This is a genomic window from bacterium (assembly GCA_035454885.1).
In the GTDB taxonomy this organism is placed as follows: domain Bacteria; phylum UBA10199; class UBA10199; order JACPAL01.
Window position 1 is genome coordinate 1 of record DATIGE010000015.1, and the last position, 55,032, is coordinate 55,032.

The 55,032-nt window shown below is 61.7% G+C and carries 59 protein-coding genes and 1 pseudogene (1 of these 60 only partly in view); 40 read left to right on the top strand and 20 right to left on the bottom strand.

Features of this window, described 5'->3' with window-relative positions; translation table 11 throughout:
- The first annotated feature begins 14 nt into the window (after positions 1-14).
- From gspG to VLJ37_03305, 9 genes are all read left to right on the top strand, one after another.
- Positions 15-536 carry a type II secretion system major pseudopilin GspG gene (gene gspG, locus VLJ37_03265; protein HSA58684.1) on the top strand — a complete coding sequence of 174 codons (522 nt, stop codon included), beginning with the start codon at positions 15-17 and terminating at the stop codon, positions 534-536.
- The gene (locus VLJ37_03270) at positions 490-1,197 is read left to right on the top strand and encodes a prepilin-type N-terminal cleavage/methylation domain-containing protein (GenBank protein HSA58685.1); all 708 of its coding nucleotides are present in this window, start codon (positions 490-492) and stop codon (positions 1,195-1,197) included. Before gspG ends, VLJ37_03270 begins: the two co-directional genes overlap by 47 nt.
- Positions 1,184-1,672: a prepilin-type N-terminal cleavage/methylation domain-containing protein gene (locus VLJ37_03275; GenBank protein ID HSA58686.1), complete on the top strand. Its 489-nt coding sequence runs from the start codon at positions 1,184-1,186 to the stop codon at positions 1,670-1,672. Before VLJ37_03270 ends, VLJ37_03275 begins: the two co-directional genes overlap by 14 nt.
- A gap of 3 nt (positions 1,673-1,675) precedes the next feature.
- On the top strand, positions 1,676-2,359 hold the full coding sequence (locus tag VLJ37_03280; protein HSA58687.1) for a type II secretion system protein GspJ: 684 nt from the start codon (positions 1,676-1,678) through the stop codon (positions 2,357-2,359).
- Between the two features lies 1 nt (position 2,360).
- A complete protein-coding gene (locus VLJ37_03285; protein ID HSA58688.1) occupies positions 2,361-3,632 on the top strand; it encodes a hypothetical protein in 1,272 nt (423 codons plus the stop codon).
- A 16-nt stretch (positions 3,633-3,648) separates the two neighbouring features.
- Positions 3,649-5,268 (top strand): pilus assembly protein PilM, encoded by a 1,620-nt coding sequence (gene pilM / locus VLJ37_03290; protein HSA58689.1) that lies wholly within the window; start codon positions 3,649-3,651, stop codon positions 5,266-5,268.
- A gap of 1 nt (position 5,269) precedes the next feature.
- The gene (locus VLJ37_03295; GenBank protein HSA58690.1) at positions 5,270-5,854 is read left to right on the top strand and encodes a hypothetical protein; all 585 of its coding nucleotides are present in this window, start codon (positions 5,270-5,272) and stop codon (positions 5,852-5,854) included.
- 22 nt (positions 5,855-5,876) lie between these two features.
- A complete protein-coding gene (gspN, locus tag VLJ37_03300; protein ID HSA58691.1) occupies positions 5,877-6,782 on the top strand; it encodes a type II secretion system protein GspN in 906 nt (301 codons plus the stop codon).
- A gap of 95 nt (positions 6,783-6,877) precedes the next feature.
- Positions 6,878-8,152 carry a sigma 54-interacting transcriptional regulator gene (locus tag VLJ37_03305; protein HSA58692.1) on the top strand — a complete coding sequence of 425 codons (1,275 nt, stop codon included), beginning with the start codon at positions 6,878-6,880 and terminating at the stop codon, positions 8,150-8,152.
- Here the strand turns inward: VLJ37_03305 and VLJ37_03310 are convergent.
- From VLJ37_03310 to VLJ37_03350, 9 genes are all read right to left on the bottom strand, one after another.
- Complete coding sequence (locus VLJ37_03310; protein HSA58693.1) at positions 8,149-8,358, bottom strand: cold-shock protein; 210 nt, start codon at positions 8,356-8,358, stop codon at positions 8,149-8,151. The genes VLJ37_03305 and VLJ37_03310 overlap by 4 nt on opposite strands.
- A gap of 15 nt (positions 8,359-8,373) precedes the next feature.
- Complete coding sequence (locus tag VLJ37_03315; GenBank protein ID HSA58694.1) at positions 8,374-8,634, bottom strand: septum formation initiator family protein; 261 nt, start codon at positions 8,632-8,634, stop codon at positions 8,374-8,376.
- Positions 8,631-9,668: a Holliday junction branch migration DNA helicase RuvB gene (gene ruvB, locus VLJ37_03320; GenBank protein ID HSA58695.1), complete on the bottom strand. Its 1,038-nt coding sequence runs from the start codon at positions 9,666-9,668 to the stop codon at positions 8,631-8,633. The genes VLJ37_03315 and ruvB overlap by 4 nt, the downstream gene beginning before the upstream one ends.
- Entirely contained in the window at positions 9,665-10,267 is a 603-nt protein-coding gene (gene ruvA / locus VLJ37_03325; GenBank protein ID HSA58696.1) for a Holliday junction branch migration protein RuvA, read from the bottom strand. Before ruvA ends, ruvB begins: the two co-directional genes overlap by 4 nt.
- Complete coding sequence (gene ruvC / locus VLJ37_03330; GenBank protein ID HSA58697.1) at positions 10,264-10,749, bottom strand: crossover junction endodeoxyribonuclease RuvC; 486 nt, start codon at positions 10,747-10,749, stop codon at positions 10,264-10,266. The genes ruvA and ruvC overlap by 4 nt, the downstream gene beginning before the upstream one ends.
- Positions 10,749-11,507, bottom strand: a complete 759-nt coding sequence (locus VLJ37_03335) for a YebC/PmpR family DNA-binding transcriptional regulator (protein ID HSA58698.1) — start codon at positions 11,505-11,507, stop codon at positions 10,749-10,751. Before VLJ37_03335 ends, ruvC begins: the two co-directional genes overlap by 1 nt.
- A gap of 88 nt (positions 11,508-11,595) precedes the next feature.
- A complete protein-coding gene (locus VLJ37_03340; protein ID HSA58699.1) occupies positions 11,596-13,089 on the bottom strand; it encodes an RDD family protein in 1,494 nt (497 codons plus the stop codon).
- Positions 13,019-13,762 (bottom strand): glycerophosphodiester phosphodiesterase family protein, encoded by a 744-nt coding sequence (locus VLJ37_03345; protein HSA58700.1) that lies wholly within the window; start codon positions 13,760-13,762, stop codon positions 13,019-13,021. The genes VLJ37_03340 and VLJ37_03345 overlap by 71 nt, the downstream gene beginning before the upstream one ends.
- Positions 13,743-14,459: an RsmE family RNA methyltransferase gene (locus VLJ37_03350; GenBank protein HSA58701.1), complete on the bottom strand. Its 717-nt coding sequence runs from the start codon at positions 14,457-14,459 to the stop codon at positions 13,743-13,745. The genes VLJ37_03345 and VLJ37_03350 overlap by 20 nt, the downstream gene beginning before the upstream one ends.
- A gap of 34 nt (positions 14,460-14,493) precedes the next feature.
- Here VLJ37_03350 and VLJ37_03355 point away from each other — a divergent pair, with 34 nt between their 5' ends.
- Entirely contained in the window at positions 14,494-15,468 is a 975-nt protein-coding gene (locus VLJ37_03355) for an ROK family protein (GenBank protein HSA58702.1), read from the top strand.
- On the opposite strand, the gene VLJ37_03360 is transcribed toward VLJ37_03355, so the two are convergent.
- The 4 genes from VLJ37_03360 to VLJ37_03375 are packed head-to-tail and all read right to left on the bottom strand — an operon-like array spanning position 15,425 to position 21,434.
- Complete coding sequence (locus VLJ37_03360; protein ID HSA58703.1) at positions 15,425-16,297, bottom strand: serine/threonine-protein kinase; 873 nt, start codon at positions 16,295-16,297, stop codon at positions 15,425-15,427. The two genes, VLJ37_03355 and VLJ37_03360, sit on opposite strands and share 44 nt — an antisense overlap.
- Before the next feature lie 41 nt (positions 16,298-16,338).
- Positions 16,339-17,532, bottom strand: coding sequence for an endonuclease/exonuclease/phosphatase family protein (locus tag VLJ37_03365; GenBank protein HSA58704.1), 1,194 nt, complete (start codon positions 17,530-17,532; stop codon positions 16,339-16,341).
- Positions 17,533-19,008 carry an aminotransferase class V-fold PLP-dependent enzyme gene (locus VLJ37_03370; GenBank protein ID HSA58705.1) on the bottom strand — a complete coding sequence of 492 codons (1,476 nt, stop codon included), beginning with the start codon at positions 19,006-19,008 and terminating at the stop codon, positions 17,533-17,535.
- Between the two features lie 11 nt (positions 19,009-19,019).
- Entirely contained in the window at positions 19,020-21,434 is a 2,415-nt protein-coding gene (locus VLJ37_03375) for an MMPL family transporter (protein ID HSA58706.1), read from the bottom strand.
- Positions 21,435-21,504: 70 nt separating this feature from the next.
- Here VLJ37_03375 and VLJ37_03380 point away from each other — a divergent pair, with 70 nt between their 5' ends.
- The 4 genes from VLJ37_03380 to VLJ37_03395 all read left to right on the top strand — a co-directional run bounded on the left by VLJ37_03380 (position 21,505) and on the right by VLJ37_03395 (position 25,603).
- Positions 21,505-22,944 (top strand): chorismate-binding protein, encoded by a 1,440-nt coding sequence (locus VLJ37_03380; protein ID HSA58707.1) that lies wholly within the window; start codon positions 21,505-21,507, stop codon positions 22,942-22,944.
- Positions 22,925-23,497: an aminodeoxychorismate/anthranilate synthase component II gene (locus tag VLJ37_03385; GenBank protein ID HSA58708.1), complete on the top strand. Its 573-nt coding sequence runs from the start codon at positions 22,925-22,927 to the stop codon at positions 23,495-23,497. Before VLJ37_03380 ends, VLJ37_03385 begins: the two co-directional genes overlap by 20 nt.
- 4 nt (positions 23,498-23,501) lie before the next feature.
- Positions 23,502-24,512 carry an anthranilate phosphoribosyltransferase gene (gene trpD / locus VLJ37_03390; GenBank protein HSA58709.1) on the top strand — a complete coding sequence of 337 codons (1,011 nt, stop codon included), beginning with the start codon at positions 23,502-23,504 and terminating at the stop codon, positions 24,510-24,512.
- Positions 24,513-24,622: 110 nt separating this feature from the next.
- Positions 24,623-25,603 carry a hypothetical protein gene (locus VLJ37_03395; protein HSA58710.1) on the top strand — a complete coding sequence of 327 codons (981 nt, stop codon included), beginning with the start codon at positions 24,623-24,625 and terminating at the stop codon, positions 25,601-25,603.
- A 375-nt stretch (positions 25,604-25,978) separates the two neighbouring features.
- Here VLJ37_03395 and VLJ37_03400 read toward each other — a convergent pair whose 3' ends face one another.
- Entirely contained in the window at positions 25,979-26,548 is a 570-nt protein-coding gene (locus VLJ37_03400; GenBank protein HSA58711.1) for a hypothetical protein, read from the bottom strand.
- Positions 26,545-26,979, bottom strand: a complete 435-nt coding sequence (locus tag VLJ37_03405) for a hypothetical protein (GenBank protein ID HSA58712.1) — start codon at positions 26,977-26,979, stop codon at positions 26,545-26,547. Before VLJ37_03405 ends, VLJ37_03400 begins: the two co-directional genes overlap by 4 nt.
- Positions 26,980-27,076: 97 nt before the next feature.
- On the opposite strand from VLJ37_03405, the gene trpC reads away from it, so the two are divergent.
- From trpC to VLJ37_03500, 19 genes are all read left to right on the top strand, one after another.
- Positions 27,077-27,862, top strand: coding sequence for an indole-3-glycerol phosphate synthase TrpC (gene trpC / locus VLJ37_03410; protein HSA58713.1), 786 nt, complete (start codon positions 27,077-27,079; stop codon positions 27,860-27,862).
- Positions 27,863-27,907: 45 nt separating this feature from the next.
- Positions 27,908-29,644 carry a hypothetical protein gene (locus tag VLJ37_03415; protein HSA58714.1) on the top strand — a complete coding sequence of 579 codons (1,737 nt, stop codon included), beginning with the start codon at positions 27,908-27,910 and terminating at the stop codon, positions 29,642-29,644.
- A 49-nt stretch (positions 29,645-29,693) separates the two neighbouring features.
- Positions 29,694-30,308: a phosphoribosylanthranilate isomerase gene (locus tag VLJ37_03420; protein ID HSA58715.1), complete on the top strand. Its 615-nt coding sequence runs from the start codon at positions 29,694-29,696 to the stop codon at positions 30,306-30,308.
- Positions 30,305-31,498, top strand: a complete 1,194-nt coding sequence (gene trpB, locus VLJ37_03425; GenBank protein ID HSA58716.1) for a tryptophan synthase subunit beta — start codon at positions 30,305-30,307, stop codon at positions 31,496-31,498. The genes VLJ37_03420 and trpB overlap by 4 nt, the downstream gene beginning before the upstream one ends.
- Positions 31,495-32,280 (top strand): tryptophan synthase subunit alpha, encoded by a 786-nt coding sequence (trpA, locus tag VLJ37_03430; GenBank protein HSA58717.1) that lies wholly within the window; start codon positions 31,495-31,497, stop codon positions 32,278-32,280. The genes trpB and trpA overlap by 4 nt, the downstream gene beginning before the upstream one ends.
- Entirely contained in the window at positions 32,277-33,059 is a 783-nt protein-coding gene (locus VLJ37_03435; GenBank protein HSA58718.1) for an enoyl-CoA hydratase-related protein, read from the top strand. Before trpA ends, VLJ37_03435 begins: the two co-directional genes overlap by 4 nt.
- A 9-nt stretch (positions 33,060-33,068) precedes the next feature.
- Entirely contained in the window at positions 33,069-34,007 is a 939-nt protein-coding gene (locus tag VLJ37_03440; protein ID HSA58719.1) for a DnaJ C-terminal domain-containing protein, read from the top strand.
- Positions 34,008-34,041: 34 nt separating this feature from the next.
- Complete coding sequence (locus VLJ37_03445; GenBank protein ID HSA58720.1) at positions 34,042-34,977, top strand: TRAP transporter TatT component family protein; 936 nt, start codon at positions 34,042-34,044, stop codon at positions 34,975-34,977.
- A 104-nt stretch (positions 34,978-35,081) separates the two neighbouring features.
- Complete coding sequence (gene dctP, locus VLJ37_03450) at positions 35,082-36,077, top strand: TRAP transporter substrate-binding protein DctP (GenBank protein ID HSA58721.1); 996 nt, start codon at positions 35,082-35,084, stop codon at positions 36,075-36,077.
- Positions 36,078-36,153: 76 nt separating this feature from the next.
- Positions 36,154-36,648 carry a TRAP transporter small permease subunit gene (locus tag VLJ37_03455; GenBank protein ID HSA58722.1) on the top strand — a complete coding sequence of 165 codons (495 nt, stop codon included), beginning with the start codon at positions 36,154-36,156 and terminating at the stop codon, positions 36,646-36,648.
- Positions 36,645-37,913, top strand: coding sequence for a TRAP transporter large permease (locus VLJ37_03460; protein HSA58723.1), 1,269 nt, complete (start codon positions 36,645-36,647; stop codon positions 37,911-37,913). The genes VLJ37_03455 and VLJ37_03460 overlap by 4 nt, the downstream gene beginning before the upstream one ends.
- 77 nt (positions 37,914-37,990) lie before the next feature.
- Entirely contained in the window at positions 37,991-39,163 is a 1,173-nt protein-coding gene (locus VLJ37_03465; protein ID HSA58724.1) for an acetyl-CoA C-acetyltransferase, read from the top strand.
- A 14-nt stretch (positions 39,164-39,177) separates the two neighbouring features.
- On the top strand, positions 39,178-39,960 hold the full coding sequence (locus tag VLJ37_03470; GenBank protein HSA58725.1) for an enoyl-CoA hydratase-related protein: 783 nt from the start codon (positions 39,178-39,180) through the stop codon (positions 39,958-39,960).
- 1 nt (position 39,961) lies between these two features.
- Positions 39,962-40,669, top strand: coding sequence for a hypothetical protein (locus VLJ37_03475; protein ID HSA58726.1), 708 nt, complete (start codon positions 39,962-39,964; stop codon positions 40,667-40,669).
- Between the two features lie 39 nt (positions 40,670-40,708).
- Positions 40,709-41,854: an acyl-CoA dehydrogenase gene (locus VLJ37_03480; protein HSA58727.1), complete on the top strand. Its 1,146-nt coding sequence runs from the start codon at positions 40,709-40,711 to the stop codon at positions 41,852-41,854.
- Positions 41,855-41,891: 37 nt separating this feature from the next.
- On the top strand, positions 41,892-42,596 hold the full coding sequence (locus VLJ37_03485) for a hypothetical protein (protein ID HSA58728.1): 705 nt from the start codon (positions 41,892-41,894) through the stop codon (positions 42,594-42,596).
- A gap of 42 nt (positions 42,597-42,638) precedes the next feature.
- Positions 42,639-43,229: a hypothetical protein gene (locus VLJ37_03490; protein HSA58729.1), complete on the top strand. Its 591-nt coding sequence runs from the start codon at positions 42,639-42,641 to the stop codon at positions 43,227-43,229.
- A gap of 55 nt (positions 43,230-43,284) precedes the next feature.
- Entirely contained in the window at positions 43,285-44,916 is a 1,632-nt protein-coding gene (locus VLJ37_03495; GenBank protein HSA58730.1) for a methylmalonyl-CoA mutase family protein, read from the top strand.
- Positions 44,917-45,321: a cobalamin B12-binding domain-containing protein gene (locus VLJ37_03500; protein ID HSA58731.1), complete on the top strand. Its 405-nt coding sequence runs from the start codon at positions 44,917-44,919 to the stop codon at positions 45,319-45,321. It abuts the gene before it with no gap.
- On the opposite strand, the gene VLJ37_03505 is transcribed toward VLJ37_03500, so the two are convergent.
- Genes VLJ37_03505 through VLJ37_03520 form a run of 4 tightly spaced genes read right to left on the bottom strand, consistent with a single transcriptional unit; the run spans position 45,308 to position 49,283 of the window.
- The gene (locus tag VLJ37_03505) at positions 45,308-46,417 is read right to left on the bottom strand and encodes a hypothetical protein (protein HSA58732.1); all 1,110 of its coding nucleotides are present in this window, start codon (positions 46,415-46,417) and stop codon (positions 45,308-45,310) included. The genes VLJ37_03500 and VLJ37_03505 overlap by 14 nt on opposite strands.
- 53 nt (positions 46,418-46,470) lie before the next feature.
- On the bottom strand, positions 46,471-47,250 hold the full coding sequence (locus VLJ37_03510) for an enoyl-CoA hydratase/isomerase family protein (protein HSA58733.1): 780 nt from the start codon (positions 47,248-47,250) through the stop codon (positions 46,471-46,473).
- 2 nt (positions 47,251-47,252) lie between these two features.
- The gene (locus tag VLJ37_03515; GenBank protein ID HSA58734.1) at positions 47,253-47,852 is read right to left on the bottom strand and encodes a hypothetical protein; all 600 of its coding nucleotides are present in this window, start codon (positions 47,850-47,852) and stop codon (positions 47,253-47,255) included.
- 9 nt (positions 47,853-47,861) lie between these two features.
- Positions 47,862-49,283, bottom strand: a complete 1,422-nt coding sequence (locus VLJ37_03520; protein HSA58735.1) for a thiolase domain-containing protein — start codon at positions 49,281-49,283, stop codon at positions 47,862-47,864.
- 84 nt (positions 49,284-49,367) lie between these two features.
- Between VLJ37_03520 and VLJ37_03525 the strand changes: the two genes are divergently transcribed.
- The 3 genes and pseudogenes from VLJ37_03525 to VLJ37_03535 all read left to right on the top strand — a co-directional run bounded on the left by VLJ37_03525 (position 49,368) and on the right by VLJ37_03535 (position 50,668).
- Complete coding sequence (locus VLJ37_03525; GenBank protein HSA58736.1) at positions 49,368-50,165, top strand: enoyl-CoA hydratase-related protein; 798 nt, start codon at positions 49,368-49,370, stop codon at positions 50,163-50,165.
- A pseudogene (locus VLJ37_03530) lies at positions 50,155-50,277 on the top strand (biotin carboxylase N-terminal domain-containing protein). The gene VLJ37_03525 and the pseudogene VLJ37_03530 overlap by 11 nt, the downstream one beginning before the upstream one ends.
- A 121-nt stretch (positions 50,278-50,398) precedes the next feature.
- Positions 50,399-50,668 carry an acetyl-CoA carboxylase biotin carboxyl carrier protein subunit gene (locus tag VLJ37_03535; GenBank protein HSA58737.1) on the top strand — a complete coding sequence of 90 codons (270 nt, stop codon included), beginning with the start codon at positions 50,399-50,401 and terminating at the stop codon, positions 50,666-50,668.
- Here VLJ37_03535 and VLJ37_03540 read toward each other — a convergent pair.
- A complete protein-coding gene (locus tag VLJ37_03540) occupies positions 50,665-52,440 on the bottom strand; it encodes a thrombospondin type 3 repeat-containing protein (protein ID HSA58738.1) in 1,776 nt (591 codons plus the stop codon). The two genes, VLJ37_03535 and VLJ37_03540, sit on opposite strands and share 4 nt — an antisense overlap.
- A gap of 142 nt (positions 52,441-52,582) precedes the next feature.
- Between VLJ37_03540 and VLJ37_03545 the strand changes: the two genes are divergently transcribed.
- The 4 genes from VLJ37_03545 to VLJ37_03560 form a co-directional block, all read left to right on the top strand.
- Entirely contained in the window at positions 52,583-53,455 is an 873-nt protein-coding gene (locus VLJ37_03545) for a hydroxymethylglutaryl-CoA lyase (GenBank protein ID HSA58739.1), read from the top strand.
- Positions 53,456-53,499: 44 nt separating this feature from the next.
- On the top strand, positions 53,500-54,081 hold the full coding sequence (locus VLJ37_03550) for a YceI family protein (protein ID HSA58740.1): 582 nt from the start codon (positions 53,500-53,502) through the stop codon (positions 54,079-54,081).
- Entirely contained in the window at positions 54,078-54,776 is a 699-nt protein-coding gene (locus VLJ37_03555; protein ID HSA58741.1) for a pirin family protein, read from the top strand. Before VLJ37_03550 ends, VLJ37_03555 begins: the two co-directional genes overlap by 4 nt.
- Before the next feature lie 109 nt (positions 54,777-54,885).
- Positions 54,886-55,032: the start of a hypothetical protein gene (locus VLJ37_03560; GenBank protein HSA58742.1), read on the top strand. The gene runs 957 nt beyond the window's last position; the window shows 147 of its 1,104 coding nt (coding positions 1-147); the start codon lies at positions 54,886-54,888; the stop codon falls past the right edge of the window.

Here is a 55,032-nt window from a genome sequence, read left to right on the forward strand (position 1 = left end):
AGGGGGAATCACAAATGCTGAAGAAAATTCTGACCGCGCCGCTTCGCGGCATAAGAGTCCGTAAGCCGCACTCTGTTTGGCAACGGACTCTAAACAACCGCGGCATGACCTTGATCGAAATCATGGTCGTCGTGACGATTCTTGGAATCATCGCGACCTTGGTGACAGTCAACGTCATCGGCCGTCTCGACCAGGCCAAGGTCTCGGCCGCAAAGACCCAGATCAAGAACCTCGAGACCGCCCTGGACGAGTTCCGGCGCGACAACGGTTTTTACCCGCAGACCGAGCAGGGGTTGAAGGCCCTGGTGGAAAAGCCCTCCACGGGCCGCATTCCGAACAGCTACCCCAAGGGGGGCTACATCAAGGGCAACGCCGTCCCCAAGGATCCGTGGAGCTGCGAATTCCTCTATTACAGCCCGGGATCGCACGGGAATCCGTATGAGATCACCTCGTACGGCGCCGATTGCCAGGAGGGGGGCGAGGATACGGATGAGGACATCAACTCCTGGGAGATCGGCGTCGAGAAAACGGAATAGCCTTCTCTCAAACTCCGGGCTCACGCTCATCGAAATTCTGGTCGCGATGGCCATCGTCGGTCTGATCATCGGCGTCTCGGCCACGGGGCTCCGCTCGGTCTTCAACGTGAACATGAAGAGCGCGGCGGGCAAGCTCGCGGGAACCCTCCGCTACCTTTCCAACAAGGCGGTGACCGACCACCGGTACATCCGCGTTCTCTATGACCTGGAGGCCCAGTCTTACAGCGTGGAGGAATGCACGGAACCCGTCGTCGTCTCCGTCGAGGACGAAGAGACGCAGGCGGAAAAGGACAAGAAAGAGGAGGCGAAGCCGGCCCCCGAGGAAGGTGAAGGAGCCGACGCGGCGGCAGGTGACGAAGGAGCGGCCAAGACCGCCGACTCCTGCGCCCCGTCCGAGTCATCACTCTTGAAGCCCGTCAAACTCCCGTCCGGCGTCCTCTTCAAGGATGTGTCCGTTTCCTACCTCAAATGGAAGAAGGAAAAGGGCCGGATCTACACCTATTTCTTCCCGGATGGCTACGCCACGCCGACCCTGATCAATTTCAAGGACGAGGAGGACGAAAACCACTATGCGGTCGAGGTCGAGGCGTTCTCCGGCAAGGTCCGCGTGGCGTCCGAGTATCGGGAGCATTTTTCGGAGTGGAGAAGTGAGGACAAGTAAAAGCAACCACAGCGCCGGCTTTACGCTCCTCGAGGTGATGGTGGCCATTGCCATCCTCGCCGTTTCGCTTCTCGCCATCTACAGCCTTCAGAGCACGTCGCTCTTGGGCTCGGCTCGGGCCCAGAGAATCTCGGTGTGCACGCAGCTGGCCCGCCTCAAGATGGACCAGGCCCTGATCGAGATCGAGGCCGGGATCGCCAAGGGGGAGTTCCCCGAGGAGAAAGAGGAGGCCGGGACGTTCGAGGAGGACAAATACCCGGACTACGGCTGGCGCCTGAAGATCAAGAAGGTGGAGATTCCCGTGCCGCCCGCGCCGGAAGGCGTGAGCGCGGACATCATGACCCAGGTGTTCACGATGGTCTCCGAGCAGCTCTCCCAGGCGACGCGCGAGGTGAAACTCACCATCGTCTGGCGCGGCGAGGACGACGAGGAAGAGGAAGGCATCACGCTCACGACCCACGTCGTGAAGATGTAGATTATGAATCAAAAAGGCTTCACGCTGATCGAAGTCCTCATCGCGGTCGTCCTGCTCGCGATCATCTCCTTTCTCGTCTATCAGTCGATGGGCGCGATGGTGGGGTCCAAGGAACGCTTCGAGACGCGGGAGGACGCCTACCGGAGCGCCAACGTTTTCATGGACCGGTTGACGCGCGAGCTCGCGACGGCGGTCCTCTACGGCAACGTCGAGCTCCTGGGCGTTTCGCCCAACGGCGAGCAGTCCTCCAAGAGCGTCTTTTCGGCGGAGAACAACGGCGACCAGGACAAGCTCACGTTCGACACCCTCTCTCACACGCGCTACTTGAAGGACGCCAAGGAGTCCGACCTGGCCGAGGTGACGTACTTTCTGGAAACCCAAGAAGACGGCGACGGTCTCTACGCCGTCAAGCGCCGTCTCAAGTGCCCGTTGGACGCCGAGCCCGGGGAAAAGGGGCAGGTAACCGTGCTGATGACCGGGGTGAAGGAACTCAACTTCCGTTATTACGACGCGGCCAAGACCGAATATAAGGACGAATGGGACACGACGAAGCTGGACTTCGCCAACCGCCTGCCGCGCGCGGTGGAGATCACGCTGGTGCTTCAGGACCCGGTGGATGAGGACAACTCGCTCCGGTTCATGACGGTTGCCTTGCTCGAAATGTCTCCCGGTCCCAACGATTTTTAACATGTTCAAGGTGATCAAAAACGAACGCGGTGTCGCCCTCATGATGGTCTTGGGGGCCCTCTTGATCCTGACGACCTTGGTCGTGGAGTTCGCCTACAACTCTCACGTGGGCTACGACCTCGCCGCCTCGCAGAGGGATCGGCTCAAGGCCTACTACCTGGCCCGTTCGGGCTACAACCTGGCGCGTCTTGAGCTCAAGTTTGAGAAGGACATCCGGGCCCGGTACGCGAGCCTGCTCAAGAATCTCAAGGGTTCGGGCGTTACCGCGGACCCGCTGTGCAAGCAGATTCCGCTCTCCACGGGCCTTCTCAAGGGGTTGTCCTCGGGCGCCTTGCCGGGGCTGGCGGGCGGAGAAACCACCGGCGAGGGCGAAGGGGCGGAAAAAAAGGAGACGCCGCCGCCCGAGGACGAGGACAAGCCCAAGTTCAAGGAGACGGGGGAGGCCGTCTCGGGGTCCGAGGAATTCCTGAACTTCGACGGCGACTTCGCCGTCGATTGCGACACGGAGGAGCGCAAGCTCAATCTGAACGTCTTTCGGGCCGATCCTCTCGGGACCGTGACTGGCGCGGCGCCGCCGCCCGAGGGAACCCTCACGCCTTATGACCTTCAAAAGGAGCTGCTCTTTTCCCTTCTCTCCCAGAAGGAGTACGAATCGATCTTTGAAGGCAAACCCGATGAGATCCGCAAGGTCGTCAATTCCGTCGCCGACTGGGCCGACCGCGACGACCGGATCAACGAGTCCCCGGGCATTTCCGGAGGATCCGAGGAGTCCGAGTACGACGGGCTGGGTTACAAGCCCAAGAACGGAAAATACACCACCATTGCGGAGCTTCTGCTGGTCCACGGCGTCGGGGACGATCTCTTCAAGCTCCTGGCCCCGCAGGTGACCGTTTACGGCGACAACAAGATCAACGTCTGCCAGGCCTCCGATGAGATGATCCGTGCCTTCGTCCTCAGGTTCATCACCGCGACCCCCGGCATGGCGCCCATCAGTCTCAATGACGACGAGAAGTGGAACGCGGTGATCGAGGCCGTCCACTTCGCCTGCAGCGAACCTTCTCCCCAGCCGGCGGCGGTTGCGGCGGCCATTGCGCCCGTCATCGGCGCCCCCACTCCCGCGGCCTTGGCCGCCCAGATTACGACGACCAACCGTTTTTACCGCATCGAGGCGACCGGGATGGCCGGTGAGAGTGAGGCCAAGATCGTCGCCGTCATCGACGCCTCGCAACCCAATCCTAACCTATGGAAAACACTTTATTTTCGGGTCGAATAGGCGTATGATTTTTTAGATGTCTCAGACCATCCTTGGCATCGACGTGGGCAGTTACTCCATCAAGGTCGCCGAGATCGAGCGCACCCTCAAGGAGTTCCATCTCGTCGGGTTTTTCGAGCAACCCCTCGTCAACGCCGAGGCCCTCGGCCGGGAGGGGGCCGTCGCGCAGGCCCTCGGGCGGCTTTTTGAGGAATACAACCTTTCGTCCCAGGCGGCCTATACGGCCTTGCCCGGTCAGGTGACGTCCCACCGTGCGATCGACCTTCCATTCGCGGATTTCAAAAAAGTCGACCAAACCATCGAGTTCGAGATGGAGAACTACGTGCCCCTCCCGCTGGAGGAGCTGCTCATCGACTACGAGTTCCTCAAGAGTTCCAAGACCGGCTCGACCGTCCTGGTGAGTTACGCCAAGGCGAGCGATTTCATCAAGTTCCTGAATACGATGACCGGAGCGGACATCGATCCCCGTTTCGTGGGCAGCGAGCCGGTGGAGCTCGCCAACGTCATGAAACTGGGCGTGCTTCAGCCGGAGGGCGCCTATGCCCTCGTGGACCTGGGGCACGAGAAGACCAACATCCTCATCTTCGTGGGAGGCAAGCTCCAGTTCGCGCGGACCGTCATGGTGGGCGGGCGAGACCTGACGCGCGCCATCGCCGAGTCCCTCAACATCCCTCAGGCCGAGGCGGAGCGGATGAAGATCGAGGTGGGCCAGATCGGCCCCGAGGTGGAGGGGGCGGATCAGACTACCCGCAACGTGGCCGAGGCGATGAAGGGTCCCTTGAACGAAATTCTTCTGCATTTGAAACAGACCTTCATGGCGTTTCAAGAGAACAAGCAGGAAGTGGTGCAGGCCCTCATTCTCTGCGGAGGCACGTCCCGGCTCCCGGGCATCGACCAATATCTCTCCGGCAAGCTCCGTATGAACGTGAGCTTTCTCGACTGCCTCGATTTTCCGTTCAATCATCTTGCGGACTCCAATTGGTGCCGTCCCATCGCGGCCTCGGCGCTTGGGCTTGCCTACCGCGGCGTGACCGGTTCGGGCATCCGGGACATCCAATTCCGGCGGGGGGAGTTCGCCTACAAGGGCGAGGTCAAGGAGTATGTCGGTCTCGTCAAGCAGGCGGCTGTCCTCCTGGGCGTCGTCCTTTTCTTCGCGCTCGGCAGTTTCGTGGCGAGCTACGGCGCGCTCAAAGGGCGGGTGAAGGGCTCGACGGCGCAGGTCGTGGCGCTTTCCTCCCAGGCCCTGCCCGAGCTGCCCAAGAAGTCGCAGGGTAATCCCACAGCCATCCTTTCCAGCCTTACTGGAAAGATCACCGAGGCCCAGGAAAAAAAGAAAAAGATCGAGGAGGAGACCGCCCTATCCGTCCTGGACGTCCTCCGGGAATTCTCCGCCACGCTTCCGCCGCGCGAGGTCCTTGTTCTGGACGTGGACGATTTCACCATCGCCGCCAGGCGCATCCGCCTGCAAGGTCGGGTGGCTTCCTTCGAGGCGGTGGACCAGATCAAGGAGGCGCTGGCGAAGTCGAAGATGTTCAAGAACGTCGCGACCGAGAACGTCAAGAAGGGGCCCAAGGGGGAGATCCGTTTCGGCCTCTCCATCGAGCTCGCCGGCGGCGAGACCGAGGAGGGGGCGTAACATGGCTCTCAAGACTCGCTATTCGCCGCTTCAGCACTTCTCGCTCGACAACGTTTTGACGGCCTTCGGGGAACTCTCGCCGCCGAAAAAATTTCTGGCCCTCGCGGCGGTCGCGGCCCTGCTGGCCCTGATCCTCTTCCTTCCGCTTTCGCTGCTTTCCGGAAAGGTCTCCTCTCTCAAGAAGGACATTACCTCCGCCCAGAAGGGCGCCACCCAGGTGGCGGACAAGATCGCCGAATACCGGCGCATCAAGGCGGAGGCGGACGCATTGGAAGGACGTTTCGGCCGTGCGGGGGGCTCGCTCACCACGCGCATCGAGAGTATCGCGAAGCAGAGCGACCTCACGGTGGACCAGGTGAAGGAGAAGGCGCCGACGGAGACGGATTATCTCGAGATCAACTCGCTGGAGGTGAAGCTCTCCAACGTGGGACTGACGGCCCTGCTCGAATTCCTCTACAATCTCGAGAACGACAAGTCCTCCCCCATGCGAATCCGGAGGATCCAGATCAAGCCCAAAGGCAACAACCGGCAGATCCTGGACGTTTCCTTTGAAGTGGCGACGTTTGCGGTGAAAAAGGAAATATAAATCGAGCGAAAGCTACCTAAAGATGTCCAAGTTTCTTAAAATCCTCCTGTATCCGGTCGTTTTCTTCCTGAGCCTCGTCCTATTTTCCGTCCTGCTCTTTCCCTTCGACAGCGTGAAGAACCGGGCGGCGACGGAGATCGAAAACGCGATGGGCGGCGGCTACCAGGTGACGATCGGAAAATTATCGCCCTCTCTGCCCAGCGGGGCCGTGCTGAAGGACATCGAGATCCGGCCGAGGGGGAGCGCCGCGGCGGCGCCGATGAAGCTTTCGCAGGCCAAGGTCAAAGTGGGTCTTCTGGCGCTGCTGTCCGGCGGGTTGGAGGTCGACTTCGACGTGAAACCTCCGCAGGGGAGGGCCACGGGCGCCTTCATCCGCAAGGGCGGCGGGATGGAGATCGAAGCCAAATTGGACCGCTTCGACCTCGGCCTCATCTCCTTTCTGACCCAAAGGGCGGGAATTCCGGTGACGGGGACCGTCAGCGGTAACGTGAGCTTGGAAATGTACCCGCAAGACCCCCTCCGGAACACCGGATCGGCCGTCCTGCAGGTCTTGGACCTTGGGTTGGGGGAAATTTCGCTCGCCGAAGGGGCGTTCAAGGTTCCGGCCATGAAGCTCGCGCAGACGGGGGGCAATTCAAAGATTGATATCCAGGTCAGCCGCGGCAATTTGGAGGTGAAGTCGCTTCAGCTCGCGGGTGGCGACCTTGACTTGAACACGGACGGAAAGGTCTACGGGGCGCGCCGGGCGGACAACTACCGCTTCAACCTGAAGGGCTCCTTCAAACCGACTCCGGACTTCGCCCAAAAATTTCAGATCCTCGGCCTGGTCGAAAAGCAGAAGGCGGCCGATGGAAGCTATCCCTTCACGATCACCGGACGCGTCTCGAAGCCCAGCATCCGGATCGGCGAGTTCAAGTTGCCCATCTAGGTTTACACGGCCTGTAAAGTTGACGCCCGCAGCCCCGGAAATCCTTTGGATTTCACAAGACATGCCCTGGCACGCGGGTTGAATCCCTGCCGGGCATGACGACACTTCATTTTTTCCGTTTGGACCGCGAGGTCCTCAAATATCCCTTCCCCGCCGAGGTCCTCCGGATTGGGAGGCACCCGGCCAACGACCTCACGCTCCCGGACGAGGAGATTTCACGCTTTCACCTGACGATCGAACGCCGGGACGGGACCTTCTGGGTCGTCGACAGGAGCCGGAACGGGACAACGGTGAACGGGCGCCGCGTGCGCGAGGCCCCGCTCAAGAACGGAGACCGCATCGGTCTCGGGTCTTGGGCCGTCGTCTTCGGGGACGATTCCGGTTGGGGGGACGGCGAGACCGTGGCCCGCGGGCGCGCGAGCGGGTGCCAGGCATCCCTCTGCGGGATGATGGGCGCGAGCGGCGCGATGCTTCGCGTCTTTGAAAAGATCCGGAAGGCCGCTCCGACGTCGGCGACCGTCCTCATCCTGGGCGAAACGGGGTCGGGCAAGGAGCTGGCGGCGCGGGCCGTCCATGATCTTTCGACCCGATGCCGCCGCCCCTTCGTTCCCTTGAACTGCGGGGCCATTTCCCCCCAGCTCATCGAAAGCGAGCTCTTCGGCCACGAAAAGGGGGCCTTCACGGGGGCCTTGAACCGTCACCCGGGCGCCTTTGAGCAGGCTCAGGGAGGCACACTGTTCCTGGACGAGGTCGGAGAGTTGCCGCTGGAGCTGCAGCCCAAGCTTCTTCGGGTCTTGGAGGACCGGCGTTTCCGGCGCGTGGGGGGGACGCAGGAGATCGAGGCCGACGTCCGCGTCGTCGCCGCGACCCATCGCTCTCTGGAGGCCCACGTGCGCCAGGGTAAATTCCGGGAAGACCTCTATTTCCGTCTCTATTCGGTGCCCATCGCCTTGCCTCCCTTGAGGGAACGACGGGAGGATATCGCACTGCTGGCCGCCCATTTTCTGGCGGCGCTTCAAGAGGGTTTGGCGCCGGCGGACCAGAAGACGCTCTCGCCGGAGGCCGTCGCGGCCCTCTCCTCCCATTCTTGGAAGGGAAACGTACGCGAGCTCAAAAACGTCCTCATGCGCTCGGTCCTCTTCGCCCCCGGTGAGTCGATCTCCGCGAAGGACCTCCTTTTTCTCAGCTCCGAGGAGTCCCTGGATAAGCCTGCCGACATCCTCAAGGATGCCGAGCGGGAGGCCATCCTCAAAGCCCTGCGCGAGCACGGCTGGAACAAGAGGCGCACGGCGGAGACGCTGGGTGTCGCCAAGTCGACGCTGTTTCAGAAGATTCGGGTCTTTGGAATCAAGGACGAGGAATCGACCTAGGCCTTTACGACATTGGCGGCCTGGGGCCCCTTGGCGCCTTCGACGATTTCGAAGAGGACTTCCTGGCCTTCGCGGAGGTTCTTGAAGCCCTCGCCTTGGATGGCGGAATAGTGAACGAAAACGTCCGGTCCGTTGTCCTGCTCGATGAAGCCGTAACCCTTGGAGTCGTTAAACCACTTCACGCGGCCTTTTCTTTGCTCGGGCATGACGGGGGGGCTCCTTTACCTGGGTTCGATGAATTCGTAGAGCGTTTCGCCCTCGCGGGCGTAGCCCATTTCGTTGCGGATGAAACGTTCGAGATATTTTGGATCCCGGAGGTCCTCGATTTCATGACGGATCTTGTCGTTCTGAAGGGCGACGAGGCGGTTCTGTTCCTCGATTGAGGCCCCGACCCGCCGGAGCTGGTAGAGTCTCACCCAGCCCTCGTTGCCGAACGAGACCAGGAGGCTTAAGACCGCGATGAAGAACAGCAACCTTTTCACAAGAGTTTTTCCTGCCGGGAGGCCTTCATGGGGCGTCCCAAGTGTTCGTAGGCCAGGTCCGTCGCCGTCCGCCCCCGGGGCGTCTTCTGGAGATAGCCGCACTGAAGCAGATAGGGCTCGTAGACGTCTTCCAGCGTGTCGCGCTCCTCGCTCAAGGCGGCCGACAGGGTCTCCACGCCGACGGGACCTCCGGCGAACTTGTCGATGATGGTGGATAAAATCTTCCGGTCCATCATGTCAAAACCCTTTTCGTCCACCTCGAGAAGGGCGAGGGCCTCTTGGGCCGTCTTCCGGTCGATCTTCCCATGGGCCCGGACCTGAGCGTAATCGCGGACGCGCCGGAGCAGCCGGTTGGTGATCCTGGGCGTGCCCCGCGAACGGGAGGCGATCTCCAGAGTGCCTTCGCGCTCGACCGGAATGCCCAGGAGTTTGGAGGAACGGAAGGCGATCTCCGCCAGTTCCTCCGGCGTGTAAAAATCGAGGCGGCAGGTGATGCCGAACCGGTCGCGCAAGGGCGAGGTGAGGAGTCCCGCGCGCGTCGTCGCGCCCACGAGGGTGAAACGCGGCAGGTCCAGCTTGATCGTCTTGGCCGATGGGCCCTGGCCCACCAAGATGTCCAGCTTGAAGTCCTCCATGGCGGGGTAGAGGATTTCTTCCACGATGTGACTCATGCGGTGGATTTCGTCGATGAACAGGACGTCGTGCGGTTCGAGGTTCGTGAGGATGGCCGCCAGGTCGCCGGGGCGCTCGATGACGGGGCCGGAGGTGGACTTGATGTTCACACCCAGTTCGTTCGCGATGACGTAGGCGAGCGAGGTCTTGCCCAGCCCCGGAGGGCCGTAGAAGAGGCAATGGTCCAGGGCTTCCTTCCGTTTGCGGGTCGCCTCGACGAAGAGGGCGAGCTTCTCCTTGACGCTCGTTTGGCCGTAGTAGTCGGCGAAGGTCTTGGGACGCAGCGAGGCGTCGAACGCCGCTTCGTCCTCCTGGGTGGCGGGGGAGATGGAACGGGCTGCCGTCTCCGCGTTGTCTTTCATGTGAGAGCCTTGTCCGAGAGAATTTTCAAAGCCTTACGAAGGATTTGTTCCAGAGGCGCTCCCTCGGTCAGAGGGACGTGAGAGAGGGTTTTCTCCGCCACGGCCCGGTTGTAGCCCAGATTGACCAGGGCGGAGGTCGCCTCCTCGATCAGTCCTCGGGGTCCCGCCGGAACCTTGAGCCGATCCTCCGTCAGCAGCTCCTTCAGCTTGTCCTTCAGATCCAGGATCATCCGTTCGGCCGTCTTCTTGCCGATGCCGGAGATGGCCGTGAGCCGCGCCAGGTCCTCCCGGTGGAGGGCATCGATGAGATCCGTCGGGGCGATGCCCGAGAGGATGGTGAGCGCAAGCTTGGGTCCGATGCCGTTGACGCCGATGAGTTTGAGAAAGACCTTTTTCTCCGACTCCTCGATGAAGCCGAAGAGGGCGATGTCGTCCTCGCGGACCGCGGTGTGGACGAAGAGAAAGACGCGATCCCCGGCTCCCGGCAGGCGAGCGAAGGTGTTGAGGGAGACGGCGACCTTGTAGCCGACGCCGCCGACGTCCACGACGACGGAGTCCATCGACTTTTGCGCGAGAATTCCGTTCAAGGAGGCGATCATCCCACCACCGCCTTCAGCCTGTAGGATTGAAGATGGCAGATCGCGACGGCCAGGGCGTCCGAGGCGTCCTCCTGGGCGACTTGCGGAAGTCCCAGCACGCTCTTGACCATCTTCTGCACCTGATCCTTGGAGGCCTGTCCAAAACCCGTGATCGCCTGCTTCACCTCGCGGGTCGCGTATTCGAAGACCGGGATGCGGGCCTGAACGGCCGCGAGCAGGGCGACGCCCCGCGCCTCGCCCAGCTTGATGGAACTCGCCGCGTTCTTGGCGAAGAAGACCTCCTCGACCGCCGCCGCGTCGGGTTTGTACCGCGCCAGCATCTCCAAGAGCCCGGAATAGATTTGTTCCAGCCGGTAGGGGATTGGGTCGGCGGGGCGCAGGATCAGGCACCCGTTGTCGACGTGCAGAAAAGAGGAGCCTCGTTTTTCGACGACACCGTAACCGGTGATGCGCGAGCCTGGATCAATGCCGAGGATGCGCATTAGGCGACCATCTTGCTCAGGCGTTCCATTTCTTCCTTGGGTATGTCGAAGTTTGCGTAGACGTTCTGGACGTCGTCATGGTCCTCGAGGGCTTCCATGAGCTTGAGCATCTTCTCGGCCTCCGCCCCGGTGATCTTGATGGAGTTTTGAGGAACCATCGTGACCTCCGCGGAAACCGGCTTGAGGCCCTTGTCCTCCAGACCCTTCCTGACCTTCTCGAACGAGGCCGGATCGGTCAGGACGTCCCAGGTGTCTTCCTCCTCCTTGATGTCCTCAGCCCCCACTTCCAGGGCGGTCTCCATCAAGGCGTCCTCGGTGACCTGGCCCTTGTTGAATTGGATGAACCCCTTTTTGTGGAAGACCCAGGCCACGCAGCCGGCCTCGCCCATGTTGCCGCCGTTTTTGGAAAACACATTGCGGATTTCCGAAACCGTCCTGTTCTTGTTGTCGGTGAGGATGTTCAGCATCACCGCCACGCCGCCGGGACCGTACCCCTCCAGCGACTGCTCTTCGTACGTGGCGCCCTCAAGCTCGCCCGTGCCCTTTTTGATGGCGCGGGTGACGTTGTCCTGCGGCATGTTGGCCTGTTTGGCCTTGTCCATGACCGTGCGGAGGCGGGGGTTGCCGTTCGGGTCGCCGCCGCCTTCACGCGCCGCGACCGTCAGTTCGCGGATGATCTTGGTGAAGATCTTGCCGCGCTTGGCGTCCTCGGCGCCTTTTTTGCGTTTAATCGTGGCCCATTTGGAATGACCGGACAAGGCGAACTCCTTGTTTTTGGTTGAATGAGTCCCTTATGCCGAGATTTGCTTTAAAAATCAATCGGAAAGGCGCGAAAATTTTGAGAAATCAGCGGTGGAGGCCAAATCTCCGCGTTGCCTCGACCGTCTTGCCCGAGAACTGGTCCCGGAGGGTGAGCGTGACGGTGTAGGGACCCCATGGGGCGTCCGGCGGCAGGGCGAAGCGGGAGATGAGGCGTGCCGACCTGCGGGAGCCCACGGGAATGCTCGCGTTGATCGCATTGGGTCTTTCCAAAACGACTTTACCGGCGGTGTTCCGGACGCGGACGTCCGCCTGGATCCACGCCTTCTCCGACTGGACGAGATAGCCCGAGATCCGGAAGAGAACGTAGATGCCCTGTCCCGGAAGAAAGACGGGGTCCGCGACCGGCCCCGCCTCGGTGGGGCCCAGTCCCAACTCGTCGATCAGGATCCCCAGGTGGAGAAAGGGGAGACGCTTGACGGCCTGCGGCACGGGGTCGACCGTGTATGCACCCACGCGAAGGCTGAAATTCCGCCGGAGGAAACTGTCCGGGTTCTTCAGACCCACGGAGAACGCTCCGAACGCAAGTCCCGCGAGAAGCGGAACGGCGATCCAGCCCCGGAGGCCGCCGCGGTCGCGGAAGACCAAGGTGCCGGCGGCGATGTCTCCCGGGCGTTGTTTGCGGCTGGAGAGGAGGGCGCAAAGGTAACCGATCGGATTGGCGTCGATCAGCCTGAAGACATTCCTCAGCCAGATCGACGCGAAGCGCGCGGGGCGTCCGTCCTCCTGCGCGACCCGGAGCCCCACAAGCGCCTTGCCGAAGGTCGTTTGAAAAAAGGTCTCGCAGACAGTGAGTGCGAGGAGCGTGAGCGGCAGGACGGCATTGATGGCGATCGTGGCCAACGAAGGACGCCCGACGGGGATGGCGAGCAGGAGGCCATAGGCCATGGGAACGATCACGAGCAGATCCAAGGCCCAGGCGACCGCCCGGCGCGTCGCGCCCGCCAGGGGCGTGGTCTCCGGGGGGATCCGCCGCGGCTCGAAGGCGATCTCCCGGACGACGACCGTGCCCGCGAGGAGGTCTCCCAGCCTCTGATGCCTTTGGGTCGATTCCATGAGGCCCGCGGCCGTGAGGAAGAACAGCGGGTAGTCGATCAGCCTCATCAGATTGCGGATGAGGACGGCGGCGATGGACGCCTCTCCGCCGTCCGCACTGCGGACCCGCAGGCCCGCGAGCCACTTGCCCGGAGTCGCCGTCATCAACGCTTCGCTGGCAAAGGAGTAGACGAGGACGAGACCCGCGAGGGACGCGGCGAAGGAGGCGGCTTTTTGGAAGAAGAAAAAAAGCGGAGATCCCAGGGCCGCCAGGATCGTGAGATCGGCGAAGACGGCCGCGAAGCGTTGCTGGAGCGTCGCGGGAAGGACCTCCCCGGTCGGTGTCTCGCGCTGGGTCTGTGTGTGTTCCGGGGGGAAGAAGGTCGGGTCGTAGACGGTGATGGGAGTCTTCCCGTCATCCGCCGCTTGGCCGATGGAGGAGGAGTGTCTTGAGCCGCCGGGGTTCGTCGGTGATGATTCCGTCAACGCCTGCCTCCAGACACTTTCTCATATCATCTTCGGCGTTCACCGTCCAAACCAGAAACCGCCGTCCCGCGTCATGCGCGGCCTGCACGAGCGCCTGCGTCGCGTGCGCCAGGGGCGCGTTGATCGAAAAGGGGCGCGTGAGCGGCAGGGCCATCCGGTGCATCCAGTACTTGGACTCAAAGAGCACCCCCCGCCTGAGGCGGGGGGCGAGCCGCCTCATCCGCCAGAGCGGCAGGGGATGAAAGCTCGATAGGAGGATGGAGTCGCCGAGAGAGAACTTCCGGAGCGTCTCGGCGATTTTCACCTCAAGTCGTCCGTCGCCCGGGGCGTACCAGTGAGGCCGGGTCTTGATCTCCAGGTTGAGCAAGACGCGATCGCGCACCAGGTCCAGCAATTCTTCGAGCGTGGGAATGAATCCTCCCTGTTGGAGCCGGAAGGCCTTGAGCTGAGAGAGGGTGAATTCCCGAACGTTTCCCCGCCGATCGGCCAGCCTTTGCAGGTCGTCGTCGTGAAAAAGGACGACGCGCTCATCGCGCGTGAGCTGGAGATCGACCTCGATCCCGTCGATGGCGAGCTTCAGCGCCGATTCGATCGCCGGCAGCGTGTTCTCGAGGCCGGCCTTCGTGTCACCCCGGTGGGCAATGACGAGGGGCTTAGAAGTTGTCCAATTCATATTGAATGACGCTCAAGGCGCTGATCGCCGCCGTCTCGGCCCGTAAGATCAAAGACCCCATCGAGAGCAGGGTGAATCCGCCTCGCACCGCTTCGTCCGTTTCCATTTTTGACAAGCCGCCTTCCGGCCCCACGAGGACGAGAAGACTCCGCGCCTGCTGCCCGCGCAAGAAGTCCTTGGCCGGTCTCGGTGATTCCTCCCAGAAGGCGATCTTGGCGTCGGCGGCGACATCGAGCGCCTTGGTGAAGGCGAGAGGTTCCAAGATCTCCAAATGCGCGGCCCGACCGCATTGCTTGGAGGCGGCCTCCGCGATCTTTCCCCAGCGTTGGAGCTTCTTCGAATCACCTTTCCAATCCGATACGGTGCGCGACGAGGTGAACGGCAAGACGGCAAAAGCCCCGAGCTCGGCCGCCTTCTGGATCACAAACTCCATCTTGTCGCCCTTGAGAAGCCCCTGCGCGAGGATGACCTTGGCCTTGGGTTCCGGAACCGGAAGCCGGGCTTCGATCCAGACGATGGTTTGTTTGGGCGTGATCGTTTCGACGCGTCCGGTAAAGAGTCCTCCGGCGCCGTCGGTCAGGCGGACGCGGGCGCCGCGTTCGAGACGCAAGACTTTTGTCGCGTGGCGGGATTCTTCCGGAGAGACGGCGACGCGATCGTCCGGTTTTTTCCCCGGAGGAATGAGAAATTGAGGCATTTTGTTATCTTATTATTCGTGATAACACGCCGTTATGTCTTCATCAAACTTCGTCTTGAGCGTGGATCTCGGCGGGACCAACCTCCGCATCGCGGCGGTGCGCGAGGACGGAACCGTACTGGATCGCCTCGAAGAGGCCTCCGAGGCGCGCGCGGGAAGCGCGACGGTCTTGAGAAAGGTCGTTGACGCCGTTCGTTCCCTCGGCGGGAACGTCGAATCCCGCAATGGCAAGATTCTCGGCGTCTCGCTGGGCTTTCCGGGCATCGTCGATCCCGCCAAAGGCATCGTCTACCGTTCCCCCCATTTTCCGGATTGGAAGGACCTCGAACTCCTTTCGTTCTTCAGGCCCGAGCTCTCCTGGCCCGTCGCCGTCGACAATGACGCCAACCTGGCGGCCCTGGGCGAGTCCTGGAAAGGCGCGGGGCGGGGATTGAAAAACTTTCTCATGATGACGCTCGGCACGGGCCTCGGTGGGGGGATGGTGATCGATGGCCGCGTCTTTCACGGCGACCGGGGTTTCGCGGGCGAGTTCGGGCACATCTGCATCGAGACGAACGGCCCCGAGTGCGCCTGCGGGAGCCGCGGGTGCCTGGAGACCTTCGTCTCGGCGACGGGAATTCTGCGTCTCGCGGAAATTTCCGACCAGGCCGACGGCCGGGAGCAGCTCCTTGAGAGGCTCGGTAAACCCCTCGCCCGGACGACGGCCAAGGATCTTTACGTGGCCGCGCTGGACGGCGACATCTTCGCCAACACCCTCTTCAAAAAAATGGGCTATTACCTGGGGATCGGCCTCGCCTCCCTCGTGAACACGCTGGGGATGGAAACGATCATCGTGGGCGGGGGCGTGGCGGAGGCCTGGGACTTTTTCATCGAGCCCGCCAAGAAGGAACTGGCCCAAAGGACCTACGAGGAAACCGCCCGGACAGTGAAGATCGTGAAGGCGGGACTGGGGACGGACGCCGCGCTCATCGGCGGCGCGCGGGTCTTTTCAACGTCTTCGGCGGGATAGCGATCGCTCTCAAATCCTCCGCCATCTCGTTCGCATCGGCGTACCGGCTCGTCGGGGCCCTATGAATGGCCTTCATGACGACGCGGTCGACCGGCCTGGCGATCCCCCGCTCCGGCCGCGTCTGGCTGGGTGGAGGAGGGGGAAAGAGGCTGGCCAAGGGATGAGAAGAAGGGGAAATCTCCCGGCCCGTCAGCAAGTGATAGAAGGCGACGCCGAGGGCGTAGACGTCCTTTTGGGGGGTCTCGACGGTTTGAACCGGTATGTAGCGCGGAGTGCCTCGGTAAGGACGGCTTCCCGCCTTCCTGGCCTCCTGGATCGATTTTGCCATCCCCAAGTCGCAGAGCTTGACCGCCCCGTCTTCCATTACGATGAAATTCGAAAGCTTGACGTCGTTGTGAATGAGATCGCTCTCGTGGAGAACCCCAACGGCCTCCACCGCCCCAAGCATGAGGATCGAAGTTTGCCTGACGTCGAAGGGGAGAAAGCCGCTTTCGACGGAGATCCGAAAGTCATTCAACGTGACGCCGGGCACGTGTTCAAGGACGAGATAGGGTTTCTCATCGACCGTCGTCCCCCGCGCAATGGGTCTCACGATTCGATCCGACCGTATGCGGTTCAAGGAGGCCCATTCGTTCTCGAAGTCTCTCTGCAGCTGCGCGCGGAATTCCGGGGTATTCGGATTTTCGGCGATCTGTCCCACCTTGATCGCCACCGTCTCGCCGGAAGAGGCGTCCAGGGCGCGATAGACGGCGCCGAAGCCGCCGGTGCTGATGAGTTCCTGCAGTTGATAGCCTGGAATCAGGCACGCCGTTGGGATGGTCGCGACCATAACGAACCGCCTTATCGGCTTATTTCCTATGCAGTTTCGCCTTAAATTTCAAAGGAAAGAAGGATCGGGTGGTGATCGCTCGGGCGGTCGTCGGGGGGGTAGTCCTCGCCGGGGCGGAGACGGATGACTTTTTTCAGAAGGGGGGTTAAGCCCCGGGCGGCGAACCAGTCGAGTTTGAGGCTGAACCGGCCGCCGGATTTTTTGACGATGCGGTTGATCCAGCGGAGCATCCATTCCGGGAACTGGTCCTTGGCCATCTGGCCCAGTTCCCTGTCGTCGGTCACCAGGTCGAAAGTGCCGGCGCCTTCCTCATTGAAGTTTTCATAATCCAACCCGAGCCGCCGGATCGCTTCGAAAAGTGGGCGATCGAACTTCTTCTGCGGAAAGGCGTGATGGGCGCTGATCATGCGCTTTGGGCCCGGAGAAAGGATCTGGCGGAGGACGCTGGCGAAGAGGGTTCTTCCGGAGGTCGAATTCATCGTGTTCGTGTTCCAGTCGCCGGCGATCAGCGCGGGCGTCGACGATGCGCCGTTCAGCAAGGGACCGACGGCCTGCTGAAACTGGAAGGCGCGCATGCGGGGCGAGGAGAAGGCGTCCAGGTGAACGCAGGCGACGGTCAGTTTGCCGCCGGAGACGGAGAGGTCGCCGATCAGGGATCTTTTCTGACCGACCCGCACTTCCTTCGATTTGAATTTGTCGGTCGCGTTGGTCATCGCCGCCACGCGCAGGTTCGTCAGAGGATAACGCGAGAGGATCGCCTTGCCATGGAGGCCGACGGCGTTCGGTTCCTGAATGTGACGTTCGGAGCCGTGTCCGGCGGTGAGATTGAAATAGGACGGGGCAAAATAGGAAAAGAGACCGAGGGACTTTCCGAGATCGGCGGCTACGTTTCGGTTGCCGGAACGGGCCATGCCCCAGTCCACTTCCGTCAGAAAGAAGACGTCGGCGTCCTTCATCTCGGTGTGGGTGGACAAGACATGAACCAGCGTCTCGAAACGCTTGCCCCGTTCGATGTTCCAGGTCATCGCCTTGATCGGTCTGGATGCCTCGGATGCCTGGGCCCTCGTGGCTTCGGGCCGGTACACCTCACCGCAACGGTGAAGGTGGAACTCGATGGATTGGGTCAGGCGCCGCAGGGCCCCGTCCTTCTTGAGACGGGACGTCACCCGGCCCTTGAGGGGGTCTCGGGCCAGCAGTTCCGAGGCTTGGCGGCAAAGGTCGATGAGTTCGCGCATCTAAAAAAGACTATCGGTCTTGGGTTCCCACGTCCAGCCGTCCCGGCGGACGGCCCGGCCTTCGCGCGTGACCTCGTACTCGGCGTTCAGGCGCGCGCCGTTCGCGACGATCCAGTCGACGGCGGCATGGAGCCGCTCGATGTCGCCTTCGTCCGAGTAGATGCCCAGACTGGCCCGGACCATCCCGGGCGTCCGGCTGTGGTCTCCCGCGAGCACCGCGCGTTCGAAGGCCTCCAATTCCGGAGGCGTCACCCCCAGGAGGGCCTTCACGTAGGGATGGGCGCAGAAGCACTCGTTCCGGACGGCGATGTTGAAGTAGTCCGCCAAGGACTGGGAAACAACCGCGTGATGCATGCCATCCACGGAAAAGGCGACAACGCCCGCCCGCGGCGTGCGGTCGAGGTCGGCGTCGCCGAAGATGCGTACCTCCTCGAAAACCTGGAGTCCCCCGACAAGCTGGCGCGTCAGAGAGAGTTCATGTTCCCAAACGCGGTTCATGCCGATGACTTCGAGCGTCTTCAGGGACGCGGCGAGGGCGACTGCGCCGGGGATGTTGGGCGTTCCGGCCTCCTCCCGGGAGGGGAGATCATCCCTTAAGAGATGACGTTCGAGATCGACGGATAGGACGATTCCGCCGCCCATTTCGTCCGGCTGCGCGGGAGACGCGGACCTGGGCATGACGAGGACTCCGGGCGAACCCGGCGCGTAGACCTTGTGGCCGGAGAAGACGAGGTAGTCGACGCCGTCCTCCCGCATGCGGATCTTGCGGTGCGCCGCCGTCTGCGCGGCGTCGACGAGGATTTCGGCTCCGGCCCCATGGGCCAGGCGCGCCAGCGCCGCGACGTCGTTGACGATGCCTGTGACGTTCGACACGCCGGTCACCGCCACCAGGCGCACTCGCCCCTTGTTTTCCCTCAGCGCGTCGCGGATACGGTCGAGGGAAAGCGTTCCTTTGATCGGGTCGACCGGGACTCCGATCGACCGCGGCGCGTACTTGCTCCAAGGCAATTGGTTGGCATGGTGCTCCATGCCGGAGAAGACGACCGTGTCGCGCCCGTCTTCCGGCCCCCTCCAAAACAGGCTCCGGGCCACACGGTTGATCGCCCCGGTCGCCCCGTGGCCCACGAAGACGGCCACGTGCGTCGCCGGGTCGGCGCCCGTGAACCCCAAGACCGTTTCATGGGCCCTTTCAAAAGCGTGGGTCGAGAACCTCGCCGCCCCGTAGGTCGTCGAGTGGCTGTTGGCATAATGACCCAGTATGCTCTCCAGCGCATCGCGGGCCGGTCCGATCATCTTCGTCGAGGCCGCGCTGTCGAGATAGGTGAGCGGAAGGGAGGAGGACGCGGCGTCGAATCCCTCGGGGATCAGATGGGACGGAAATGCCTGGAGGACGGCGCCCGCGTCGCGAATCGGGTACGGCGCGCGGAGACCGGCGGTCGTCGCGGCCAGATGGAAGAAGGGGAGCGGGTTCGTCATCCGAACAGCTCTTACGGCACGACCTCTTTCCGGTCAAATCTCAAGTGTTCCAGGAACTGGAGAAGGGCCGGGAGGAAAACCAGGGTGGAGAGGAAGCACGTCCCCACGCCGATGACCGCGAGCAGCCCGATCGAATACAGCCCCCTGTGCACGCAGAAGAGGAGGCCGAAAAAGCCCGAGGCGTTCGTGAGGGACGCGAGCATGGCGGCCACGCCCGTCGAGCCCAGGACCTTCGCGAGCGAGCCCCGGCCCATCTCCTCATAGCGGTGGTAGATGTGGATCGAGTTGTCGATCGACATGCCCATGACCGCCGGGATGATGATCATATTATAGAAGTTGAGCTTGATACCGAAGATATAGATCACCCCCAACAGCCAGAACACGCCGAGGACGATGGAGGCCATGACGATCGCGGTTTTCCGCACGCTCCGGAAGTCGATGAAGACGAAGAACATGACCGAGAGGAGGGAGACGATCATGACCGTCTTCGAGTCGGCCAGCATGGTCTTGAGAACCAGGCCGTAGACCACGCCGTCGCTCGAGGGGTAATAGACGCCTGCCTTGGTCTCGATCTTTCCCACGTCCTCGGCGAACCGCATGGCGTTCTGGCCGTCGTCGAGCTCGAGCTCGGGGATGGCGTTGATGTAAAAAAGCTCTCCGGGCACTTCCGGCTTGCCCTTGAAGACCTCCTCCACCTCCGGGGGCACGTCGCCCTCCTTGATCGGCGCCGTCTTGTCGAGGGCCTCCCTGAACCGATCCAGGTCCTTCTTTTGCTCGCCCTTGACCAGCCGGATCGTGTCGTCCTTGAGGAGCGCTTGGATCTCACCGATGACCTTGAGTTTCTCGTCCTGATCGGACGGCACCAGGTCGTAATACGAGCGCGAGGTGTCGATCGTGGGAGAAAGTTTGTCCTCCTCTTTGCGCTTCTCCACCGCCTCGTGCAGGGCCTCGGCCTCGTCGCTGGAATAGATCACCACGGCGGCGGGGTTGTTCACGCGCCGGGTCGTCATTCGCTGCTTCTTCTTGGCCTCGATGACCTCCGGAATCTCCGCCCGCGTCTTTTTGGAATCGTATTCGAAGCCGATGAACGGCGTCACGATGAAGGAAAAGACGGTGAACAAGGAAAAGACGCCGAGCGAGACGGTCAGCCACTTGGCCTTGACGGGAATCGCCGGCTCGGAGTCGGCCACCGCGCGGTGGAATCGCAAGACGCGGATTTTTTCCAAAAAGATCAGCAGCGAGGGCATGAACAGGAAATAAACGAAGAAAATGACCCACAACCCGAGACCGGAGATGAGGCCGAATTCCGAAAAGCCGCGGAACTCGTTGATGAGAAGCAGCAGAAAGGTGACCGCCACCGAGGCGACGGAGGTCAGGATCGAGCGCCCCGTATGTTCGTAAATCTGGTTGATCGCGTGTCTCCGTTCGTGGCCGGACGTGCGGTCTTCATGGTAACGGCTGAAGATGTGAATGCCGTTCTCGATCCCCAGGCCGCCGAGGATCGCGAAGAGAAACGACGTCGAAACGTTGAGCTTGGCCACGAAGTACGAGGCGGCGGCGAAGGAGATCGGCATGGCGACGGCCAACGGCAGGAACATCGACAGGACGTTGAGAGGGTTCCGGAACCGGATGAGGAGCGGGATGAAAAGCAGGATCCCGGAAATGATGCCGACGCGCTTCAGGTCCTTCACGAGCGCCCGGTACTCCAGGACCTTGGTGGCGCCGGAGAAGTACACCTTCATCGTCGGGTGATAAGTCTTGGGCGCGAGCGTCGCGACGAAGTCCTCCATCTTGTCTTGAAACTTGCTGGCGGCGGAGAGTCCGGTGCTTTCCGGGCCCGATTCGACGAAGATCGAATAGATGCGCCCGTCCGGAGACACATTGTATTCGCTCTTGGTCTCTTCGGCGTACTTGGCCCCGTACTTTTCCTGGATGTCCTTGAAGGAGACGGAATCCCCCTCGTTTTCGAGGTCGATGTACAGGCCGCGCAGCTTTTCTCTTTGGATGCGCCGGTCGATGCGGTCCCGGATGGTGCGGAGATCCTCCAGACTCACGAACAGCATCTTGTACTTGTCGAAAAAGTCGTAGCCGATCTTGCGCGCGATCACGCGGCCCACGTAGGGCTCGTGATTGAGTTTCTCCACCGTGTCGGCCAGGAAGCGGAGCGTGGCCTCCGGGTCGTCGGATTCGAATACGATGGAGGTTCGCACGCCCTTCTCAAGCTTGTCGCGAACCTTGAGCAGGGCCTGAACGTTGGGGTTCTCCCGCGGCAGGAGGTCGACGGGATCGGTGCTGATGTTCTTGAAGAGTTGAATCGTCCTGGGGATGCTCGCGGCGCTCAGCGCGATGACGCCGATCAAAATGAGCGGCCAGAGCTTGAGGTTCACGGCCGTCAGGAAGGAGGCGATTCTTTTGGTTGGCGTCATATGAGTTCCGCTTTGTGGCAGTTTTTTTAGTCGTTGACAACTCCTCGTTATGACACGCAAAACTTGGCGAATGCGTATCGCATCCTTCGAGGAATTCAGGAAGCGCGCCCGTCCGGGGTGCCGGGTCCCCTTGGCCGGGGAGATGCCGCTCGACCTCGACACGCCGCTGGCCGTCTACAAGGCGTTCGAGAGCGAAAAATACCGGTTCTTGCTCGAAAGCGTCGAGCGCGGCGAGAAGTGGGGCCGCTACAGCTTCATCGGTTTGTATCCCTCCGTCGTCTTCAAGGCCGCCGCGAGCCGTTTGGACGAACTGAAAAAGATCCTTCATCAGTACCGTTTCGTGCCGGTGCCCGGCATGCCAATCTTTCCGGGCGGCGCGGTCGGCATCGTCGGATACGATTCCGTCCGGTCGTTCGAGAGGTTGCCGGACTTGAAGCATCCGGGGCTCGATCTGCCCGATCTCTATTTCATCGTCCCGCAAATCCTCCTGGTGGCCGACACCTTCGAGCAGTCGCTCAAGATCGTCTACGACGCGCGCATCGATTCGAAGGCGTCCGTGAAGAAGGAGTACGAAAAGGGCGTGCGCTTGATCCGGAGGACCGCGGCGGCGATCGCCTCCCGCAAACCCGAGCGGCGGCCGGCCAAGAGAAGCGCGTCAAAACCTCCCCGGTGGACACAGAGCCTCTCGAAGGAGGAGCACGCCCGGGGCGTCTCCCGCATTCGCGAATACATCATGGCGGGAGACGTCACCCAGACCGTCTTCGCGATCCGGTTTCAGTCGGAGATGAGGATCGACGACCTGGCGCTTTATCGGGCGCTCAGGCGGATCAACCCGTCTCCTTATATGTTTCATCTCAAGTTCGACGGGACGTCCCTCGTGGGCGCCTCGCCGGAGACCATGGTGCGTTTGGAGGACGGCCAGATGACGCTGCGGCCGATTGCAGGAACGCGCCAGCGCGGCCGGGACGACGCGGAGGACCTCGCCTTGGAAAAGGAGCTCTTGGCGGACGAGAAGGAGAGGGCCGAGCACATCATGCTGGTGGACCTGGGCCGGAACGACCTGGGTCGCGTCGCCGAGGCCGGGAGCGTCCAGGTGGACGAACTCATGAAGGTCGAGCGATACTCCCATGTGATGCACATCGTCTCGAACGTCCGGGCGAGGCTTCAGAAAGGCAAGGACGCATTCGACCTGCTGAAAGCGACGTTTCCGGCGGGGACGCTGTCGGGTTCGCCGAAGATCCGCGCGATGGAGATCATCGAGGAACTGGAGCCCGTGCGACGGTCGTTTTACGGCGGGTGCGTGGGCTATTTCAGTTTCTCCGGCAACATGGAGATGGCGATCACGATCCGGTCGGCGCTCTTGAAGGACGTGGACGGAGTCCACGTCGTGACGGTTCAGGCCGGCGGAGGGATCGTGGCGGACTCGGTGCCGGAGACGGAATATAAGGAAATCCAAAACAAGGCCAAGGCCGTGATGAAGGCGATCGAATATGCTCTTGATGATCGATAACTACGATTCGTTCACTTATAACCTCGTGCAGTACTTCCAGGAATTGGGGGAAGACGTCCGGGTGTACCGCAACGACGAGATCACGCTCGATCAGATCCGAAAACTGAATCCCGACAAGATTGTCATTTCTCCTGGACCCTGCACGCCGAACGAGGCCGGGGTTTCCGTCCCCATCATTAAAGAGTTCGCCGGCAAGATCCCCATCCTGGGCGTTTGCCTGGGTCACCAGTCCATCGGACAGGCATTTGGGGGAAAGATCGTCCGGGCCAAGAAGGTCATGCACGGCAAGACCTCGATGATCCGGCACGACGGCAAGGGCGTCTTCAAGGATTTGAAAAATCCCTTCGAGGCGACGCGTTATCACTCGCTCGTCATCGAAAAGCAATCGATTCCCGACTGCCTGGAGGTCACCGCCACCGCGGACGACGGGGAAATCATGGGCGTCCGGCACAAGGAGATGAAGCTCGAAGGCGTCCAGTTTCATCCCGAATCCATTTTGACCGCCGAAGGGAAACACCTTCTCAAGAATTTTCTCGACCTCTCTCGTTCATGATCCCATGATCCAAGTCGTTCTCAAAAAACTCGGCCGCGGAAGCTCCCTCTCCGAAGAGGAAATGGTCGCCGTCATGAAGGAGATCATGGCGGGGAAGGCCGCCGAGGACGACATCGTCCAGTTCCTGACGGGCCTGCGGGATAAAGGCGAGATCCTGGCGGAGATCAAGGGCGCGGTCAGGGTCCTGCGCGAGTTCATGGTCAAGGTGAGCGTCAATCAGGACAACCTGGTCGACACCTGCGGGACCGGAGGAGATGCGAGCGGGACCTTCAATATCTCGACCGCGGCGGCCTTTGTCGTCGCGGGCGCGGGCGTCCGGGTCGCCAAGCACGGCAACCGGGCGATCAGCTCCAAGTCGGGGAGCGCCGACATCCTGGAAAAGCTGGGAGTGAGGATCGAACTGGAGCCCGTCCAGGTCCGCAAGTGCCTGGTCGAGGCGGGGTTCGGCTTCTTCTTCGCCCCGCGTTTTCACCCGGCCATGAAGAACGTCGCCGGCGCCCGGAAGCGCATCGGGACGCGCACCATCTTCAATCTCCTGGGCCCTCTGGCGAACCCGGCCAACCCCCTGACCCAGGTGATCGGGGTCTACGACGCGAAGAAAATGACGATGATGGCCCAGGTCCTCCGCGACTTGGGCTCGACGCGGGTCCTCCTCGTGCACGGCGAGGACGGGTTGGACGAGATCACGCTCACGGGCAGGACCTACGCGGTCGCCCTCGGCAACGGAAAGATCGGCGAGCTCACGATCGACCCGGAAGAATTGGGTCTTGAACTGTGCAAGCCCGAGGACCTCCTGGGCCGCGACGCGGACTACAACGCGATGATGCTCAAGGGGGTCCTGGAGGGCTACGAGTCGCCTCTGAGAACGGCCGTCATGCTCAACGCCGCCGCCGCCCTCATGGTCTCGGGACGCGCCTCAAGCCTCGAAGAGGGGCTGACGATCGCCGAGCACTCGCTGGATCAGGGCAGGGCCTACGAGGTCCTTAAGGACGTGATCCGGATTTCCAACGAATAGAGCAACTTTTTCCCTTCGAACGCGAGATTTCGACCAAGATGGCAAGTTATAGTTCCCTGTTCACCGGGGTCTTTCTCCGAGGGGTCGGTCTTTTTGGGACCGAGCGCCATTTGCTGACCCTCTTGGATGAAGGGTTGCCGGTCCTAGAAAAAGGGCTTCCTTCTTATTTGGATGTGGCAGCATCGCGGCGCTCTCTCCGTCACGGCGATGCCGCTCTATGGAGGGAAACCATTCACCGTTGGAGTGCCTTGCCCGTTGTCGTCAAGATCTTCCGGCCTCATATCGGAGACTTCATTCGTTCCCTCGGTCTCCGGCAAGAGGCTCGAATTCTTAATGCTGCTTTGAAAGAGTCTCGCAACCCGCCTATTCACGTAAGTGACTTCCTGGTCCTTGAGGCCTTTCGATTGGCGGTCGAGGAATTTAAGCGATCGGGAAAAATTTCGACGGTTCCGATGGCCGCGATCGCCCGCAGGGCCCACGGAATCTTTCGCGAGGAGTTTTGCAAAGGGCCGGTTTGGCCGCCTTTCAATAAATTTCATAAGGCCATTTTGCCGGATCCCTCCGGGAACTCCCCCATCTTGAACCTTATCCAAGAGGCCGGTGGATTTCCCAAAGGAGAAAGAAGCGACAAGGCAAAAGCCGTGGCCGCTTTCGAAGCGGCGATTCGCCAGTTGAGAGAGGAGGGCACCTTGGACACAATAGGGCATACGGCCATCGCCGATCGCGCTCGCGATCTCTACAATCGTGATTTGCCCGCGCCGCTCGTTCTTTCGGACGGCACCTTCCAAGCATTTCTATGCAAAGATCCTGAGGTTCGCCGTCTCCTTGAAGAGTCGGGGGCAAGTCGATTGAATCAGCCCAGGCGCCCCGAGAGGATCGCACGGTCCTTCGAGGAGGCGATTGAAGAACTGAAACGAGCCGGAAGTCTGTCGTCGGCGACCTATGCAAAGATCGCCGCCAGGGCCTACGAGATCTATCGCCTGGGATCGTCGGGAGAGGATCTGATGCTGGCGGAGTTTTCCCGTGAAGCACTCTCGAGCACGAAGATCGGCAGGATGCTCCGCCAGGCGCAAGTCCGCATCAATTTATAATTTCTCGAAGCCCCTCAGGCACCGTTATTTATCGGCTCGAAAGGCTCAGAGTTGCCGTCCTAAAAAAGCCGGAAGCGTCGCCAATCAGAATCGTTTTGAAAGGTTCCGGCTCAGGCTCCGGTTCCAGCACAGATGCCGGCGCCGCCTCGGATCACGTCATACCGGCTTCGTCGTTCGGAGGAATGACCTCGGCCTGCCATCTGAAATGGGCGGGGAAAAACGGGGGCTAAGGGTCTGAAATGGCCTGGAAAGATTCAATCTCAGGCGGAAGGTGCATGGAACCCGAGAAGTGCGCAGAAACGTAAGAGATCCCAATAATAGCTATGAACTATGGGATATTATTACATATTAGCAGGAGAGCCGCTCTGTGCAGACTTACCTAGAAATGATCTGATTTAACGTTTTGAGGTAGCCTTCCTTTTTGGCGAAGTCGGTGAGGTAGTCGAGGTCGATGCGTTTCTGATTTTTCATCCAAAGGAGTTTCGCCTGCTCGATCGATCCTTGATGCTTCCATTCCACGCCGGCAATGATCCTATCCATGATGATGTCCTCGATCCGAATGATCTCCAGCGGGCCTTCGGGAGTCTCGATCACGTTGACCTTGGAGATCGTTCTGCTCCCGATTTCGATGGGGGAGGGCGGAAATTCGATCGAGAAATCGAAGACCGGATGACCGAATTGCCGGTAGTTCGACGTTCTTCTGAAACCGAGGGAATTCATGATCTCCTCGATCATTTCTTTGGTATCCCCTCTGAGAATCACATCGATGTCTTTCGTGAGATAGGTTCCCTGCGTATAGAATTGAACCGTCGCTCCGCCGACTAAGATGAAATCCATGTTCTTGGCCCGAAAGAGCTTGGAGAGGAAAGCCGCGAGTGTGACTTGGCGAATAGTTTGCGGCAATTCGGCGATGATTTTCAGTTTTTGTTGATTCTTGCCGCTCATGTTCGGTTGATCCTCTTCAGAATCTTCTCCTCTTCATAAGAGCGGTGTTTTTTCCGTTTCTCCATGAGACGCGGGAGCATTTCCGGAGGAATCGGGGTTTTGCCGATTTCGCGCACCAAGTCTTCCATCCTATAGGTTTGGTTGACTTCGTATTTTCTGTTTTGTTCCTTTCGATAAAGCGTCAGCAAATCGCGAATAGGGGGATACAGTCGGAAACGCTGATTTAACCGGAACGCCCTCTCGCTGCCCCGGCGGCTGGAGAACAGCATCCCCCAGCTTTCCAGGTTGCACAGTTCCCGGAACGACTCCTGAGGCGAGATCTTGAGTTCCCGGGCCAGTTCGCGGATGCCCACCTGGGCGTCAGGGTTTCGGACGTAGTAATCCAGGACCAGGCGGCGGACCTTGGAAGGGATGAGGAAGCTCAAGTCCATACGATCTTATCGTCCTAATTATTATGACAGTTGTCAATATTTTTATGACAATAGGTCTTTCTTGTGAAAAGCGTCCGGATATCCGATAGATAGACGCATGCTGCTCGACAAGATCGTCGACTACAAGCGCCAGGAGCTGGAGGCCGTCCGGCGGAAGGTTTCGCTCAAGGACGTACGGGCCATGGCGGAAGACGCCGCGCCTAGACGCGGGTTCATCGATGCCGTGCTCAAACCAGGGATACGCATCATCGCCGAGGTGAAGAAGGCGTCGCCTTCCGCCGGCGTCATTCGTGCCGATTTTGATCCGATCAAGATTGCGGTGGCCTACGAGGAAAACGGCGCGGCCTGTCTCTCCATCCTCACCGATGAACATTTCTTTCAAGGAAGCCTGAAATCTCTGGCAGACATCCGTCGTTGCGTGAAAATTCCCCTCTTGAGGAAGGACTTCACGCTCGACGCATACCACGTCCACGAGGCCCGGGCGCACGGCGCCGACGCCATCCTCCTGATCGTCCGGATTCTCGAAGACGCGCAGATCAAGGACTACGCCGCCCTGGCGCAAGACCTCGGCATGGCGGCCTTGGTCGAGGTGCACGATGAGAAGGAGATGGAGCGGGCGAAAAGGGCCGGGGCGACCTTGATCGGTGTCAACAACCGCAATCTCGACACCCTCAAGGTGGACCTGCAGACGACCGTCCGTCTGGCTCCGCTCGCTCCGAAAGGGGCCGTCCTCGTGGGCGAGAGCGGGATTTCCGCTCCGGAACACGTGAGAAAATTGCGAGGCGTCGGCGTGAATGCGTTTCTGATTGGCGAATATTTTATGAAGTCCTCCGATCCGGGGGCCGCGCTCGGAAATTTGCTGAAGTCCTCATCGACCGATTGATTTCTCGCAACCTCTGACGCGCCGCGACGAAGAATGGCTTCGCTTATGGATGCCTCTTCGCTGACGCTTTCCCAGGCCGTTTCCACCCTTCAATTGGCCCTTCAGAACGCGGGACGGCTCGCGGACGTCGCGCCGCGGCTCGCCCAAACGGTTCGTGCCGCCGGGGAGCTGGAGGCTTGGGACCTTCCGGAGACGACCGTCCGAACGCTCGCTGCGATCCGGGACGGCGGCGTGTTGCAGGTGGGAGAGGCCTTGAGGTCGCTCGCCCTGCTTGGCGCGCGCGTCGGCGCCGGGGAGTCGGAGCTCGCGCGACTCGAAAAACGTGACGGCGCGTCCTCGCTTTCCCCCCTGGCGGCCGTGCGGGAGATTTTCTCGCCGCTCACGTTCACCCGCCCATCTCCGTCCCCGGGCTTCTGGGCCCGGATGGCGGATCCCACGGACGGCTTTTCGCCTTTCACGACGGAGGGGGGCACCCAGGTCGCCTTTTTCGCGAAGGCCCACGATCTCGGGTCCTTTTGGTCGGAGAGTCTCGATCGGCATTGGGCCAACGGTCTGGGCCTTGCCGTCTTCCTGAACGATGAGGAGGGCGTCTGCGGCATGATCTTCGTTCACGGCGTGGGGCGCTCGCCTTGGAGCCGTCTCAAACGCAATCTCTGGCTCTCCTCCGGCGGGACGATGGCGTTCCGCGACGACCGGATGACGTTCGGCCAGGCGCTCAAGCGCGTGGTCGACAAGGGCGTGGCGATGACCCACAAGTGGCGCTCGATCGACGAGGCGCTCCACCAGGTGAAGCACGACACGCCGACCGGACTGGGAGGGTCCAAGGGCATTCTCCTGCACCGAAACAACGGGCAGGGGTTCGCGAAGTCGTTGACGGTCTATGCGGACGTCCTGACAACGCTCGGCATCAGCCTCACGGGCAGCGACGAGGGCGTCGGCCCCGAGGCGGCGGACGCGCTCGCGAAGTTGGCGCCTTGGAATATCGTCGGGAGCAAGTTCGGCAATTATCGCGGCCATGCCCCCATCGGTCACACCGCCGCCGGGGTCTACAGCGCGCTGAGGAACGTCCACGAGGAATTCTTGGGAGGGACCGTGTCGCCGGTCCTGATCGTCGGATTCGGCGGCATCGGCTCGCTCCTGCATCAAAAACTCCGAAACGTCCGCGGCTCGCCGGTCGCCGGCGTCGTGGACATCGATCCCGGCAAACTGTGCGCGCTGAGGTCGGGCGGATTTCCGGCGCCGCTCTACCATGACGCCTCGGTCCGGATGCCGAACGTTTGGGAGTCGGTCCGCATGGCGTGGCACGGCATCCGGTCCGAAGCGGGCCTGGCGCCGATCGTGACGATGCTCCCCGAGGCCCGCATTCTTTCGCCCAACGGGGGGCCCCAACCGATCACGTTCGACGTCGCGGCGGCGATGATCATGAGCGGCGTCCGGGCCGTCGCGGGCGCCGCCAACAACCAGAACGCCTTCGACGCCCATGGCTCCCCGGATGCGATCGCCTGGATCCTGCAGGCGGCCGGCATTTTCCACGCCGCCGATTTCGCCGTGAACCGGATGGGTGCCGCCGCCGTCGTCGCCAACGCGATCGGTCTCGGGCATTTCGATCTGAGACGAATGGCGGACACGGTCGGAAGCAGCGTGAAAACCCAGATCGACTTCGCCTTCAGCCGCGGCGTGCCGCCTTTCGTCCATGAAAGACGCCGCGCCGAGCGCGCTTGGAACGACCTGCTCTCATCGAGCCAGGCCATGGGCGGCCGATTCTCCGATGATCCCCGGTAGCGTTCCCGTCCTTTACATCTCGTTTTTCTTTGAGCTATTTTAGCCCGTCATGCTCGTGAAGATCTGCGGCATTACGAACATCGAGGATGCGTTGGCCGCCGTTGAGTTCGGTGCCGACGCCCTGGGGTTTAATTTTTACGCAAAGAGTCCGCGCCACGTCTCGTTCGAGAGGGCACAGAAGATTCTGGAGGACGTCCCGCCGACCGTTTTGAAGGTCGGCGTGTTTGTGAACGAATCCGAGCGGACCGTGAAAGACCTTTCCGTCGCCCTCGAGCTCGATTATCTCCAGTTTCACGGGGACGAGACGCCGTCGTATTGCGAGCAGTTCGCGGCCCCTTACTGGAAGGCGTTCCGCTTGAAGGATGAAAAGACCATCGAGCTCATGAAAAAATACAGGTGCGAGTATTATCTGGTCGACACCTTCATCGCGCAGTCCTACGGAGGCACGGGCGTGACGGGAAACTGGGACCTCACCCGCGAGGCGAAACAAGTCGGCAAGATCATCCTGGCCGGGGGCTTGACCCCCGAGAACGTGGCCGACGCGATCCGAACCGTCGGTCCGGACGGAGTGGACGTGGCGAGCGGAGTGGAGGAAAAACCGGGACGCAAGTCCGCCGCCAAAATCGAGCGGTTCATCTCCAACGCGAGAGAGGCGCTCCCGTGACCCCGCTCCCCGACAGGCACGGCCATTTCGGCGAATTCGGCGGCCAGTTCGTCGCCGAGACCCTCATGCCGGCCCTCCGCGAGTTGGAGGCCGCCTACAAGGCGGTCCGTCGCGACCGGGCCTTTTGGTCGGAATTGAACGCCCTCGCCAAGGATTACGTGGGCCGTCCGACGCCGCTCTACCTTGCGCGGCGCCTCACGGAAAAAATGGGCGGCGCGAAGATCTATTTGAAGAGGGAAGACCTCTGCCACACCGGCGCGCATAAGGTGAACAACACGCTCGGTCAATGCCTGCTCGCCAAGAAAATGGGGAAGAAAAGGATCATCGCCGAGACGGGGGCGGGCCAGCACGGCGTCGCCACGGCCACGATGACGGCCCTGCTCGGGCAGGACTGCCAAGTCTACATGGGCGAGGAGGACGTCCACCGGCAGTCCTTGAACGTCTTCCGCATGAAGCTCCTGGGCGCGGCGGTCTTTCCCGTGACCTCGGGGACGAAGACATTGAAGGACGCGCTGAATGAGGCGATCCGCGACTGGATCACCAACATCCGCACGACCTACTACTGTATCGGGACCGTCGCCGGCCCTCACCCTTACCCCATGCTCGTCCGGGATTTTCAGTCCGTGATCGGACGCGAGGTGAAGAAGGATCTGCTGAAAATGGAAGGGCGTTTGCCGGACGCGCTGGTCGCCTGCGTCGGGGGCGGCTCGAACGCCATGGGACTCTTCCATCCCTTCCTTCAGGACAAATCCGTGACGCTTATCGGCGTCGAGGCGGCGGGGGAGGGCGTCGGCGGCCGGCACCACGCGGCGACCCTGTTAAAGGGCAGGATCGGCGTCCTGCACGGCTTCAAATCCTATCTCCTCCAAAACAAGGACGGGCAGGTCCAGCCGACGCATTCGATCTCGGCGGGGCTGGATTATCCCGGCGTCGGCCCGGAGCACAGCTATTTGAAGGAGACGGGACGCGCGTCGTACGTGGCCGTGACCGACGACCAGGCGATGGAGGCCTTCGATCTGCTCTCCAAGACCGAGGGGATCATCCCGGCACTCGAATCGGCCCACGCCGTCTCCTACGGGACCCGGTACGCGCGTCAGCTCGCGAAAGACAAGACGGTCGTGATCAACCTCTCGGGACGCGGTGACAAGGACATGGGCACGGCGGCCGACTACTATGGTGTGAAGCTGTGAGCCGCATTGGAATCGCGTTCCGGCGGTTGAAGAAGAACGGGGAGAAGGCCCTCATCCCTTTTCTGACGGCGGGCGATCCAAATCCGGCGGCGACGAAGAGGCTGATCTTCGCGCTGGAGAGGGCCGGCGCGGACGTGATTGAACTCGGCGTCCCGTTTTCCGACCCCATGGCTGACGGCCCCGTCATCCAAAAGGCCTCCGAGCGGGCCCTGGCGAAGGGCATGACGCTTCGGAAGGTTCTGGAACTCGTGGCCCGGATCCGCAAGGTGTCGCAAGTGCCCCTCCTGTTGATGGGCTATTTCAATCCCATTCTTTCTTACGGGCTGGATCGATTTGCGCGCGACGCGGCCCGGGCGGGGGTCGACGGCGCCATCGTCGTGGATCTGCCGCCCGAGGAATCCAAGGACCTTGATCGGGCGCTCAAGAAAAGCGGCATCGACCTGATCTACCTTTTGACTCCGACCTCCGACGCGGAGCGCATCCGCATCGTCTGCCGCCGGGCGCGGGGATTCCTCTACTTCGTTTCGATGACGGGCGTGACGGGCGCCGCTCTCAAGTCGGTGGCGGAGATCAGGGCCAAGGTTTCCGAGATCCGGCGGCGCACGAAGCTCCCGGTCGCCATCGGATTCGGCATTTCGAGCCCAAAGCAGGCCCGGGCGATGGCGAAAATCGGCGACGGCGCGGTGGTGGGCAGCGCCCTCGTCGCCCTCGTCCACAAGAACGCGAAGAACCCGTCGGCCAAGGCGGAAGCTTTCATCAAGACCATGAGGGGTGCCCTATGAACGAAGCCGTTCTCTACGAAGCCAAGGGGGCGATCGCCCATGTGACGCTCAACCGCCCCGAACAGATGAACGCGATGAACATCGAGTTGATCGACGGGCTCGCCGACGCGATGGAAAAGGCGCGGGCCCCGGAGATCCGCGCGGTCGTCCTCAAGGCGAACGGCCGCTGCTTTTGCGCCGGCGGAGACATCCGCGCCTTCAACCGGTTCCTCGACGAAGGAAAATCGATTCCGGCCGCGATGCCCGATCGTTTGCACGAGATGGTGGAGACGATGCGGAACCTGGAAAAGCCGATCCTGGCCAGCGTTCAGGGCCCGGCGGCGGGGGCGGGGGCGCCTCTCGCGCTTGCATGCGACCTGGTCGTTGCCGCCGAGGAGGCCATCTTCAACTTCGCCTATGCCCGCATCGGGCTGACGCCCGACGGCAGTTCCACGTATTTCCTCCCGCGTCACGTCGGCATGAAGAAGGCGACGGAGATCTTCATGATGCTGCCGACGTACACGGCGAAAGAGGCGATGGAGCTGGGGCTCGTCAATTGGGTCGTTCCGGGCGCGGAGCTCGCCTCCAAGACGGAGGCCTTCGCCCGGCAGCTTTCCGAAGGCCCGACCGCCGCCTTCGGCCGTCTCAAGAAGCTCATGAACGCCACCTACGAGAACACCCTCCACGACCAGTTGGCGTTTGAGACCAAATTGATCTGCGATTCGAGCAGGACCGCCGATTTCCGGGAAGGGATCAAGGCGTTCCTGGGTAAGAGGACGCCGCAGTTTAAAGGTGTATAATCATTCGTCATGCCCAAAGATCCCTATGAAATTCTCGGCGTCGCGCGCTCCGCGTCTCAAGACGAGATCAAAAAATCCTACCGGAGGCTCGCCAAGAAATATCACCCGGACGTGAACAAGGGCGACAAGGCCGCCGAGGAGAAGTTTAAGGAGATCTCGCAGGCCTACGAGATCGTCGGCGACGAGGAGAAGCGGAAGAAATACGACCAATTCGGCCAATGGGCGGAGCAGGGCGGATTCGATCCGCGACACCAGCCGTATCGGACCTACACGTGGACCTCGGGCGGACCCGGCGGCCGCGGCGGCGGGGCCGAGTTCGACATGAACGACATCTTCGAAAACATCTTCGGCGCCGGGTTCAGCGGGGCCCGCCGCGGGCGAGGACGGGCCCAGCCCGAGTGGTTCGGGGAGGAACCGCAGGAGGCGCCCGCGCAGGACGTCCACTCCACCCTGGAGATCGGCTTCGAGGAGGCGGTCCGTGGGACCAAGCGGCGGATCGCCATCACCCGGAACGGCCATGACGACAGGATCGACGTGAAGATTCCCGCCGGTATCCGGGACGGCGGCAAGATCCGCATTCCCGGCAAGGGCGCGGGGAGGGGCGATCTCTACATCCAGGTCAAGGTGGCGCCCCATGCGTCCTTCTGGCGTGAGGAGGACGACCTCTACGTGAACGTCCCCATCACGGTGACGGAGGCGGTTCTGGGGGCGACGGTCCGCGTTCCGACGCTCGACGGGGCGGTGAACCTCAAGATCCCGCCGGGAACGCCTTCGGGTCAAAAATTCCGTTTCAAGGGAAAAGGGGCTCCGCACCTGGATCATTCCGGACAGGGGGATCAGTTTGCGGTCGTGAAGATCGTCGTCCCGCCCGATTTGGACGAAGAAACCAAGGAACTTTTTAGGAAAATCCACGAAAAGACTGCAGGTTTTAACCCCCGGGCGTCTTGACAGCCGCCGGAACGGAGTGATACCTCTAAACTATATGAAAACACTTAGGATTTTGACTGTCTGCGTCATTGGCTTCCTCATTTTGATCGCGGGTGTCTTGGAGACTTCCTGCAGCCCGTCTAAGATCGCGTCCGACCTCACCTCCGGCATCTTCAAGGTGGGGGCGCCGATCTTCGAGCAGGAGGGGGACGTCGACACCGCCGAGGTCTCGGGCCTGGCCATGATCAAGACCCTCGAGGTCTTCAATTTTCAAAACCCGTCCAACAAGAATTACCTGAACCTGCTGGCCCGTTCGTACGCGACGTACGCCTTCGGTTTTTTTGAGACGCGGATGGTGCAGTACCAGTTCAAGGAACCGGACAAATACAACATGTACGCCGAGCGGGCGAAGAATTTTTACAAGAAGGGCAAGCTCTACGGCATGGACCTGCTGAAACGGAAGGACGAGGGCCTCGTCAAGGCGATGTCGAAGGGGCTCGACCAGGTGCGCAAGAAAATGAACGGCTATGCCCGCCATGAGATCGAGCCCGTCTTTTGGACGGCGTTCAATTGGGGGAGTTATATCAATCTCTCGAAGGACGATATCACGGTCGTCGCGGACCTTCCCATCGTGGAAGCGATGATGGCGCGGATCGTCCAGGTCTATCCGGGATTCTATTTTGGGGCCCCGCATCTCTTTTACGGGGTTTACTACGCCAGCCGCCCCGCCATGCTGGGCGGGGACCCCAAAAAGGCCCTGACGAGCTTCGAGGACGCGGCGAGAGCGACCCAAGGACGGAGTCTCATGGTCTACGCCCTGGAGGCGCAATTCCTGGCCGTGCAGACGATGGACCGCGGTCTCTTTGACGAGATGTTGGCGAAGATCAACGCCGGTTCCGTGGAAGCCCTTCCCGAGCAAAGGTTGGCCAACGCGCTCGCGAAGCAGCGCGCGAAATATCTCCAGGATAACGCCGCACAATATTTCAACTAGGCCGAGGCGGTGGACCAAACGCCGCGTTGCGTCATAACTCCTGTATTTACAGGGCCCCCCGCGTTCGTGTTAAAGAGTCCAACCTTAAAAAGGGAGGAACCTCTATGTCAGTCAGATCCATGCGATTCGCGCTCGCGATGGCGTTCTTCGCGGCGTCGGTGTTCGTGGCCGCGAACGCGCAGGCCCAGGTCAAGGAAATCAAGTGTGCCACGATCGCCCCGGCGGGAAGCGCCTGGGACAAGATCTTCGTCGCGATGAACGACGAGTTGAAGGCGAAGACGAACGGCCAGGTGGCGTTCAAGATCTATTCCGGCGGCGTTCAGGGCGACGAGACGGCCGTCGTGCAAAAGATCCGGAGCGGCCAATTGGGCTGCGGCGGGTTGACTGGTTTCGGTTTGGGCAAGATTGCCCCGTCGGTTCGCGTATTGGAGGTGCCCTTCCTCTTCAAGAGCGCGGGCGAGATCGACAGCAAGACCTCCGCCGTGACGCCCAAGCTGGAAGCGGCGCTCCAGGCAGGCAATCCCCCCGTCGAGCTCCTCGGCTGGGCGGAGGCGGGTTTCGTGTACATCATGTCCAACAAGCCCATCAAGAAGCTGGACGACTTGAAGGGTATCAAGATGTGGCAATGGGAAGGCGACCCCGTCGCAGAGGCCATGTACGGCGCTATGGGCGTGACGCCCGTGCAGCTCTCCATCGCGGACGTCCTGACGTCGCTTCAGACCGGGATGATCGAAGGGGTCTACGCCCCTCCGATGGGCGCGGTGGCCCTCCAGTGGGCCTCCAAGGTCAAGTACATTACCGATCTTCCCATCGTCAATTCGATCGGCGCCTTGGTCGTTGCCAAGTCGGAATTTGCCAAGCTTTCGCCCGACCAGCAGAAGATCCTGAAGGAAGTCGGCCAGAAATATTGCCGCCAGATCGTCGAGCAAACCCGGCACGACAACGAGGCGGCGCTCGCCTCCCTCCAGAAGCTGGGACTTCAGAAGGTAGAGGTTGCGGAGGCCGACAAGCAGGCGATGATGGGCATCTCCAAGCAGGTGGGCCAGTCGCTGGTGGGCAAGCTCTACAGCGCGGATCTATTGGCGGCGGTGCAGCGATAGCCGAAAATTAGTTTTGTTTTCCTAGAAAAGAATGGTAACGCCCCGCTTCTCACGTCGAGGAGCGGGGCGTTTTTCTATGAGATTCCTCCTGAAGCTCAATGACGCCGTCGGAAAGGTCGAGAACGTTCTTATATCGGTCGGCCTCCTTTCGATGCTCGTCCTCGCCTTCCTCCAGGTCGTCATGAGGGACGTCTTCAACAAGGGCATCCCCTGGGCGGACTCGATCGTCCGCCTGCTCGTCCTCTGGGTCGGATTCGTGGGCGCGTCCTTGGCGACCAAGCTCGACCAGAACCTGACGCTCGAAGTCCTGACCAAGTACATGCCGGAGCGCTTCCGCCATCTTTCCTCGATGGTCGTCAAGGCCTTCGCGATCACGATTTGCTGGTTCCTGTTTCAGGCCTCCCTCAAGTTTCTGGGAGACGAGATGACGACGGGCGAACAGTTTCTGAAGCTCTTTCCGTCCTGGTACACTCTGACGATCTTCCCGGCCACCTTTGCCCTCATTTCGTTCCACCTCGTGGTCGGCATCCTCAAGGACATGGTCTATTTCGTGAAAGGCAAACCGGCATGACGGCCTTGGTCGTCATCGGCATTATCTTGATGGCGCTCTTCGGGGCGCCGCTCTTCTCCATCTTCGGCGCGGCCTCTTTGTTCGGATTTCATTCGGTCGACATCAACACCTCCGCCGTCATCATTCAGATGACCCAGCTCGTGTCGGCGCCGGCCATGGTGGCGATCCCTCTCTTCACCTTCGCGGGCTACATGATGGCGGAGAGCAAGACGCCGGAGAGGCTGGTTGCCGTCTCCCAGGCCCTCTTCGGCTGGATGCCGGGGGGGTTGGCCATCGTCACGCTCTTCGCCTGCTCCTTCTTCACGGCCTTCACCGGTGCCTCGGGAGTGACGATCATCGCCCTGGGGGGATTGCTCTATCCCATCCTCAAGAAGCGCGGTTTCAAGGAAGGCTTCTCCCTGGGGCTGGTGACCTGCTCGGGAAGCCTCGGGCTTCTCTTCCCGCCGAGCCTCCCCATCATCCTCTACGGCGTCATCGGCCAGGTGGACGTCGACAAGCTCTTCGTGGCGGGCATCCTGCCGGGCGTCCTGTTGCTCCTGTTGCTGGGCACCTATTCCGTCATTTGCGGGGCCAAGAGCACGACGCGGGTCAAATTCAAGGTCAAGGACGCCCTCAAGGCGATCCAGGCGGCGGCCTGGGAGTTGCCGCTCCCCCTGATCGTCCTGGTAGGCATCTACGGCGGGTTCACGACGGCCTCGGAGGCGGCGGCGGTCTGCGCGTTCTACGTCTTCATCGTCGAGGTCTTCATCTACCGGGATCTGAAGATCTTCACGGACATCCCGCGCGTGATGAAGGACAGCATGGTCCTCGTGGGCGGCATCCTCATCATCGTGGCTGTGGCCCTGGGCTTCACGAACTTCGTGATCGACCAGGAAGTGCCGATGAAGCTCTTCGAGCTGACCAAGAAGTACATCACGAGCCCGGCGATGTTCCTGGTCGTCTTGAACGTCTTCCTGCTCATCGTCGGATGCCTGATCGACATCTTCTCGGCCATCATCGTCGTGGTGCCGATCATCGCGCCGATCGCCCGGGGGTACGGGATCGACCCGGTTCACCTGGGCATTATCTTTCTCACGAACCTCGAGATCGGCTACTTGACGCCCCCGTTCGGCCTGAACCTGTTTCTTTCCAGCTACCGGTTCAAGAAGCCGATTGCGCGGGTCTTCGCGGATACGCTGCCGTTTCTCCTCATTTTGTTCGCGGCCCTTCTCATCATTACGTATGTTCCGGCGCTCAGCTTGACTCTGCTCGCGAAGTTCCATTAACTACCTTTACGAGCAGGGCGAGGGTTATGCCGCGGGTAGCGGCGCGAGTCTCGCTTCCGCAGGACACGGAGGAATTCATGGAAACCGTCATCGTCGCCGCCAAACGCACGCCCATCGGGAGTTTTCAGGGATCTCTGGCGGAGGTCCCCGCGCCCAAGCTCGGAAGCATCGCCATCAAGGCCGCCTTGCAGGCCTCGGGCCTGAAGGGGGAGGACGTCGGCGAAGTCATCATGGGCAACGTGCTGACGGCCGGCGAGGGCCAGGCCCCGGCCCGCCAGGCGGGAATCTTCGCGGGCCTCCCTCAGGGCACGCCCTGTCTCACCATCGGCAAGGTCTGCGGCTCGGGGCTGAAGGCCGTGATGTTGGCCGACCAGGCGATTCGTTCCGGAGATGCGGAGGTGGTGATCGCCGGCGGGATGGAGAACATGACGCTCGCGCCTTATCTTCTGCCGAAGGCGCGCGCGGGTTACCGCATGGGCAACGGGCAGATCATCGACAGCATGGTCAACGACGGCCTCTGGGACGTCTACAACAACTTCCACATGGGGAACGCGACCGAGATGTGCGCCAAGAAGTACGAGATTTCCCGCGAAGAACAGGACCGCTACGCGGCGCAGAGCTACACGCGCGCGCAGAAGGCCATCAAGGACGGCGTCTTCAAGCGGGAGATCGTGCCCGTTGAACTCGAGACCAGAAAGGGCAAGGTCCTGTTCGACACCGACGAGGAGCCGGGGAAGGGCAGCGTCGAAAAACTTCCGACGCTGAAGCCCGCCTTTGACAAGGCCGGGACGGTGACGGCGGGCAACGCGTCCTCCATCAACGACGGGGCCGCGGCCGTGGTCCTCATGAGCGCGGACGCCGCGAAGAAGCGCGGGATCAAGCCGCTTGCGCGAATTCTCGGGCATGCGCAGGCGTCGGTGGCGCCGGAGTGGTTTACGATCGGGCCCTCGGAGGCCATCAAGAAGAATTTCCAAAGGCTCGGTTTGTCCGCGAAGGACATCGACCTCTTCGAGATCAACGAGGCCTTCGCGGCCGTCGCCCTGGCCAATAATAAAATCCTCGGACTCTCCGAGCAGAACGCGAACGTCCGCGGCGGGGCCGTGGCCCTGGGGCATCCCATCGGGGCCTCGGGCGCGCGTATCCTCGTCACCCTGATTCACGCCCTCGAAGATCTGAATCTGAAACGCGGCCTGGCCTCCCTCTGCATCGGCGGGGGCGAGGGCGTGTCGATGATCGTGGAACGCATCTAATCCGGAGGTCAAAAATGTCCTATCAGAACCTGATCCTGAACAAAGAAGGTCCAATCGCCACAGTGACCATCAACCGCGAAAAGGCGATGAACGCCCTGAATGCCGATTTGCTGAAAGACATCCGGGCGTGTTTTGGACAACTTTCAGCTGACGCCGAGGTTCGCGCGGTGATCCTGACCGGCGCCGGCGAGAAGGCCTTTGTGGCGGGTGCGGACATCGCCGCGATGAGCACCATGAGCGAAGCCGACGCCGTGGAATTCGGCAACCTGGGCCACGCGGCCATGAACGCGGTCGATCACTGCAAAAAGCCCGTCATTGCGGCGGTGAACGGTTTCTGTCTGGGCGGCGGCATGGAGTTGGCCCTTTCCTGTGACTTCATCTATGCCTCCGAAAAGGCCAAGCTGGGGCTGCCTGAAGTGAATCTCGGACTCTTTCCGGGTTGGGGCGGTACGCAACGGCTCGCGCGTTTGGCCGGAAAAGGGATCGCCAAGGAGATGATCTTCTCGGCGCGCATTCTGACGGCGGCCGAGGCCAAGGATTACGGCATCGTCAACAAGGTCTGCGCCCCGGAAAACCTCCTGAACGACGTCCGCGCCCTGGCCGGTGAAATTGCAAAAAAGGGGCCCGTGGCCGTGCAGATGGCCAAGCAGGTGATGAACGAAGGCTTTGATCTCTCGTTGCCTCAGGGACTGGAAAAGGAGAAGACGAGTTTTCCGAAATGCTTCGTGACCGAAGATCTCAAGGAGGGTCTCGCCGCATTTCTGGAAAAGCGCCCGGCCCAATTCAAGGGGAAATGATATGAAATCCTTGCTGCGACTTTCGTCTTTCGGTTTGTTTGCGGCCTGGTTGGCCGCCGCCTTCGCCGGAGGCGTTTCGGGATGCAACACCGACGAGATTGCGGGTCACGGCAGCGACGACAATGTGGTGGGCACCGAACAGGACGCCAAGGATACGGCGACGGCGGCTGAGAACGTGGCTTTTCGAGCCTTCACCGCGTCCTTTGGCACGCCGGGGTCGGCCCTCGATCTCGGGCTGAACGCCGGGTTGATCTTGGGCAAGCTCAAGGACGCCATCGAAGCGAATTCGCGGTCGAGTTGCGCGGCGGGCGACGTCCCGTCCCCGTCCGGGGACAACGTGACGGTCAACGGAGGCGTTGGCGGCACCTGCGCGGTAAAATTCGAGGGCGACGCCTCGGACGGCATCCTGCGCGCCAACTGCACGAGATACGACGACGGCGTCGATTCCGGCGAGGCGGCGGTGGACGGCCTGATCGGCGTTTCCGGTTCTGCCGCCACGGTCGGCAATGAATCGACATTCACGTTCTCTTCGATCACATCCAACCTGCTCGTCATGACCCTCGCGGACGGAGACAATTGCTCCGCCGTCCTGAACCTTTCGGCAGACGTCACGATCAACAACGACAACGGGACCGGGAGCGTCTCCATGGATGGCTGTGTGTCGATCTGCGGCGAGGCGTTCGACGTGACGGGGTCCGAAACGTTTTAATGTAGGGGCGAACCTCGTGTTCGCCCGTTAGGGTGCCACATGGATTTTAAGCTGACCGACGAACAGATCATGATCCGGGACATGGCTCGCGACTTCGCGCAAAAGGAAGTTGCGCCCAAGGCCGCCGAGTTGGATGAAAAATCCCTCTTTCCCTCGATGCACATCAAGAAGATGGCTGAGCTGGGCCTGATGGGCATGATGATTCCCCAGGAATGGGGCGGCGCGGGGCTGGACACGCTCACCTACGTGCTCGCGCTCGAGGAAATCTCGGTCGCGTGCGCCTCGACGGCCGTCACCATGTCGGTCAACAATTCGCTCTACTGCGGCCCCATCCTCAAGTTCGGGACCGAGGCCCAGAAAAAGAAATACCTGACGCCCTTCGCGAGCGGTGAAAAACTCGGGGCCTACGCCCTCTCCGAGCCGGGGACCGGGTCGGACGCCGCCAACCAGAAGACGACGGCCAGGAAGGTCGGGGATCAATACGTCCTGAACGGCCGGAAGAATTTCATCACGAACGGCCCCAACGCGGACGCCATGGTTGTCTATGCCATGACGGACACCGAAAAGCGGCACAAGGGCATCTCCTGTTTCATCGTGGACAAGGGGTTCAAAGGCTTTTCGATCGGCAAGATCGAGAAAAAACTGGGCATTTGCGCCTCCAGCACCTCGGAGATCGTCCTGGAGGATTGTGAGGTCCCGGCGGCCAACCTCTTGGGCACTGAGGGGGGAGGTTTCGCGATTGCCATGTCGACCTTAGACGCTGGAAGAATCGGCATAGGAACGCAGGCCGTCGGCATCGCCCGGGCCGCCTTCGAGCATGCGCGGGATTATTCCAAGGTGCGCGAGGCCTTTGGACAAACGATCTCGAATTTCCAGGCGATCCAGCACTTTTTGGCCGACATGGCGGTGAAGATCGACGCCTCCCGCCTCCTCGTCTGGCGAGCCGCTTGGATGAAGGACCATGGAATCCCCTTCACCAAGGAGGCGGCGATGGCCAAGCTCCACGCCTCCGAAGCGGCCGGTTGGGTTGCCACCAAGGCCGTTCAGGTGTATGGAGGGTACGGTTACGTGAAGGACTACCCCGTGGAACGGTATTACCGGGATTCGAAGATCACGGAAATTTACGAAGGAACGAGCGAGATCCAGCGTTTGGTCATTGCCAGAAGCCTTCTCAAGGACAGTTAACAAGGACAGTCAACAAGGATACCAAGGAGGGGAAACCATGAACAAACTCAGCAAAATCTCGGGCCTGTTGGGCCTGGGGGCCTTCATGATCGCGCTCAACCTGGGCAGCTTCGCCGGTTGCGATAGCGGCAGCAGCGGCGGCGGCGGGACCGGAGGGGCCGACGATAACTCCGTGATCGCGACATCGAGCGATGCGCTGGATACCTCGGACGCCGCGGTGAACCTGGCGCTTTCCGCGTTTAGCGCGGCCTTCGGCAGCAGCGGCGCCGCCTTGACGCTGGAGACCGTTCAGAGTTTCAAGAGCGCCATCGCCGCTACTTCGAGTGCGGAATGCAATGAGGTCGGTCTTCCGAGTGTTTCCGGCGACAGCATTACGCTGACCGGCGATGTGAGTGGGAGCTGCGCGGTGACCTCCGACGGCACCTCCGATAGCGGTGAGCTCGTGGCGAACTGCAATAACTACAACGCCGGGAGCGAGGCAGCCGATGCGGCGATCGACGGGGAACTCGGCGTGGAAGGCTCCCAGACGGCAACCGCCGTACAATCGACTTTCGATATGAATCAAATTTCCTCGAACAATTTGATCGTCACCCTCAGCGACGGAAGCGAATGTTCCGCGGTGATCGATCTCGCGGCGAGCGAAACGATCGTCATTGCCACCGGGGAGTTTACGCAGAGCATGTCGGGCTGCGTCCGCATCTGTGGCGAGGCGTTTACCATCAACGGTTCCGAAACGTTCTAATTCGGAAACCGGAAAAGGAATTTCTCTTATACTTCAAGCTGAATGCGCCGTTTCCTTCTTCTTGCCTTCTTCTTGACGGTCGCCGCCTGCCGCTCGGGCGGCGGCCATTTTATCGGAGGCGTCGAAAGATCTCTGAACGCCTTTTCCGCCGCGTTCCAGACGGTCACCGCGGGACTCGCCGTCGCCTTCAAGCTGGGGACCGTCGCCGGGGACGTCGTCACCTACAAGCACACGCTTTTGTGCGATCCTGAAGGATCCTCCAGCATCGACGAGAGGCTGAGCGAGGGTCCAATCGACGGGACCTTTCTGGTCCAGGCCGATTTGGATGAATGCAACGGCGTCGGGGGGGAGATGTCCGCGCTTGGAAGCTTCGCACGGGCCCCCGAAGGACTCAAGCTTCAGTGGGCGTTCGACGGCGTGGTCCGGAGCGGCTCCTGCGACGTCACCCTGTCCGACCTTTCGGTGGTGTCCTCCTCGGAGGAGGTTCCGGCGGCGAGCGTCGTGACCGGCGAGTTGACCGCGACCTGCACGGGCTCAAGCCCCGCGTTGATCCGCTGTACCTGGCATCAAACACCCGCCCTCGCCTCCGAGGAGCTCCTGGCCGCCTGCTCCTGCACCGGATCGGGATGCTGAGTCTCATCACCAGTAAGACGTTGACAGGCCCGCCTCCCGCGGGACAAATCACAGCATGGCCCAGCCATCCGAGAAACCGGCCGCAAAGGAATTGAAGGAGCGGCTCCCCGAGTTTACGACCCTTTCCTCGCGCCCCATCGAACGGCTCTATACCCCGGAGTCCCTTCGGGATTTCCGCGCGGAAAGGGACTTGGGCGAGCCCGGGGAATATCCGTTCACCCGGGGGATCCATCCCTCGATGTACCGGGGCAAGCTCTGGACGATGAGGCAGTTCGCGGGCTTCGGTACCCCCGAGGATACGAACCGGCGTTTCAAATATCTTCTCGATCACGGGGTGACGGGGCTCTCCACCGCCTTCGACATGCCGACCCTGATGGGTTTCGACGCCGATCACCCCATCGCCCGCGGTGAGGTGGGGATCGAGGGCGTCTCGGTCAGCTCGCTCGCCGACATGGAGGTCCTCTTTGACGGGATCCCCCTGGACAAGATCACGACCTCCATGACGATCAACGCCCCGGCGATCGCCGTGATGGCCATGTATATCGCCGTGGGGGAAAGGCAGGGCCTCAAACCCTCCCAGCTCGGCGGAACCATCCAGGGGGATATTCTGAAGGAATTCATCGCGCAAAAGGAGTGGATCTGTCCGCCCGAGCCCAGCGTCCGGATCCTGATGGACATGGTCCAATGGTGCGCGGAGGAGATGCCCAAGTGGAACTCGATCTCGATCTCCGGCTATCACATACGGGAGGCCGGGGCGACGGCGGTCCAGGAGATGGCCTTCACGCTCGCCGACGGCGTCGCCTACGTGGAGGAGGGGGTCCGGCGCGGGATGGACGTCGACGAGTTCGCTCCGAGGCTCTCCTTCTTCTTCGACGTCCATAACGATTTTTTTGAAGAGATCGCCAAGTTCCGGTCGGCGCGCCGGCTCTGGGCGAGGCTTATGAAGGAGAGGTTCAAGGCCAAGAATCCCCGGTCCTGGATGCTCAGGACGCATGCCCAAACGGCGGGAGTCAGCCTGACCGCCCAGCAGCCGTACAACAACGTCGTCCGGACGACCCTTCAGGCGCTCGCGGCGGTCTTGGGCGGGACGCAATCGCTTCACACGAACTCCCTGGACGAAACCTACGCCCTTCCCACGGAGGAGGCGGTCCGCATCGCCCTCCGGACCCAGCAGATCATCGCGCACGAGAGCGGCGTCACCAACACCGTGGATCCCTTTGGAGGATCCTATTTCGTCGAGAACCTGACCGACGCCACGGAAAGGGAGGCGATGGATTACATCCGGCGGATCGACGAGATGGGCGGGATGCTCAAGGCGATCGAAAAGGGGTTTCCCCAGCGGGAGATCATCGACTCGGCCTACCGCTACCAGCAACAGGTGGAGAAGAAGGAAAAGATCATCGTGGGCGTGAACGATTTTACGATCGGACAGGAGACTCCCATCGAAACCCTCAAGATCTCGCCGGAGAAGGAGAGGCATCAGAAGGAGCGGCTTCGGAGGGTGAAGGAGACCAGGAACCGGACAAAGGTCGAGACCGCCCTCGCCGACCTCAAGAGGGCCTGCGCCACGCGGGAGAATCTCATGCCTTACGTGTTGAACGCGGTCCGGGAGTATGGGACGTTGGGGGAGATTGTCGAGACGTTCAAGGCGGCCTTTGGGACCTACAAGGATCCGGGACATTTCTAGATGGAACGAAAACTGCGCATTTTAGTCGCCAAACCCGGCCTCGACGGCCACGACCGCGGGGCCAAGATCATCGCCCGCGCCCTGCGGGACGCCGGCTTCGAAGTCATATACACGGGACTCCATCAGACGCCCGAGATGATCGTCGACGCCGCCTTGCAGGAGGACGTGGATTGCGTCTCGCTCTCCATCCTCTCGGGGGCCCACAACCACCTCTTTCCCGAGGTGATCCGGCAGCTGAAGGCAAAGAAAATGGACGACGTGACCGTGATCGGCGGCGGGATCATCCCCCAGGAGGACATCCCGGGGCTCAAGAAAGCGGGCGTCAAGGAGATCTTCCTGCCCGGCACCGATACCAGGGACGTGGTCGCTTGGATTCATCAGAACGTGAAGCCTAGGAAGTTGTAAGGGCGAGCGTGCCTCGCCTTCTCGGAAGGACCCACCAGGACTCGTCGCCTACGCCGCAAAAACCCAGGGACCTGGCGATATCATCCAATCGTCGGATGGTCGTTGAAAGACGGGAGGCCTCCTCGCTGGGAGAGTGCATCACCCGCTCCCGGAGGGCTTGAAAGGAAAGCAGGCCGGCCCCCCCGAAGAGACAGGAGGGAAGGGCGTCGGGATCCGCGACGTGTCCGTAGAGGGGTGCCCGCCTTTCGGCCCTCAGCCAGTAAATCGGAGGATCCCCATAATCGCGACGCAGGGAGCGGATGACCTCTTCGACCAGCCAGGCGCGTGGGTCAGGGCCGAACCGTTTCTGGGTTAATTTCAGGAGGTCGGTTTTCCGCCCGTTCCGGTCGATCTTGATCTCGGTCAGGCGCGACCCTCCCTGAGTCAATGTGATCCCAAAACCGTCGCGGCGGCGAACGACGCCCACCACGGCCAAGAGGATATTCCGGAGCTCGCCCGAATCATCCGTCCCTTCCCAATGGAGCCGGAAATCGACTCCCGCCACCGTTTCATGGCTGCCGGGGCTCAAATGGACGTGAAACTCCCTCCCGATTTCGTAACGGATCGGTGCATCGAAGTCCCCCTCGCGCCAATTGGCAGCGACGCGGGGGCCCCATTTTTCCCGGAGGAGTCTTAATCCCTCCAGGTGGCCCAGGACGCTTTCTTCGGGCGTCGCAATCTGGGGGTAGGCGGTGTGGCTGGTTGCGTAGGGGATCGCGTCCCACAGAATTCTCAAAGATTGGATGGAACCGTAATCCTCGGAGCAGACAAAGCGGTCGATGACGCCCTGCAGGGCCTGGACGCCCTCGCGCTCCAAACGGGCCCCGTTCCGGGCCCAGGTATCCGCGGCGTCCTGGGCGATCCGTCGTGAAAGCTCGCCGACCCCAGGCCGCCAGAAAGCGGCGGATGCGTTCAGCGAGGCCCGAAGCTCCGCCTGCACCGCCGGGTTGTAGAGAAATCCGTCGATGGCCGCGTGCAGGCGCTCATAGGTGAGCGGTTGGAACGGACGCGCCGTCCAAGGCAACGTCGAGCCCATGGGGGTGACGGACAGGGTCATGGAAATTTCTCCGTAGGGGCATTATCGGAGTTTCGAAGGAAAAGTTGCCTGGGCTAGGTCCCGGAAAATGCCGGAGGTCTCTTGGCGCGGATGGCCTGGACCCCTTCGAGCAGATCGCGGGTCTTGAAGCAGACGGACTGGCCCTTGGATTCGAACAGGAGCGACTTTTTGAGTTGGTTCCTGTGATTGAGGACGCCGCGTTTGGAGATCTTCACGGCCACCGGCGCGTTTTGTGCGATCTCCCGTGCGATCCTCGCCGTCTCTTCCCTGAGAACCTCCGGCGCAAAGAGGTGGTGAATCATCCCTCTCCGCAGGGCTTCCTCCGCGCCGACGGTCCGGCCCGTGAGCAGCAAATCCAAAGCGGTGGGCGCGCCGAGGACGTGGGGCAGCAGGAACGTCGCCCCCATGCCGGGGGAGAGGCCGAGCTTGACGAAGTTGACGCCCATCTTCGCCTCGGTCGAGGCGGTACGGAGGTCGCAGGCCATCGTCATGCAGAAGGCCGCTCCGATGGCGGGGCCGTTGATCATGGCGATCACCGGAACTTCGATTTTCAAAATCGATAGAAAGCGCCCGTAGAACCCCAGCATTTCGCTCCGATTCACCGCCGCCTTCTTGCGAGCGCGGGCCTCGATGATGTCCAGATTGCCGCCCGCCGAAAACGCGCGGCCTGACCCGGTCAGGACAACGACTCGGATCGTTTGATCCCGATTGATCTGGGGGACGAGTTTGGCGATGGCGACGCCCATCTCCGCGGAGAGGGCGTTGAGGCGGTCGGGGTCGTTCAAGACGATCCAGGCGACCGGGCCTTCTTTTTGAAAAAGGATCGAACTCACCGTTACTCGAAGGTGAAGCCCTCGGGCAGCTTGTCCGCCGGAGTGCCGAGGGGGACGAACGCCAGATCGGTGATCGTGTAGGTCGGCTTCTTGGTGCGGAAGATCGGGACAACCTTCATCTCCATCTCCGGTTTGCCGACCGGCATATAGCTCATCAGGATGGTGCAAATCCCGTCGAATTCGACGTTCACGAACTGGATCGGCTTCTTGAGGGTGTTGAAGGCGCCCGTCCGCTCGGTGATCATGAAGGAATAGATCCGGGCGCCCTTTCTTGCCTGATGGGTTACATCCAGAACGGTGTTGCGCGACAGGCAGTCGGGACAAAAGATCCGGAAGGGGAGATAAACCGACCCCTTCGTCTCGCACTTCGCATTGTCGCACCGGGTAGCGTGGATCTTTCCCTTTCCGATTCCATCGAAGAAGACCCACTCCGCGCCGTAGGAGTGGACGTAGGTCATGTCGCGCGGGTTCGTGACCCCGCAAAGTCTTCCTTCCGCGTTTCGAATCGGCTGATTGGGCTCGATATTGTGAAAATTGCCTTTGAATCGGTAGACGTTCCCTTCGACGCTCACTTGTGCATATTCTTCAGGTGTCTTGGGCATATGAGCTCCTTAGTCTTTCTTGAGTAGATGATCCGGATCGGCCAGGATCGTGCACGTGACGTGCGATCCGACTCCCGCGTGGCTGATCGCCAGCCCGCGCTTGGCCCCCTTGACCTGCAGATCGGTCCAATCCTTCGGCTTTTCCTTGCCGAACTCCGCCCAGCGCTTGGGGTCCCCGTGGACCTCGCCGTGGCGGTTCCAGATGTGGAGCATGACCTCGATCACCTGCATGATGCCTGTGGCCCCGACGGCGTGCAGGCAGCCGATCAATCCGCCGGAGAGGTTCGCCGGGAGTTTCCCCGGTTTGCCCGTCTTCGGATTGGTGTGGTAGCAGTCGCCCGATTCCACGTAGGTCCGTCCCTCGCCATAAGGCCGGATCCCGATGTCTTCATAGGTCTGGATGTCGCTGATCGTGAAGGCGTCGTGGAGTTCGACCAGATCCATGTCCTCCGTCGGATCTTTGACGCCGGCCATTCCGTAGGCGTAATAGGCCGCGATGCGGGCGGCGAGGAATCCGGTAAATCCGGGATAACGCTCTCCACCGGGGTATCTCTTGTCGAGGTCCTTGTAGGTTTCCTCCGTTTCGTTGGGGAGCAGCGGGATATCCATGTCGCGCCGGTCGGCCACTCGGAGGGTGTGGGATCCGGCGGAGCAGTAGAGCCGCAACGGCTTCTTGCAGAGTTTGAAGGCGGTCTCCTCGTCGGCCAGGATCACGCAGGCGGCGCCGACGCTCATGAGGCAGGCGTCCAGGGCCCGCAAGGGGTAGGCGACGACCGGTGACTTGAGGACGTCCTCGACCGTAATCCTCATCGGGCCCTGGGCGAAGGGGTTATGAACGGCGTAGCCCCGGTTCTTCACCGCGATCTCGGCCATCGTCCGCCGGAAGGATTCCTCCTGGCGTCCGTAGACCTGCCAGTACTTCTGGGCCATAACGGCGTAGTAGCCGGTGTAGATGTGGCCGAGCGGCGTCTCCCAATCCTTGTCGGCCGCGCTGGCGATCAGGTGATTCCCCTCGTCGGTGGGGACCTCGTCCATCCTCTCCCAGCCCATCGTCAGGACGCAATCGGAGTATCCGGAGGCGACCGCCTTCATCGCCTCCCAGATTGCTGAGCCTCCCGTAGCCCCGCCGGTCTTGATGCCGACGTTCCCCAAAGGATCGAGCCCCAACCGGTCATGGATGACCGCCTCTCCCAGCAATTGGTCGCCGAAGTGGTCCGCGAAGTGCCCGTAATAACAGGAGTGGATGTATTCCTTGAGCTCCGCGGGGGTCTTGCCGATCATCTCACAGGCCATGTTGAAGGCGTCGACGCAGAGCTCCTCGGTCCGTTTTTCGGGAAAGGCCCTGGCGAATTGAGACATTCCGCCCGTGACGAGATAGACGGGACGCTGAAGTTTTGGGATCTTGAGCTGATGCTTGCTGAATTTGATCATGCCGAGAGACTCCTTTCGAAGATTGATTTTGCCTCATATTGGGATATGTTCGGAAAGGCAAAAGGATTTTTGGGAGGAGGCCGGATGCCCGCAATTCTCATGCACCACGACGGCCCGATCGCCCGCATCAAGTTGAACCGGCCCGAGGTCAGGAACGCCATCAACGACGAGTTGATTGCGGAGCTCGCCGATGCCCTCAAGGCGGCGGAACGGAATCCGACCATCCGCGTGGTCATTCTCTCGGGCGAAGGGGATTTTTTCTGCGCCGGGGCGGATCTCAACTGGATGAAGTCCTTCGTGGGAGCCTCCCGGAAAAAGAACGAAGCCGACGCCCTGAAGTTCGCCAGGCTTCTGCAGTCGTTGAACGAGTTGGGGAAGCCGACGATCGCCCAGGTGCATGGGGCGGCGATCGGTGGCGGCGTCGGGCTCCTGGCCGCCTGCGACGTCGTCGTCGCCTTCGAGAACACCGTGTTCGCCCTGGCCGAAGTCAAGTTGGGGCTGGTTCCGGCCGTGATCTCTCCCTTCGTCATCGCGCGGATGGGAGCCTCCGCCGCACGGCGGTATTTTCTGACCGGGGAGCGGTTCACCTCGGACGTCGCGCTCCGCCTGGGCCTCGTCCACGAGGTCGTCCCCATGGAGCGTCTCGAGACCGTCGCGAACGAGATCGCCCGCCATTTGCTTTCATCGGGTCCGGAGGCTGTGAAGCACGCCAAGGAGTTGATACGCGTTGTCGGTAGGGGCCAGCGAAGCGCGGTCCCTACGAAGGATCCGATTCAACAATACACCGTCAAAAAGATCGCCGCCCTGCGCGCCTCTCCCGAGGCCCAAGAGGGGATGAAGGCCTTCCTCGAGAAGCGCAAGCCGAATTGGAATGTTCCGTAAAATCCTCATCGCCAACCGCGGCGAGATTGCCGTCCGCATCGCGCGGGCCTGCCGGGAGCTGCGGATCCCCTCCGTTGCCGTCTATTCGGAGCCGGACGCTGGGTCTCTCCACTCGCGGATGGCGGACGAGGCCCAAGCCCGGGGCGGGGCCTCTCCCCCGGAAAGCGATCTGAAGACCGAAGATCATCGAGGCCGCGAAAAAGTCCCGCGCCGACGCCTGCGCCCAAGCCGTCATGGCGGAGAGGAAAAAGGTCTATCTGGCCGCGCACCGCCCCCACGGCGCGGCGGGACCGGAGGAGGCGGCGGCCCCGATGCCGGGCACCGTCCGGAAGGTCCTCGTGGTCGAGGGCCAACAGGTCGCCGCCGGCGATCCGCTCGTCGTCATCGAGGCCATGAAGATGGAGCACACGATCGATGCGCCCCGGAGCGGCTCGGTCAAAAAAATCCTCTTTCAGGCGGGAGACAAGGTGGGGATGGGGGAGAGGCTCGTTGAGATCCTTTAAGGCATGCAAACCAAGTCACGGTCTAACTGGTAATAGACCGCCGCGCAGAAATCCGTGATGCATTCTCCGCCCGAGAGGGCGTGATTTTTCGAATTGCTCTCCAGGGCGTTGCACTTGGCCCAGCAGTCCTGCTCGCGGTCCTCGGGGAGGGCGTCGCTCTCGATCAACTGTTCGCATTGATTCAAAGCCTGCTGTTTGGGCGCCGGGCCGTCCCAGGTGATGGTCTCGACGCAGACCGGGCAATCGGTGAGGGGCACGCAGGCGTCGCCGACGCCGTCGCCGTTCGAGTCCTGCTGGTCGGCGTTCGCGACCGAGGGACAATTGTCAGCGTCGCCGCAAAGGCCGTCCTGATCCGCGTCATTGGACGGGTCCGCCGGACAGGGGTCCTGGGAATCGCAGATCCCGTCGCCGTCCGCGTCATTCAAGGGGTCTTCGGGACAGGGATCCAAGGCGTCGCAGACCCCGTCTCCATCAACGTCCAGGAACGCGTGGGTGACCTCCCCCGTCGAGGGGTCGCAGGAGTCCGCGGTGCAGGCGTCGCCGTCATCCGTGTCGATGGGCGCGTGGCGGGCGCCGGTGAGGGGGTCGCAGGAATCGACGGTGCAGGCTTTTCCGTCGTCGATGGGGACCGCCGCGTGCAGGATGTCCCCCGTCTTTGGGTCGCAGGAGTCGACGGTGCAGACGTCGCCGTCGTCGACCCGAACGGGCGCATGGGCCGGGCCTGAATCCGGGTCGCAGGCGTCCACCGTGCAGGCGTTCCCATCGTCGATGTCGATCGGCGCATGGCTGACCTCTCCGGTGTCCGGGTCGCAGGAATCGTCGGTGCACACGTCGCCGTCATCCAGGGGGGCGTTGCTGCACAGGAACGGGGGGATCGAAGGGAAGTCGAAGGGCAGGATGTCCGCGGGGACGGGGAGTCCGGCCGGCTCGATCGCCCCGGGGTCCGTGTCTCCCCGAATCGCCAGACACTGCGGGTGGCCGAGGTCCAGCGCGGCCCCCGTGAAGAGGTTCGCGCAGAAGAGCTCGCCGTTGAAGATCCCGAGCAGGACGTCGAAGTCCTCCTCCCACACGTTGATCCCTTGGAAGCCTTCGCCGGCCGCGTTGGCGGTCTTGACCCATCCGTCGCCCAATGCCTCGTAGGTGACGAGGGCGTGGCTCGCCTCGGTCCCCAGGACCCCGTCACCGGGACAACCAAAGAAGGTTTCGGAGGATTGAAACGCCTCGGGGCTGATGAAATCATACCTCACGGCGGCGTAACACCCATCCTCAGCGCCGCCCATGAGGATACGGATCTCGCCCTTTCCCTTGTTCTCGAGGGAGGGGGGAAATTCGAAGACGGCGGAAAGGGCCCGCTGGAAGAGGCCGCCCTCCTTGAGCCACAGCCGCATGCAGATTTTTCCGCCCGCGCTGTGTCCCGGGCAGCCCGGGGTTTTGCCCGTGCCCAAAAAGTCGAAGTCGCCGAAATCGATATAGGCCTCGCCCGCCGGGAAGGAGAGGACCGCGTCGGGGGCCTCGCTCGCCGGGATCACGAGGCCGGCGAAGAGGGAAAGGATGGCGTCGATCCGGTCGAATCCGGCCTGGGCAGTCGACGAGATGGCGGTGATCTCGTCTGAAAACTCCCCGCCCGCTTCGATCGTCTTGAGCCCCGCTTCCCGCGGGACGGCTCTCGCGCCGCTCGTAGAGGAAGCCAGGGCGGCTGGTCCCGCCGACGGAGGCAGCGTCTCGCGGATGTCGATCGTCACGCTCTCCGGCAGGGTAAGGTTCGTCGGCAATTCCAGGGGCGGACTTGGCGGCGCTGCTGGAGACGGACATCCGGCCAAAAAGGCGACCGTTAAGAGGCCTATCAGCTTCACAAGCCTCATGAGTTATTATAGTCCCCATAGAAGGCTAGGCTCCAGGGGGAATGTTTCGAAAATGAACAGCTATCCAAAGGTCGTTAAAATCGTCGAGGTGGGCCCGCGCGACGGGCTCCAGAATGAGAAGGGCGTCGTTCCGACGGACGACAAGGTCCGGTTCATCGACATGCTCTCCGACTCCGGGCTTTCCGTGATCGAGGCGACCTCCTTCGTATCGCCCAAGTGGGTGCCGCAACTGGCGGATGCCGCCGAGGTCTACGCGAACATCGCCAAGAAGCCGGGCGTCGCGTATCCGGTCCTGATCCCGAACCTCAAGGGGCTCGAACGGGCCGTCCTCTCGGGGGTGAAAGACATCGCCGTCTTCACGGCGGCCTCGGAAACATTCAACAAGAAGAATATCAACATGACCGTGGCCGAGTCGCTGGAGGAGATCCGGCGGGTCGTCGGCCAGGCTCGTGGGTACGGCATGGGCGTCCGGGGCTATGTGTCCACGTGCTTCGTGTGCCCCTATGAGGGCAGGGTCGCGCCCGAGCGGGCGGCCGTCGTGATCGAGGATCTTTTGAAGATCGGCGTCGACGAGGTCTCCGTCGGCGATACGATCGGGGGGGCCTTGCCGGAGGACGTCGATCGGCTGATGTCCATCCTTCTGAAAAACATACCGGCCCCGAAGCTGGCGGTTCACTTTCACGACACCCACGGCCACGCCCTCGCCAACATCCGCCAGTCGCTGGAAATGGGGATCTCCATCGTGGATTCCTCGGCCGGCGGTCTGGGCGGCTGTCCCTACGCCCCGGGCGCCTCGGGCAACGTGGGTACGGAGGCGGTCCTGTCATTCCTCGCTGAACTGGGAGTGGAAACGGGCGTTTCTCCGGAAAAGGTCGCCGAGGCGTCGCGATTCATCAGCTCCGTCTTGAAACGCACCCCGCCCTGACGTATAGTCCCTCCTCCTAAAACTAATTCCATAAGGAGAGAGCGATGAAAAAGACCGCCATTCTTGCCGCCGCGCTGCTGTTCGCCGCCGTTTCCGCTTCCGCCGCCGAATACACGGTGGACGCCGTCCATTCCCACGTCGGCTTCAAGGTCCGGCACATCGTCACGAAGGTGCCGGGCGAGTTCAAGGACTACGAGGCCTCGTTCTCATTCGATCCGGCCAAGCCGGAGACCTCGAAGGGCAAGTTTACGATCAAGACCGCCAGCATCGACACGGGCAACGCCAAGCGGGACGAGCATCTCCGGAGCCCCGACTTCTTCGACGTGCAAAAGTTTCCGACGATCACCTATGAGGGCACGGCCTTCAAGCCCGCGGGCAAGGACAAGTTCAAGCTCGAGGGGAACTTCACCATGCGCGGCGTGACCAAGCCCGTCGCCTTCGACGTCGAGTTCACGGGTCTCGGCAAGGACCCATCCGGCAACAACCGGGTGGGATTCTCCGCGTCGGCGAGGATCAACCGCAAGGATTTCGGCATCAACTGGAACAAGACCCTCGACACCGGAGGCGTCATCCTGGGCGACGACGTCGATATTACGCTCGAGATCGAGGCCGTGGAAAAGAAATGATCCAAATCCGCAAATCCGCCGACCGGGGCCACTTCGATCACGGCTGGCTCGAGACCTACCATACGTTCTCATTCGCGGATTACCACGATTCCAAGTGGATGGGGTTCCGGACGCTCCGGGTCATCAACGAGGACTTCGTCCAGCCCGGCGAGGGCTTCCCCACGCACGCCCATCGCGACATGGAGATCGTGACCTACGTGCTCGAAGGCGCCCTTCAGCACAAGGACAGCATGGGGAACGGCTCGGTGATCGTCCCCGGCGAGGTCCAGCGCATGAGCGCGGGCAAGGGCGTCACGCACAGCGAGTACAACCGTTCCAAGGTCGACGCCGTTCACCTCCTTCAGATCTGGATACTGACGGAGAAGAAGGGGATCGAGCCGGGTTACGAGCAAAGGGCGTTCGGGGACGAGGAGAAGCGCGGCCGGCTCCGGCTCATCGCCTCCCGGGACGGCCGCGAGGGCTCGGTGACGATCCATCAGGACACGGATCTCTTCGCGACGATTCTCGGACAGGGGGGCAAGGTGGAACACCCGCTCAAAGCCGGAAGGCACGCCTGGGTGCAAGTGGCCCGGGGTGAGGCCGTGGTGAACGGCTACAAGCTGGAGCAGGGCGACGGGGCGGCGCTGAGCGAGGAGACGTCGGTCGAAATCGTCGGAAGGAGAGACTCCGAGGTCCTGGTTTTTGATCTGCCCTGATTCTTCTGCTTTCCCTGAGCGAACTCCAACGCTGGGAGGGGATATCGAGAAATTATGACGCTATGCGCCTTGATTCTTACCAAGGAGCCATGAGAATGGGGCAATTTTTATGGCTGTCATCACTCCATCCCTGTCCGCCTGGACCTTGTCCGCGCAGCCGGCCCTCGTGCAAGACTTGGGGTTTTCCTTCCTTGCCGGCTTACGGGGGGGACTGCCCCACACGCCCTATCTTTCCGAGGAGACGCGACAGGGCATC

What these genes read in the sequence shown, in the direction of transcription:
- gspG (HSA58684.1), top strand. Translation starts at nt 15, where the DNA reads ATGCTGAAGAAAATTCTGACCGCGCCGCTTCGCGGCATAAGAGTCCGT.
- VLJ37_03270 (HSA58685.1), top strand. Translation starts at nt 490, where the DNA reads ATGAGGACATCAACTCCTGGGAGATCGGCGTCGAGAAAACGGAATAGC.
- VLJ37_03280 (HSA58687.1), top strand. Translation starts at nt 1,676, where the DNA reads ATGAATCAAAAAGGCTTCACGCTGATCGAAGTCCTCATCGCGGTCGTC.
- VLJ37_03285 (HSA58688.1), top strand. Translation starts at nt 2,361, where the DNA reads ATGTTCAAGGTGATCAAAAACGAACGCGGTGTCGCCCTCATGATGGTC.
- pilM (HSA58689.1), top strand. Translation starts at nt 3,649, where the DNA reads ATGTCTCAGACCATCCTTGGCATCGACGTGGGCAGTTACTCCATCAAG.
- VLJ37_03295 (HSA58690.1), top strand. Translation starts at nt 5,270, where the DNA reads ATGGCTCTCAAGACTCGCTATTCGCCGCTTCAGCACTTCTCGCTCGAC.
- gspN (HSA58691.1), top strand. Translation starts at nt 5,877, where the DNA reads ATGTCCAAGTTTCTTAAAATCCTCCTGTATCCGGTCGTTTTCTTCCTG.
- VLJ37_03305 (HSA58692.1), top strand. Translation starts at nt 6,878, where the DNA reads ATGACGACACTTCATTTTTTCCGTTTGGACCGCGAGGTCCTCAAATAT.
- VLJ37_03310 (HSA58693.1), bottom strand. Translation starts at nt 8,358, where the DNA reads ATGCCCGAGCAAAGAAAAGGCCGCGTGAAGTGGTTTAACGACTCCAAG.
- ruvB (HSA58695.1), bottom strand. Translation starts at nt 9,668, where the DNA reads ATGAAAGACAACGCGGAGACGGCAGCCCGTTCCATCTCCCCCGCCACC.
- ruvA (HSA58696.1), bottom strand. Translation starts at nt 10,267, where the DNA reads ATGATCGCCTCCTTGAACGGAATTCTCGCGCAAAAGTCGATGGACTCC.
- ruvC (HSA58697.1), bottom strand. Translation starts at nt 10,749, where the DNA reads ATGCGCATCCTCGGCATTGATCCAGGCTCGCGCATCACCGGTTACGGT.
- VLJ37_03345 (HSA58700.1), bottom strand. Translation starts at nt 13,762, where the DNA reads ATGAATTGGACAACTTCTAAGCCCCTCGTCATTGCCCACCGGGGTGAC.
- VLJ37_03350 (HSA58701.1), bottom strand. Translation starts at nt 14,459, where the DNA reads ATGCCTCAATTTCTCATTCCTCCGGGGAAAAAACCGGACGATCGCGTC.
- VLJ37_03355 (HSA58702.1), top strand. Translation starts at nt 14,494, where the DNA reads ATGTCTTCATCAAACTTCGTCTTGAGCGTGGATCTCGGCGGGACCAAC.
- VLJ37_03360 (HSA58703.1), bottom strand. Translation starts at nt 16,297, where the DNA reads ATGGTCGCGACCATCCCAACGGCGTGCCTGATTCCAGGCTATCAACTG.
- VLJ37_03365 (HSA58704.1), bottom strand. Translation starts at nt 17,532, where the DNA reads ATGCGCGAACTCATCGACCTTTGCCGCCAAGCCTCGGAACTGCTGGCC.
- VLJ37_03370 (HSA58705.1), bottom strand. Translation starts at nt 19,008, where the DNA reads ATGACGAACCCGCTCCCCTTCTTCCATCTGGCCGCGACGACCGCCGGT.
- VLJ37_03375 (HSA58706.1), bottom strand. Translation starts at nt 21,434, where the DNA reads ATGACGCCAACCAAAAGAATCGCCTCCTTCCTGACGGCCGTGAACCTC.
- VLJ37_03380 (HSA58707.1), top strand. Translation starts at nt 21,505, where the DNA reads ATGCGTATCGCATCCTTCGAGGAATTCAGGAAGCGCGCCCGTCCGGGG.
- VLJ37_03385 (HSA58708.1), top strand. Translation starts at nt 22,925, where the DNA reads ATGCTCTTGATGATCGATAACTACGATTCGTTCACTTATAACCTCGTG.
- trpD (HSA58709.1), top strand. Translation starts at nt 23,502, where the DNA reads ATGATCCAAGTCGTTCTCAAAAAACTCGGCCGCGGAAGCTCCCTCTCC.
- VLJ37_03400 (HSA58711.1), bottom strand. Translation starts at nt 26,548, where the DNA reads ATGAGCGGCAAGAATCAACAAAAACTGAAAATCATCGCCGAATTGCCG.
- VLJ37_03405 (HSA58712.1), bottom strand. Translation starts at nt 26,979, where the DNA reads ATGGACTTGAGCTTCCTCATCCCTTCCAAGGTCCGCCGCCTGGTCCTG.
- trpC (HSA58713.1), top strand. Translation starts at nt 27,077, where the DNA reads ATGCTGCTCGACAAGATCGTCGACTACAAGCGCCAGGAGCTGGAGGCC.
- VLJ37_03415 (HSA58714.1), top strand. Translation starts at nt 27,908, where the DNA reads ATGGATGCCTCTTCGCTGACGCTTTCCCAGGCCGTTTCCACCCTTCAA.
- VLJ37_03420 (HSA58715.1), top strand. Translation starts at nt 29,694, where the DNA reads ATGCTCGTGAAGATCTGCGGCATTACGAACATCGAGGATGCGTTGGCC.
- VLJ37_03435 (HSA58718.1), top strand. Translation starts at nt 32,277, where the DNA reads ATGAACGAAGCCGTTCTCTACGAAGCCAAGGGGGCGATCGCCCATGTG.
- VLJ37_03440 (HSA58719.1), top strand. Translation starts at nt 33,069, where the DNA reads ATGCCCAAAGATCCCTATGAAATTCTCGGCGTCGCGCGCTCCGCGTCT.
- VLJ37_03445 (HSA58720.1), top strand. Translation starts at nt 34,042, where the DNA reads ATGAAAACACTTAGGATTTTGACTGTCTGCGTCATTGGCTTCCTCATT.
- dctP (HSA58721.1), top strand. Translation starts at nt 35,082, where the DNA reads ATGTCAGTCAGATCCATGCGATTCGCGCTCGCGATGGCGTTCTTCGCG.
- VLJ37_03455 (HSA58722.1), top strand. Translation starts at nt 36,154, where the DNA reads ATGAGATTCCTCCTGAAGCTCAATGACGCCGTCGGAAAGGTCGAGAAC.
- VLJ37_03460 (HSA58723.1), top strand. Translation starts at nt 36,645, where the DNA reads ATGACGGCCTTGGTCGTCATCGGCATTATCTTGATGGCGCTCTTCGGG.
- VLJ37_03465 (HSA58724.1), top strand. Translation starts at nt 37,991, where the DNA reads ATGGAAACCGTCATCGTCGCCGCCAAACGCACGCCCATCGGGAGTTTT.
- VLJ37_03470 (HSA58725.1), top strand. Translation starts at nt 39,178, where the DNA reads ATGTCCTATCAGAACCTGATCCTGAACAAAGAAGGTCCAATCGCCACA.
- VLJ37_03475 (HSA58726.1), top strand. Translation starts at nt 39,962, where the DNA reads ATGAAATCCTTGCTGCGACTTTCGTCTTTCGGTTTGTTTGCGGCCTGG.
- VLJ37_03480 (HSA58727.1), top strand. Translation starts at nt 40,709, where the DNA reads ATGGATTTTAAGCTGACCGACGAACAGATCATGATCCGGGACATGGCT.
- VLJ37_03485 (HSA58728.1), top strand. Translation starts at nt 41,892, where the DNA reads ATGAACAAACTCAGCAAAATCTCGGGCCTGTTGGGCCTGGGGGCCTTC.
- VLJ37_03490 (HSA58729.1), top strand. Translation starts at nt 42,639, where the DNA reads ATGCGCCGTTTCCTTCTTCTTGCCTTCTTCTTGACGGTCGCCGCCTGC.
- VLJ37_03495 (HSA58730.1), top strand. Translation starts at nt 43,285, where the DNA reads ATGGCCCAGCCATCCGAGAAACCGGCCGCAAAGGAATTGAAGGAGCGG.
- VLJ37_03500 (HSA58731.1), top strand. Translation starts at nt 44,917, where the DNA reads ATGGAACGAAAACTGCGCATTTTAGTCGCCAAACCCGGCCTCGACGGC.
- VLJ37_03505 (HSA58732.1), bottom strand. Translation starts at nt 46,417, where the DNA reads ATGACCCTGTCCGTCACCCCCATGGGCTCGACGTTGCCTTGGACGGCG.
- VLJ37_03515 (HSA58734.1), bottom strand. Translation starts at nt 47,852, where the DNA reads ATGCCCAAGACACCTGAAGAATATGCACAAGTGAGCGTCGAAGGGAAC.
- VLJ37_03520 (HSA58735.1), bottom strand. Translation starts at nt 49,283, where the DNA reads ATGATCAAATTCAGCAAGCATCAGCTCAAGATCCCAAAACTTCAGCGT.
- VLJ37_03525 (HSA58736.1), top strand. Translation starts at nt 49,368, where the DNA reads ATGCCCGCAATTCTCATGCACCACGACGGCCCGATCGCCCGCATCAAG.
- VLJ37_03535 (HSA58737.1), top strand. Translation starts at nt 50,399, where the DNA reads ATGGCGGAGAGGAAAAAGGTCTATCTGGCCGCGCACCGCCCCCACGGC.
- VLJ37_03545 (HSA58739.1), top strand. Translation starts at nt 52,583, where the DNA reads ATGAACAGCTATCCAAAGGTCGTTAAAATCGTCGAGGTGGGCCCGCGC.
- VLJ37_03550 (HSA58740.1), top strand. Translation starts at nt 53,500, where the DNA reads ATGAAAAAGACCGCCATTCTTGCCGCCGCGCTGCTGTTCGCCGCCGTT.
- VLJ37_03555 (HSA58741.1), top strand. Translation starts at nt 54,078, where the DNA reads ATGATCCAAATCCGCAAATCCGCCGACCGGGGCCACTTCGATCACGGC.